Here is a 56,808-nt window from a genome sequence, read left to right as displayed (position 1 = left end):
AAATCGATGCCGAGTGGAATGCCGGCATCACCAGCACGTTGGCGGGCCCGGACAGGCGGCAGAACGGATATTGCCGCATCAGCCTCGGATTGAGGGCGACATCGGCCGCCATCTCGCCGTCATACTCGAAATCGACGCGCCGCTTGTCGAGGATCTGCACCGCCTCCTGCACGCGTGCGGACCGTTCGCCCGCCGGGTGGCCGAAGGTCGAATAGGCGAGCATGGCGACACGCGGCTCGTAGCCCATGCGCCGCGCGAAGCCGGCTGCTTCCTCGGCGATGTCGGCGATTTCCAGCGAGCCGGGCATGTCGTGTACCGCCGTGTCTGCGACGATAACGGTGCGGCCTCGGCACAGGGCGATCGACACGCCGATGACGCGGTGGCCGGGCTTGGCGTCGATAACGCGGCGAATGTCTTCCAGCGCGGTCGAGTAGTTGCGCGTCACGCCCGTGACGACTGCGTCGGCGTCGCCCAGCGCCAGCATGCAGGCGGCGAAGTGGTTGCGGTCGTTGTTGATGAGGCGCTGGCAATCGCGGAACAGGTAACCCTTGCGCTGCATGCGCTCGTAGAGGTGGTCGGCATAGACCGCGTTGCGGCGAGACAGGCGCGCGTTGATGATCTCTATGCCCGGCCGGTTGAGGTCAACGCCGGCGTTGCGGGCGTTTTCCTTGATGACGTCGTCGCGGCCGATGAGAATGGCCGTGCCGAGCTTCTGGCTGACATAGGAGACGGCCGCGCGCATGACCTGTTCCTCCTCGCCTTCGGCGAAGACGACGCGCTTTGGCTGCCGGCGCACCCGGTCGTAGATGCGCTGGAGCGTCGAGGCGATAGGATCGCGACGGGCAGAAAGCTCCTGCTTGTATTTTTCGATGTCGAGGATGGGTCGCCGGGCCACGCCCGTGTCCATCGCCGCCCGCGCCACCGCTGCCGGGATGGCCGAGATAAGGCGAGGGTCGAACGGCACGGGGATGATGTAGTTTGGGCCGAACTTCGGGCGGTTGCCCTGATAGGCGGCCGCCACGTCGTCGGGCACGTCTTCACGCGCCAGGGCGGCCAGCGCCTGCGCGGCGGCCACCTTCATCTCGTCGTTGATCGTGGTTGCTCGCACGTCGAGCGCGCCACGGAATATGTAGGGGAAGCCCAGGACGTTGTTGACCTGGTTGGGATAGTCCGACCGGCCCGTGGCCATGATGGCGTCGGTGCGGATTTCGGCCACTTCCTCAGGCGTGATTTCGGGATCGGGGTTGGCCATGGCGAAGATGATGGGGTTCTTCGCCATCGACTGGATCATCGCATTGCTGAACGCGCCCTTGGCGGAAAGACCGAAGACGATGTCCGCGCCGTCCATGGCGTCGGCCAGCGTACGCTTGTCGGTCTTGATCGCGTGGGCCGACTTCCACTGGTTCATGCCTTCCTTGCGGCCCTGATAGACCACGCCCTTGGTGTCGCAGAGGATCACGTTCTGAGGCGAAAAGCCCATCGACTTGACGAGCTCGACGCAGGCAATGCCGGCCGAGCCCGCGCCGTTGCAAACAAGCGTCGCCGTCTTCATGTCGCGGCCGGTGATTTCCAGCGCGTTGATGAGGCCGGCTGCAGCGATGATCGCGGTGCCGTGCTGGTCGTCATGGAAGACCGGAATGTCCATCATCTCGCGCAGCCGCTGCTCGATGATGAAGCAGTCGGGTGCCCTGATGTCCTCGAGGTTGATGCCGCCGAAGGACGGGCCGAGGAAGCGCACGCAGTTGATGAACTCCTCCACGTCCTGGGTATCGACCTCAAGATCGATGGAATCGACGTCGGCGAAGCGCTTAAACAGCACCGCCTTGCCTTCCATCACCGGCTTGGAGGCCAGCGCGCCGAGATTGCCGAGACCGAGGATCGCCGTGCCGTTGGAGATGACAGCCACCATGTTGCCGCGCGTGGTGTAGTCGAACGCCCTGCTGGGGTCTTCCGCGATCGCCTTGACCGGCACCGCCACGCCCGGCGAATACGCCAGCGACAGGTCGCGCTGTGTTGCCATTGGCTTGGTGGGGCTTATCTCCAGCTTGCCCGGTCGTCCCGAGGCGTGGAAATCGAGCGCTTCCTGAGGGCTGACGGAGGGGCCGCCCTCCGCGGTCTTGTCTTTCAACGGCATGAGATGTCTGTTTCCTTCCCGGTGGCTCGTTCTTGTGGAGTTTTGCCGAGCCCTAGCGATTAAGGCTACACTTGCGCGCCGTGAATCGCCAAGCAGGAAAACCGCTTCCTCCAGAAGGCAATCCGCCCTTGAACGACCAGACGCCCATCCCAGCAGCTTCGGCTCCGTCGCTCTCCCCGGCAGGTGCGACGCCGATGATGGAGCAGTACATCGAGATCAAGTCGGCCAACGCGGATTCCCTGCTGTTCTATCGGATGGGCGATTTCTACGAGCTGTTCTTCCAGGACGCCGAGATCGCTAGCCGCACGCTCGGCATCACGCTGACAAGGCGCGGCAAGCATCAGGGCGAGGACATCCCCATGTGCGGGGTGCCGGTGCATGCCGCAGACGACTATCTCGAAAAGCTGATCGCGGCAGGCCACCGCGTGGCGGTGTGCGAGCAGGTGGAAGACCCTGCCGAGGCGAAGAAGCGCGGCTCGAAATCGGTCGTCCGGCGGGACGTGGTCCGGCTCGTCACACCCGGCACGATTACCGAGGAAAAGCTGCTCGCACCATCGGAGGCCAGCTATCTGATGGCCCTCGGCCGGGTGAAGGGAGCCGCCGATCATACTTATGCGCTGGCGTGGATCGACATTTCGACCGGCGCTTTCAAGGTCACGGAAAGCGCGGCAGACCGGCTTCTCGCCGATATTCTGCGCGTCGATCCGCGCGAACTGATCCTGGCGGAGCCGATCTATCACGATCCCGGGCTTCGAGCGGTCTTCGACGTGCTGGGCCGCATCGCCAATCCGCAGCCAGCGACCCTGTTCGATTCAGCCGCCGCGACCGGCCGGATCGCACGCTTCTTCGACGTTGCCACGCCCGACAGTTTCGGCCAGTTCGCGCGCGCCGAGCTTTCCGCCATCTCTGGCATCATCGCCTACGTCGAAAAGACGCAGATATCAGAGCGTCCGCCTCTGGCCCGTCCGGAACGCGAGGAGACCGGTGCGAGCCTGTTCATCGACGCCGCAACGCGCGCCAACCTCGAACTGGTACGCACGCTCTCGGGCAACCGGGACGGCTCGCTTCTCAAGGCCATAGACCGAACCGTGACGGGCGGCGGCGCACGCCTTCTTGCCGAGCGGCTGACAGCGCCGCTGACCGATCCGGATGCCATCAACGCACGTCTCGACTGCGTTTCCTTCCTGCTGGCCGAGACCCGGTTGTCCGAAGCGCTTCGAAATGCGCTGAAGGGCGCGCCCGACATGCCGCGCGCACTGTCGCGCCTCGCGCTGAACCGGGGCGGGCCGCGCGATCTGGGGGCGTTGAGGGCGGGCATGGATGCGGCTCGGCAGGTTGTCGATGTCTTCTCCGGCGCTATGCTGCCGGACGGGCTCAAGGCCGCCTGCGAGGCGCTGGCCGGTTTGCCGAAGACATTCAGCAGTCACCTCGACATCGCACTTGCCGACGAACTGCCGCTGCTGAGGCGCGACGGCGGCTTCGTGCGCGCCGGCTATCACGCCGAACTGGACGAGATGCGCGCCCTGCGCGACCAGTCGCGGCGGGTGATCGCCGGCATGGAGCGCGATCTCGTCGAGGAGACCGGCATCCGCTCGCTGAAGATCAGGCACAACAACGTGCTCGGCTACTACATCGAGGTGACCGCCAACCACGCCGACGTGATGAACGGGACGGATGAGGCCAAGGCGCGGTTCATCCATCGCCAGACGATGGCCAACGCGATGCGCTTCACCACCACCGAGCTTGCCGGCCTGGAAACGAAGATCGCCAATGCCGCCGATCGCGCCTTGCAGATCGAGTTCGGCATCTTCGACGCGCTGCTGGCCGAAACCGTCTCGCACGCCGACGCGATACGCGCGGGGGCGGCGGCACTTGCGGATATCGACGTGGCCGCAGCGCTGGCCGCCTTGGCCGCAAGCGAGAATTATTGCCGGCCGCAGGTGGACGGCAGCCTGTCATTCCGGATCGAGGGCGGCAGGCACCCGGTCGTCGAGCAGGCACTGCGCCGCCAGCTCGCGGACCCGTTCGTTGCCAACGACTGCGACCTCTCTCCGGGGGACGACGGCAGGAACGGCGCGATCTGGCTGCTGACCGGCCCGAACATGGGCGGTAAATCGACCTTCCTGCGCCAGAACGCCCTGATAGCGATACTGGCGCAGATGGGATCCTTCGTGCCTGCCACGTCGGCTCAGGTGGGCGTTGTCGACCGTCTCTTCTCGCGCGTCGGGGCGTCCGACGATCTCGCACGCGGGCGCTCGACCTTCATGGTCGAGATGGTGGAGACGGCCGCCATCCTCAATCAGGCGGGTGAGCGCGCGCTGGTGATCCTCGACGAGATCGGCCGGGGCACTGCGACGTTCGACGGTCTGTCCATCGCCTGGGCCGCGGTGGAATACCTTCACGAGAAAAACCGCTGCCGCGCGATCTTCGCCACCCATTTCCACGAAATGACGGCGCTGGCCGACAAGCTCGCCCGCCTTCACAACGTGACGATGCGGGTCAAGGAATGGGAAGGCGACGTGGTCTTTCTACACGAGGTGGGCAAGGGAGCTGCCGACCGGTCCTACGGCGTGCAGGTCGCGCGGCTCGCGGGCCTGCCGGAAGCGGTGGTCGAGCGCGCCCGGGCGGTCCTGCGACAGCTGGAGGAAGGCGAGACATCGGGCAAGGCGTCGCGGCTGGTCGACGATCTGCCGCTGTTCTCGGTAGCGGCGAAACGCGAGGCGCCGAAGCCGCAGGCCGACGCGGTGCTGACCGATGCTGTGGTTGCATTGCAGCCCGACGAGATGACACCGCTAGAGGCGCTGGAAGCTCTCTACCGGCTCAAGGGGCTGGTGAAGCCGCGATAGACGGGATTAGGCTTCTACTGCAACGATACAGGAACTTACGCTACGGCACTCCGTCATTAACGCTCGCTTGAACATTTGATGGCCTACTCGACCGTGAATGGGGGGCCGTTCAATGGCAAAGTTCGTCAGCGTTTTCATATCGGCTGCGCATCGGCGGCTGATATCGCTACTGGTGTGGGCGCTGTCCTTCGCGATGGTGCTCGGCCTGATCGGCTGGTATGCGCATCATCGTACGGGCGAGACGATGCGCTTCGAGGCGAGGCAGGCGGCGGAACACTTCATCCGCCTGCGCACCAACCTGCTTTCGACCTTCGATGTCATGCACGCCGACCTGACGGCGGAACCGTGCACGCCCGCCTTCAACGACCAGCTGCGCCGCATCGCCTACCTGCCCGACGGTCTCAACGAGTTTCTTTATGCGCCGGGCGGCCATGCCAAATGCTCGGCGACAGTGGCCGCTTTCGACGAGGCGGTCGATCTCGGCAGGCCGGACATCGCGCGGCAGGGCGAACGCGGCCTCGTGTTCTGGATCGACAAGGATCTCGGTTTCCTGGGTCTGCAAGGCGAGAAGGGCACGATTGCGCTGAGCGAGCCTTTCGCGGCGGTGGTGCCTTCACAGAATGTCCAGCTCGGCTCCACGCACTGGCTCGACATGCAGACCATCCTTCTCGCGGCGGACGGCAGGTGGTGGCACCGCGGCGGCGAGCGCGGCATCTACGAGCGCATCGTCAGGGGCGAGGACGCGCTGGCGAATGGCCGGATAAGGCAACTGTCGTGCGATACGGGCGGGTTACACTGCATCGCGTCGGAAGCAGATCTGGCCAGCCTCGTGCTGGCGGAGAAGGGGGCAGTCAGCCTCGCACTTCTGGCCGCAGCTCTGATAGCCAGCCTCGCGATGATCCAGACCAACGCGCTCATAGCCCGCTACTGGTCGTTCGATGCGCGCTTCCGTCGCCATCTCGATCAAAAGTCCATCGTCTGCGCCTATCAGCCGGTGATGGAACTGGAGTCTGGCGAGATAACCGGCTGCGAGGTGCTGGCGCGCTGGCGCGACATAGACGACCGCATCGTGTTTCCCGATCGTTTCATCGGTTTGATCGAGCGTCATCACATGACGCTGCGCTTCACCGAACTGGTGGCGCGGCAAGCCTGTGCGGAATTGTCGGAGAACCTTCCGCTGGGCAAGCGGCTGCAGGTCAATTTCAACATCTTCCCTTGCGATCTCGACAGCGGCAGGCTGGCGCGCGTGTTCTCCGGCTTCACCTCGCAGCCCGACCGTTTCGACGTGGTTCTGGAGATCATCGAGAGCGACGAGATACCGCCGAACGCGCAGCGCGAGATCGAGGCTCTGCGCCGGCTGGGTATCAAGACCTACATCGACGATTTCGGCACGGGCTACTCCAACATGCAGAACCTCGCCGCCCTCTCGGTGGACGGCGTGAAGCTCGACCGCGCATTTGCCATGGCGCCCGACAACTCGATGATGGCACAGATGCTGCGCCACGCCGTCGAGATGATCCAGGCGACGGGGCGCGTGATGGTGGTCGAGGGCGTCGAAACGGCCGAGCGACTGGCGCTGCTGCGCCGGATGCAGGCGCGCATCGACTACGTGCAGGGCTACTTCATTTCCCGTCCGCTCGACATTGGCGGCTTCGTCGCGTTCATGACGCCGCAGCCGGTGTCGCTCGCCGAGCGCAAGAAGAAGGCGGGGCTGGACATCGTCGCGGCGTGAGACCGCAAGGCGGCCATACCCAAGCCACACAAATCGCGCTATAGACGCCGCCGTTGAAGCAAGTCGGCAGGCATGGCGAAGATTCCCCTGAAGCTTGAAGAGATCGTCGACGGCGCGTCGCTGCGTGGCGAGATGAGCGCGCTTGCGACAGGCAAAGACGGCGCCGATCCGTCCGTGCGCGCGGCGCTGCTCCAGCTAGTGAAGGACCGGATCGCGCAGGGCCGCACGCGCGCCGAGGAAATGCTGATGGCCGACGGTGGCGGCACCGCATGTGCCGCCCGCCTGTCGCACCTCATGGACGAGGTGATCCGCGCGCTCTACGACTTCGCCGCCCGCTACGTCTATCAGTCCAAGAACCCTTCCTCGGCCGAACGTATGACGGTGGTTGCGGTCGGCGGCTACGGTCGCGGCACGCTGGCGCCGGGCTCCGACATCGACCTGCTGTTCGTGCTGCCCTACAAGCAGACGCCGTGGGGCGAGCAGGTGGTGGAATACATCCTCTACCTGCTGTGGGATCTGGGGCTCAAGGTCGGTCACGCGACGCGCAACCTCGACGAATGCATGCGCTTGTCGCGCACCGACGTGACCATCCGCACCTCCATTCTCGAAGCACGCTTCGTCACCGGCGACGAGAGGATCTACGACACGCTGGTCGAGCGTTTCGACCAGGAGGTCGTGAAGGATACCGGGCCTGAATATGTGCAAGCCAAGCTGGCGGAGCGAGACGAGCGCCACGCACGCGGCGGCGAGAGCCGCTATCTGGTCGAGCCCAACGTCAAGGAAGGCAAGGGCGGGCTGCGCGACCTGCACACGCTGTTCTGGATCGGCAAATATTATTACCGGGTCCGGACGGCCGAAGAGCTGGTCGGCAAGGGCGTCTTCACCCGCCGGGAATACCTGCAGTTCCGCAAGGCGGAAGACTTCCTGTGGGCGGTGCGCTGCCACATGCACTTCCTGACCGGCCGGGCCGAGGAGCGGCTGCATTTCGATATCCAGCGCGATATCGCCGAGCGGCTGGGCTACACCACCCACCCGGGCCTGTCGTCGGTCGAACGCTTCATGAAGCATTACTTCCTCACCGCCAAGACGGTGGGCGACCTGACGCGCATCTTCTGCGCCGCACTGGAGGAGGAGCAGGCCAAGCACGTGCCGGGCTTCAACCGCATCTTCCTCAACTTCTCGCGTCGGAAGCGCAAGCTGGCCGGCACCAGCGACTTCATCGTCGACAATCATCGCATCAACATCGCCGACGAGCAGGTGTTCGAGCGCGACCCGGTCAACCTTCTCCGGCTGTTCTGGTTTGCCGACAGGCACGGGCTGGAGTTCCACCCTGACGCACTGAAGTTGCTGACGCGGTCGCTGAAGCTGGTGGACCGCAACCTGAGACGCAATGAGGAGGCAAACCGCCTGTTCATGGATGTCCTGACCTCCGACCGCAACCCGGAGCTCAACCTGCGCCGGATGAACGAGGCGGGGCTGCTGGGCAAGCTCATCCCCGACTTCAACAAGATCGTCGCGATGATGCAGTTCAACATGTACCACCACTATACGGTGGACGAGCATCTGATCCGTTGCGTCGGCGTGCTGTCGGAGATCGAGCACGGCGATGCCGAGGCGATCCATCCGCTGTCGCATTCGTTGTTGCCGGGCCTGCGGCGGCTGCGCGAGATTCTCTACGTCACCGTGCTCTTCCACGACATTGCCAAGGGGCGACCGGAAGACCATTCCGAAGCCGGTGCGAAGATCGCAAGACGCCTGTGCCCGCATATGGGCTTCTCGGCCTCCGACACCGAGACGATCGCCTGGCTGATCGAACACCATCTTCTCATGTCGATGACGGCGCAGACGCGCGACCTGAACGACCGCAAGACGATCCAGGATTTTGCCGACATCGTGCAGTCCGTGGAGCGGCTGAAGCTGCTGCTTGTGCTGACCGTCTGCGACATACGCGGGGTGGGGCCGGGCGTCTGGAACGGCTGGAAGGGCCAGCTCCTTCGCACGCTTTACTACGAAACCGAGCTGCAGCTCACCGGCGGCTTCTCGGAGGTCACCCGCGCCCAGCGCGCGCAGGAGGCGCGCACGCTTCTGGCCGAAGCGTTGGCAGACTGGTCCGAGAAGGACCGCAAGCGCTATCTGGCGCTGCACTACGATAACTACCTGCTGACAGTCGACCTTGCAGACCAGGTTCGTCATGCGGGCTTCATCCGCGAGACCGATGCGGCGGGAAGGCGGCTCGCCACCATGGTCCGCACGCACCAGTTCGAGGCGGTGACCGAGATAACCGTGCTGTCGCCCGACCATCCGCGCCTCTTGTCGGTAATAGCGGGTGCGTGCGCGGCGGCGGGAGGGAACATCGTCGATGCGCAAATCTTCACCACCGCCGACGGCCGCGCGCTCGACACGATCCTGATCTCGCGCGAGTTCGACATGGACGAGGACGAGCGCCGCCGGGCCCAGCGCGTCGGACGGCTGATCGAGGACGTGCTGTCGGGCAAGAGCTGGCTGCCCGAGATGATCGAGAAGCGCACCAAGCCGCGTCGCGGCGCCAAGACGTTTCGCGTCGAACCGCGGGCGGAGGTGCGCAACGCGCTTTCGAACCGGTTTTCAGTCATCGAGGTGAAGGGGCTGGACCGTCCGGGCCTGCTGTCGGAAATCACCGGCGCGATCTCGGATCTGTCTCTCGATATCGCCTCGGCGCACATCACCACCTTCGGCGAGAAGATCATCGACACCTTCTACGTCACCGACCTGACCGGACAGAAGATCGAAAACCCCACACGGCAGGAAAACATCCGAAAGCGGCTGATCGCGGTGATGCAAGGCGACAAGCCCCAGCGCGGCAATGGCGGCACCGCCGGCGCTACCAAGGCCGCGGCCGAGTAATGGGGCGCTCCAGCCGATGAGCCTCATCCGGAAATTTGCCACCGTCGCCTCCGGGACCATGGCGAGCCGCATTCTCGGTTTCGGCCGCGAGATGCTGATGGCTGCGGCACTGGGGACCGGCCCGGTCGCAGGCGCGTTCTATGCCGCGTTCCTGTTTCCGAACACCTTTCGCCGGCTATTCGCGGAAGGCGCATTCAATGCGGCTTTCGTCCCGCTTTTCGCCAAGGAAATCGAGGCGAACGGCATGGACAGTGCACGGCGCTTTTCCGAAGAGGTTTTCGGCGTCCTGTTTTCGGTGCTGATAGCGCTGACGCTGCTGATGCAGCTTTCCATGCCCGTGCTGGTCGCCACAATCATCGCGCCCGGTTATGCGAGCGATCCCGCCAAGTTCGACCTGACCGTATCGCTCGCCATCATCATGTTCCCATACCTCATGTGCATGTCGCTTGGGGCGATGATGGCCGGCATGCTCAATTCTCTGCGCCACTATTTTGCGGCGGCGATCGCGCCGGTATTCCTCAATATCATCCTGATCGCGGTGCTCGCATGGGCGTGGTGGAGCGGTCGCGACGAGCGCCAGATCGGCTACGACCTTGCCTGGGGCGTGCTGGCATCCGGCCTCGTGCAACTGGCCATCGTCTGGTTCGCCGTGCGGCGGACTGGCATCCGCGTGCGCTTCCGCCGGCCGCGCCTGACCCCGAACGTCAAACGCCTGCTGTGGCTGGCCGCGCCGGCCGCGATCACCGGCGGCATCACGCAGATCAACACCCTGATCGGCACCGCCATCGCGTCCGGACAGGACCGGGCGGTGCCTGCTTTGGCGCAGGCGGACCGTTTCTACCAGTTGCCTCTCGGCGTCGTCGGCATCGCCGTCGCCATCGTGCTCCTGCCGGAGCTTGCCCGCGCACTGCGGGCCGGCAATGAGGGGGAGGCGTCGAACCTTCAGAACCGTTCGGTCGAGTTCGTGCTCTTCCTGACCCTGCCGGCGACGGCGGCTCTGCTGGTTATCTCGGAGCCCATCATCAGGGTGCTTTACGAGCGCGGCGCGTTCACGGCGGATGATACGGTGCTGGTCTCCGCTGTCCTGTCTATCTTCGCGCTGGGTCTGCCGGCATTCGTGCTCATCAAGGCGTTCACGCCCGGCTATTTTGCGCGGGAGGACACGCGCACGCCGATGATTTTCGCCGGCATCTCGGTCGCGGCAAACATCTCCATAGCACTGCTGCTGTTTCCCTCCATGGGGGCGCCGGGCATCGCGGTCGCGTCGGCGACGGCTGGGTGGATCAATGCGTTGCTGCTGTTCGGCATCCTGGTCAGGCGCGGCCACTGGGGTCGGGATGCCGGCCTCTTGAGGCGCATTCCGCTTCTGGTTCTTTCTTCGGCGCTGATGGCCGTCGCACTCTGGTTCGGAGCCGGCTTCCTGCAGCCGTGGCTGGGTCCCGATGCCAGCCTGATCGAGCAGATCGGCGCGCTGGCGCTGCTGACAGGATGCGGCATGATCGTCTATTTCGCGCTGGCCTTCGGCACCGGCGGCGCGGACTTCCGGCAGGTCATGCGCAGCATGAAGCGAAAGCCCGGCGCGGCCGCCCCTGCAACCACGGACGAAAATGCGCCTTGATGGCGCCCGACCATCGCGCTATCAGCCCCTCGCGATTGACGCCCTCGCCAGAAACGAGGCCCTCCACCAGCCCCGGACGTTTTTCATGAACAGCTTCAAGCCTCTCGTCTTTTCCGGCGTGCAGCCGACCGGAAATCTCCACCTCGGCAACTATCTCGGTGCGATCCGCAAGTTTGTCGCCCTGCAGGAAAGTCACGACTGCATCTACTGCGTGGTCGACCTGCACTCGATTACGGCGCAGTTGGTGCACGACGATCTGCCCGCGCAGACGCGTTCGATCACCGCCGCCTTCCTTGCAGCCGGCATCGACCCGAAGAAGCACATCGTCTTCAACCAGAGCCGCGTGATGCAGCACGCAGAGTTGGCATGGGTTTTCAACTGCGTAGCGCGGATCGGCTGGATGAACCGCATGACGCAGTTCAAGGACAAGGCCGGCAAGGATCGCGAAAATGCGTCGCTCGGCCTTCTCGCCTATCCGAGCCTAATGGCCGCCGACATTCTCGTCTATCGCGCCACGCACGTGCCGGTGGGCGACGACCAGAAGCAGCATCTGGAGCTGACCCGCGACATTGCCGCGAAGTTCAACAACGATTTCTCGAGGAAGATCGCCAGCCTGGGCGTGGGCGTCGAGATGCAGATGGGCGAGGAAAACGTCAGCGGTTTCTTCCCGCTGACCGAGCCGCTGATCGAGGGCCCCGCTACGCGCGTCATGAGCCTGCGCGACGGTTCCAAAAAGATGTCGAAGTCCGACCCGTCGGATCTCTCGCGCATCAACCTGACCGACGATGCAGACACGATCTCCAAGAAGATCAAGAAGGCCAAGACCGATCCCGAGCCGTTGCCGTCCGAACTGGACGGCCTGAAGGAGCGGCCGGAGGCGGACAACCTCGTCGGCATCTACGCTGCGCTCGCCGAGCGCAGCCGGCAGGACGTGATCGCCGAGTTCGGCGGGCAGCAGTTCTCCGTGTTCAAGCCGGCGCTGGCGGACCTGGCCGTCGATCGACTAGCTCCGATCGCGGCCGAGATGAGGCGTATCTATGCCGACACGGCCTATGTGGACAGTGTCCTGCGTGATGGTGGCGAACGGGCAGGGACCATCGCCGAGGGCACGATGAAGACCGTGCGTGAGATCATCGGCCTGCTGGCCGACTGACCCGTTGATGAAAGCGCTGACGCGACGCGGCTTGCCCGTTGCCGCGTCCAGTGGCAGATTGCGCCTCCGCAACACGATGCGGGTCGGGAGAGTCGATGGTTTCCAAACGTCTGATCCGCGAGGCCGGTCACCGGCGCAAGTTCCTTGCGATCGTTGACGATACGCCCGAGGCCGAGCGCGCCATCGCCTATGCCGCGCGCCGCGCGCGCTCCACCAGCGGGGTCGTGGTGTTGCTCTACGTGATCGAGCCGGGCGACTTCCAGCACTGGCTGGGCGTGGAGCAGATCATGCGCGAGGAGGCGAACGCCGCCGCTGCCGCAGCACTTGACGCCCATGCCGTCAAGGTGCGCGAAGAGATCGGCATAGAGCCCGAACTCGTGATCCGCGAGGGATTGCCGGCCGACGAAATCCACAAGCTCATCGAAGACGATCAGGACATCGCCATTCTGGTTCTCGCCGCTGGCAACGCCAAGGAGGGGCCAGGCCCGCTGGTCGCCTCCGTCGCGGGCAAGGGAGCCGCATTCCCCATTCCCGTGACCGTCGTGCCGATGAGCCTTTCGGACGAGGATATCGAAAGCCTGGCATAGGCGCGCGCATTTGCAGCCGGGCGGTTCGATCCCCATATCACAGCAAGATTGACGCTTGCAGTCCACGGCCGTTAGGCCTATTTAGAATTATTCCAAACTGTACGAACGGAGAACGGCGATGTTCATCCAGACCGAAGCCACCCCAAATCCCGCAACGCTCAAGTTCCTGCCGGGCAAGGTGGTGCTGGAAGAAGGAACGGCCGATTTTCGCGATGCCGAGGCGGCACGTGCCGCTTCCGCCCTTGCCGGACGCCTGTTCGACGTACCGGGCGTGGTCGGCGTCTTCTTCGGCTATGATTTCGTGACCGTCACCAAGGCGGAGGACCCGGATTGGCAGCACCTCAAGCCGGCAATCCTCGGCGCGATCATGGAGCATTTCATGTCGGGCCAGCCGGTCATGGCATCGGCCACCCATGCGGGCGATGGTCGTGCGGCCGAGGCCGGCGAGGAGTTCTACGACAAGGAGGACGAGGAAATCGTTCTCACCATCAAGGAACTGCTCGATACGCGTGTTCGCCCCGCAGTGGCGCAGGACGGCGGCGACATCACCTTCCGCGGTTTCGAGAACGGCACGGTCTTCCTTCACATGAAGGGCGCGTGCGCTGGCTGCCCGTCCTCGACGGCCACCCTGAAGCACGGCATCCAGAACCTGCTTCGCCACTTCGTGCCGGAAGTGCAGCAGGTCGAGCAGATTTCGTAAGGCCGAAAACGCCGTGGACACTACAGACAGCAACAAAAAACCGGGCGTATCGCCCGGTTTTCTGCATTTTGGACGTCGGTGTTGCCTAGACGGTCCGCATTACACCACGATGACCTTCGCGCCGTTTTCGGCGCGGTTGTACAGGTCAATGATGTCCTGGTTTATCAGCCGGATGCAGCCTGAGGACATCGCATGGCCGATCGAATTCCATTCCGGCGTGCCGTGCAGGCGGTAGCCCGTATCGCCACGCGCGTTGAAGAGATAGAGCGCCCGCGCGCCGAGCGGGTTTTGCAGGCCGCCGGGCTGTCCGCCCCGCCATTTGGCCAGCTCGGGCTGGCGCCGGATCATTTCTGCGGGCGGCGTCCATGTCGGCCACTCGCGCTTCATGGCGATGCGCGCCGTGCCCGACCATTCGAAGCCTTCGCGCCCGACGCCGATGCCGTAGCGCATCGCCCGGCCTTCCGGCATCACGTAATAGAGAAACTTCTCGTTCGTATCGACGATGATGGTCCCAGCCTTCTCGGCGGTGTCGTACTTGACGATCTGCCGATGATACTTGCGGGGCACCTTCGCGATCGGGATTTGCGGGAGTTGATACCCGGCGTCCTTCACCGACCCATACTCGGCGGTGAAAACGCTCATCCCGCCGGTGGTGCACCCTGCGAGTGCGGTCACCGCCACCAGCGCCGTGGCTCCAATCAAGAACTGCCGTCTGTGCATGCCCGTTCCTGCGATCTCTGTCGTTTGCCGCCCGATTCGAGCCGCATTTTCGTCACTTTCTCTTTCGCTCAGCTTTCGTTTGTTGCCAAGTGGCGCAATGGGGCTCCAGCATCGGCAACCGATGGTTACTGCGACGATATGGTAAATCGGCAACATTTTTTGCGGGTTCGCCAGTAGAGGGCGGCGCTTTGCCTCTTTGCGTCTGGCGGGAAACCTGTGATGCGCCTCGCCATGGCGGGAGAGGGCAGGAGGTCTCTGGCGCACTGTTCAACAGGCCGGGTTTTGGTGGCAATGTAGGCCATGCCCATCGTGTCGCCGATTCTCGTCAACCCCCTTGCCGACGGACGCCAGTCCGAGCGCGCCATGGTCGTGCGCCGCGGCGTCCAGCGCCTGTTGCTGGAGATGGGCGCTGTTGTGATTCCCGAGATCTGCCTTTCGACCGGTCGGCGGGCCGATCTCGTCGCGCTCACACGCAAGGGCGACATCTGGATCATCGAGATCAAGTCGTCGATCGAGGATTTCCGCGTCGATCGCAAATGGCCCGAATACAGGCTTCATTCCGATCGCTTCTTCTTCGCGACCCATCCGGACGTGCCGGCCGAGATATTCCCGCCCGAATGCGGGTTCATCCTGTCTGACGGCTACGGCGCGGAAATCCTGCGCGATGCGCCCGAGCACCGGCTCGCCGCCTCCACGCGCAAGGCGCTGATGCTGCGTATCGCCCGGGCAGGCGCCGCAAGGCTGACGGCGGCCGAAATCGCGGGCGTCTCGATTGCCGCGCTCGACGGCGAGAGCGAATAGGCGCGGGCTCTACGCGCCCAACGCTTCGTCGACGTCTGCCGCCATGGGAATTGAAGGCTGTGCGCCTGACTTCAGGCACGCCAGCGAGCCGGCCACCGCCGCGCGCCGCAGTGCGTCCTCAAGCGACAAACCGGCATCGAAACCAGCGGCCAGATAGCCGCAGAACGTGTCGCCCGCGCCGACCGTATCGACGGGCGTGATCTTCAGCCCCGTTGCCCGAACCACGCCCTGAGGCGTTGCAGCCGCCACGCCGTCCGCGCCCAGCGTGACGACGATGATGCGGCCGGTACGGGTGCAGAAGTCGATCATCCTTGCTTCGCGGTCATCGCCCGAAAGCTTCAGCGCCTCGGCATAGAGATCGAACTCGGTTTCGTTGGCGACGACGTAGTCGGCCATCGCGAGAAGGTCGGCCGCCTCCGGCATGAATGGCGCGGTGTTGAGGATCGAGATCGAACCGGCCTCCCGGGCCGCTTCAAGGGCGGCCTTGACCGCCTTGATGGGCACCTCGAGCTGGAGCATGAGCACGTCGTCCCCGGCAAGGGCCGCCGCGGCGACGTCTCCCGCAGCGACGGTGCCGTTGCCTCCAGGCACGATGGCGATGACGTTCTCGCCGCTTTCCTCGACGAGGATGACGGCGATGCCGGTGGCCGTATGCGCTTCGCGCACGCTCAGGAGATCGACGCCACCTTCGGCCAGCAGCGAAAGCGCTTCCTGCGCGAATGCATCCTTGCCGACGGAGCCGACCATGCGAACCTCCGAGCCCGCGCGCCTGGCGGCCAGCGCCTGGTTCGCGCCCTTGCCGCCCGGCGCGGTCGAGAACCCGTCGCCAGGCACTGTTTCGCCCGGCTTCGGCAGGCGGTCGACTGTCGCGATGAGGTCGAGATTGATGGAGCCGATGACGATAATCACGAATGAGCCTCCGAATGCATCTTCAGGAGGCTCTAGCCGATTTCGTGGGCTGCCGTAAGCCGTTTCAGCCTGCCAGTTGCCCGGCCTCCCAACCGAGGATCGCCCGCTTGCGCGTCAGCCCCCAGTGATAGCCCGTCAGTGCGCCGGATTTGCCGAGCGCGCGGTGGCAGGGCACGACAAAGGAGACCGGATTTGCGCCCACCGCCGCGCCGACCGCGCGGCAGGCGGCTGGATTGCCGATCTCGCTGGCGATGGATGAGTAGGTGCGTGCCCGGTTCATCGGAATTTTCAGCAGCGCTTCCCAGACGCGGATTTGGAAATCGGAGCCGATGAGCACGACGCGCAGCGGCTCTTCTGCCCTCCAGCGCGCGGGGTCGAAGATGCGCGCGGCGTAGGGGGCGGTGGCCGAAAGGTCCTCGACATAGGTCGCGTTGCGCCAGCGTCCGGACATATCCTCGAAGGCAGCCCGCTCGTCTCCATGGTCGCAGAACGCAAGGCCAGCCAGCCCACGATCCGTAACCATGACGAGCGCCATGCCGAACGGCGACAGATGGCAGCCGTAACGGATCGTCAGCCCCTTGCCGCGGCTCTTGTAGTCGCCGGGCGACATGGCTTCATGCGTGACGAACAGGTCGTGCAGACGGCCCGGCCCCGACATGCCCACCTCGAAGGCGGCGTCGAGCAGCGGAAGGCCGTCGTCCAGCAGCCGGCGGGCGTGATCGAGCGTCACCGCCTGGAGGAAGCCTTTGGGCGACAGGCCGGCCCACCGCGTGAACAGCTTCTGGAGGCCCGTCGGCGTTTCTCCGACCTCTTCGGCTAGTTGCTCCAGCGACGGCTGGTCCCGGTAGTCGAGGCTGATCTTCTCGATGGCGCTGCGAACGACCTCGTAGTCGTCGCCGGTGGGCGTGATGTCGCGTTGCAGGATTGCTGACTGGGCGTTCATGGCAATATCTCCTTGTCGCCAATATCGCCATCGGGCGTGTGTTTCGCCACCCGATTCCTGCCTTGTCAGCCGGCTTTCGCCGTCGCCAGCGCGTGGCCGAACGCGGTCGCGAAACTCTCACGGTCGTCCGGGTTGAGGAACGCGCCGATCGGCACGCGCCTGCCTTCACCCTCCACCGCCATGCCGGTGATGCCGATCTCTTCGTGCCGGGCGACCCGGAATTTCGTCCAGAACGGGTTGAAGCGATGCGCCTCGACCGTTCCCGAGGGCGCGACCTTGCGGATGTCGAGCGCGGAGCGCGACACCGACACCTCCTCGCGCGCACGTGCAGCACGGTAGTTCAGCTTGAAGGCGATGTAGATGGCCAGCATGTCGAGGCCGAAAAAGCCGAAGACCGGCCACGCACCGATCGACAGGAAGAACAGGCCGGTGCCCAGCCACATCACGCCCAGAACGCTCATCAGCACGATGAAGCCGGTGCGCCCGAGCGAACGGTGGGGCGTCAGCAGCGCATGGAAAAACGGTTCGTCTGCGGCTTTCGTTTCGGCCATGGCCAAGAGTATAGAGTGCGCATGGAAAAGCCCAAGATCAAAAAAGACGCGCCTGCTTCAGCGCGGCGGCGCCCCATATCCGGGCGCCGACGGCTGACGGCATACACGCGTGCCGAAATCGCCGAGATTTTCCGCCGTTTCTCGATCCAGCGGCCGGAGCCGAAGGGAGAACTCGAGCACGTCAACGCGTTCACCTTGCTTGTTGCGGTGGTTTTGTCAGCGCAGGCGACCGATGCCGGCGTGAACAAGGCGACGCGGGCACTGTTCGAGATCGCCGATACGCCACAAAAGATGCTGGCGCTGGGCGAGGAGACGGTCGGCCAGCACATCCGCACCATCGGCCTCTGGCGCAACAAGGCCAGGAACGTGATCGCGCTTTCTCAGGCGGTGATCGACGATTTCGGCGGCGAGGTGCCGCAAACCCGCGAAGAACTCGTGACGTTGCCCGGAGTCGGCCGCAAGACCGCGAACGTCGTGCTGAACATGTCTTTCGGGCAGCCGACGATGGCGGTTGATACGCACATCCTGCGGATCGGCAATCGCATCGGGCTGGCGCCGGGCAAGACGCCGGAGCAGGTTGAAGATACGCTCGTGCGGATCATACCCGAAGAGTACATGCGCCATGCCCATCATTGGCTCATCCTGCACGGACGCTATGTGTGCAAGGCACGCAAGCCGGACTGCCCGGCCTGCGTGATCGCCGATATCTGCAAGTCTTCGGAAAAGACGACTGCGATCCCCGCGCCTCTGGTGCCGATCGAGACCCTCGATGAGGTGGTCGTCTAGTAGCCGATGCCGCGCGCCATCATGGCCGCGAGGATCGGGATGAAGATCAGGACCAGGCCTTCGCGGTGCAGCCACTGGCGCACGGCCCCGATCTCTTCTTGCGGCACGACGAAGGACGCATCGGCCTTGGCAGCGCGCAGCCAGCGCTGGAACCGCAATGTCGGCGGGATGGAGAGAAGCCCGACGAGGATGAACGCACCGACCTTGGCCCAGAACACCCAGTAGGTCGAGTAGTATTCCCACCCGCGAAGCCCCCAGATCGCTCGCCCAAAGCCGACTGCGATCACGGCCATCGAGAGACCGCCATAGGCGCCGTCGAAGCGCGCCAGTCTCGCGATACCGCCAGCCGCGAGGCCAGGACGCACAATCGTCATCTGGATCGCGAAGATCGCGACGATGGTGAACACAAGCAGATGATGGAGAACGGCGAGAACGAGGTCGATCATTGCGCGTATCCGTTAAATTGACAATGTCAAGATTGGATATCGCGGATTTAGCCGTTCGTCAATCCGGCGTTGGCAGGGACAGTAGCGGATGAAGGGGGGGAGGCCGCGTTCAGCGTTGGTAGCCGGCCATCGCGAGCGGCACACCGTCTTCCCTGGCCGAAACCATCTTGTGCAGGTGCACCATCATGGCGGCAGCGAATAGCGGTGTCAGCAGGTTGACGATCGGCACCGAAAGGACCGCCGCAATCAGCAGCCCCGCGATGAATACGGTGCCGGCATGCCTGCGCCGCAGCGCCTTGGCTTCGGCCTCGGTGCGGAAGCGCATAGCGGCGAACTCGAAGAATTCGCGGCCGAGCAGATAGCCATTCACGATGAAGAACGCCGCGATGTTGACGCCCGGTATCAGCAACAGCAGCAGCGCGAACAGGTTTCCCACGATCACGAGGCAAAGAAACTTTACCGATACGAAAGCCGCCGTGGTCATCGAAAGGGCGCGGCCAGGCGGATCGAGCGGATAGTCCTCGCGCTCCACTATCTCGGCCACATCGTCGAGGAAGAAGCCTGCGATGATGGCCGTTACCGGTGCGATCAGCAGGCCAAGCCCGAGCGCCAGTGCGAGCCCGGCGAACACGGCAGCCAGAAGCCCTATCCACCCGGCCCACGCCGGCAGGTCCGGGAGCATCTCCTGAAGCGGCGGGAGGGCAAACGCCTCGAACAGGCTAGTGATACCGAACCACAGCCCGATCAAGGCCAGCACAGTCAGGCCCAGCGTCTTGAAAAAGACGGCGCGGAACTCGGCGGTCAGCAGCCGGCTGGCTGCTGCGGAAGCGGCTTCGAGGATCATGGCTCACCTGCGGTCTGAAACGCAGATATGTCGCGTACCGCTGCCCTGCAAGGTAACGAGGCCTTCGCGCGGCCCCACGCGAAGGCCTCTGCGCCCCGTTGACCAGACGGGACGCCCAGGCCGACCGTACCCTCGGCCTGTATTCGGAAGCCTAGAAATCGGTCAGGGCGCGAAGCCGTTCAGCGTAGGGGGCGAGGGCATCGACATGGCTTGCGCCTTCGGCCCGCAGCGCCCGGGCGCGGTCCACATGCGCACGCAGATCGGAGACGGCTTCGCGCTTCTGCTCCGCTGTAAGGCCCTGGATGCTGGTAACGTTGTCTTCAAGCCCCGCGAACACGGCTTCGAATTCCGCCTCCGGAACGGACGCCATCAAGCCCTTGAGGCTGTTGCCATAGGCCTTTCTCCAGCTTTCGCGCGAGAACCCCGCCGCGGGGATAAGGGCTTCGGTGTCCAGTTCGAACCATTCGTCGGCGGCCTCTTCGTCGTAGTAGACCGGCTCGCCATGCTCCTCGACCAGCCGTTCCAGCACCTCGACCACCGAGCCTGCTTCGCTGCTGGACAAGGCTGACGCGTAGGATGCCAGAAAGAGAGAAGCGACCACGGCGAGAAACGCCGCGATCATCATCTTCATAGGATCTCTGCTCACGACGCGTACCGCTGCTGGCATTGGTGCATGACGTTGGCGCGCGCCTGCGCGGACTGAGACCGGGCGATCGCGCCGCCCGCCGTGGATGCGACCTGCCCCGCGATGGCTCCGCCGCGCCCGCCGAAACCGCCGAACGCACCCGCCATACCGAGCGCGCCGCCCAGCATCGCAGCATTGGTCTGGTTCTGGATGGCCTTGTCGCACTCGTCGGCGGCAGCGGCAGTCTGGCTGGGGTGTGCCGCGGCAGCCGTACGTGCCTGCCGGGGCGTGTGATGCCCGCCTTCAGCGTCGACCGTTGCCGTCGTCTGGCTGCATGCAGCAAGCGAGCCGCAGAGTGCCGCTATCAGAAGCGCTCTCATATGCGCGCCCTCGCCGGCTGTCTTGGAATGCCGTCGCTGTGCAGCCGCAGCTGGTGAATGAAAAGAAAGGTGAATGCCTTCATGAGCATGGTCGTCCTGATCCGGGGTTGGCTGATCGCGCGCAGGCGTGACCGCCTGGTGCCAGGCCGGCGGGCTTCGCCATCGCGCAGATTGTCCGAGAACGCGTATTCCGACCGGGGAGGGCGGGCCGCATCGCAGAGGCGGCACGTTTAGTCGCGCACGATCGCGCCCATCAACGCGAAAGACCGCGCGCATAGGCTTTGCAGCGGCGCATAGCTTTGCGCTTGCTATATCGGCTTCAGCCGCGCCGATGCCTCGCGGGCGATGTGCCGAAGCGCCGGCGATAGGCGCTGATGAAGTTGGTCGAATGGGCGTAGCCGACCCGCCATGCGATCTGCTTGAGCGGAACCTGCGTTTCCTCATGCAGCATGATGCGTGCCGCATCCAGCCGGGCGTCGCGCAGATGCTCGAAGACGGTCGTGCCGAAGACTGCGCGAAAGCCCTCGTTCAGACGCCGGGCGCTGAGCCCGACTGAGTGCGCCAGCTCGTGGAGGTCCGGCGGATCGCGCAGATCGGAAACCAGCCTTTCGCGGGCCTCGCGCACGCGCACCTTGTCGCGCGCGGAAATTTCGCTCGAATTATCCTCGGCCCCCAGCCTCTCGAGGAGGCCGGCGAGAAAATGCAGGCAGCAGGCCTGCCGATGGAGCGAGGCCATGGAGCCGGTGTAGGAGAGGTCGAAAAGGTCTCTGGCCAGACGCGCCATCGTTGCATCGGCAAGCGGCCGCATCAGCGAATACGGTCCCAGCTTACCGTCCAGCGTCTCGCGAGCCAGCGCGGGCAACTCGTCGTCGCCGGCCAGTTCCGCAAGAGCTTCGGGGGTAAGCACGAGGCCCGCCACGCTCCACTTGCGACCCGGTTCGATATGGTAGCCGATCTGCGCTTCAGGCGTCACGGCGAAGAAGCGGCGCTCGTCGCGCCAGCTCTGTTCTTGCGCACCTTCGGTCGTGACGCGGCCGGCGCCGCCCAGCATCGTCCCCAGCACGATGGAGCCACGCTCCATCACGCCCTTGGGGATGAGACTGTAGCGGTGGCTGGAGCGCCCGGTAATGCGATAGAGATGGAAGCCGCGGCGCATCTCCACGCCTTCCATCCAGCCGCGAAACGGACCGTCGTCGAATTGCGTGCAGCCGTCGCGATAGAGGCGTTCGGGTTGATCGCCATCGAATTGAAATGACCAGCTCTCAGCCATGAGGATACCGCGGTAGAAAAATGATGCGGGCATATACTGTAGATTGTAGTGCATTGCTAGTCCCGGTGGCGGACTTGCCTTTTCGTCTCCACCGGCTAAACCCGACGCATGTACAATGTCGGCTGGCAAGGTCCTTGCCGGCTCTCCGGAGATTTTCATGAACCAGTACGACGTGCTTTGCATCGGCAACGCCATCGTGGACATCATCGCTCGCTGCGACGAAGCCTTCCTCACCGATAACGGCATCATCAAGGGGGCGATGAACCTGATCGACGCCGAGCGGGCGGAATTGCTCTACAGCCGCATGGGCCCGGCCATCGAGGCGTCGGGCGGTAGCGCCGGAAACACGGCTGCGGGCATTGCCAGTTTCGGCGGACGCGCTGCCTATTTCGGCAAGGTCAGCAACGACCATCTCGGCGGCATCTACACGCATGATATCCGGGCGCAGGGTGTCGCCTTCGACACAAGCCCGCTTGCGGGCGAACCGCCCACGGCCCGCTCGATGATCTTCGTGACCGCCGATGGCGAGCGCTCGATGAACACCTATCTGGGTGCGTGCGTCGAGCTTGGCCCGGAGGACGTGGAAGAAGAAAAGGCCAAGGGAGCGAAGGTCACCTACTTCGAGGGCTACCTCTGGGACCCGCCGCGCGCCAAGGAAGCGATACGCCTCACTGCCGCGCACGCTCATGCCGCAGGCCGGGAAGTGTCGATGACGCTGTCGGACCCCTTCTGCGTCGATCGCTACCGCGACGAGTTTCTCGATCTGATGCGATCGGGCATGGTCGATATCGTGTTCGCCAACGAGAGCGAGCTGAAGTCGCTCTACCAGACCTCGTCCTTCGAGGCGGGGCTGGAGGCGATCCGAAAGGACTGCAAGCTGGCGGCAGTCACGCGCTCCGAGCATGGCTCGGTCGCGATCCGCGGCGACGAGACGGTCCAGATCGACGCCATCGAGATCGCGGAACTGGTGGATACCACCGGTGCTGGCGATCTCTACGCGGCCGGCTTCCTGCATGGCTACACGACCGGGCGCAGCCTCGCCGAGTGCGGCGCTCTTGGATCGCTCGCGGCTGGGCTGGTGATCCAGCAAGTGGGCCCGCGCCCACGGCAGAACCTCAGGCAGGAAGCCGAGCAACGCGGACTGGCGTGACCTACGGAATATCTTCGGGGCGTCTTCCCGGCCGGCTCTTGTAGGGCGGAAACGACCAGCCGAACCATATCGCGCCGCCGCGAATGATGAACGCGACGGCAAAGGCGGGCGCTGCGGAAAGCAGAAGCGGAAGGCCGGCTATGTCCAGTACCGTGAAGGTGACCGCGCCGGCCATCGCCGCCGTGACGTAGATTTCGGGCCGCATCAGCACCGACGGTTCCCCGGCGATCTGGTCGCGCAATATGCCGCCGAACGTCGCCGTGAGCATGCCCATGACGACCGCGACCAAGGCAGAACCGGTCATCACCAATCCCTTCCACGCTCCGAATACGCAGTATGCGGCGAGGCCGATGGCGTCGAGCCACAAGAGCAGCTTGTAGCGGGATTCGATCAGGTGCGCCGAGAAGTAGACGGCGATGGCCATGGCGGCGCAGACGACCAGGTAGTCGTGGTTCTGCACCCAGAAGACAGGTGCGCCGAGAATGAGATCGCGCACGGTGCCGCCGCCGATGCCGGTCAGCCCGGCAAAGAACAGGAAGCCGATGATGTCGAGCTGCTTGCGGGACGCGGCCAGCGCACCCGTCGCCGCGAACACCGCGACGCCGGCATAGTCGAGAAAGATAATCTGGTTCATCGCGGCCTCCCGCCGGAATTTCTAGCGGAAGGCGGGGGATGACGAAAGATCAGGCGTCCTTTTCGGCGCGCGGATCCGGCGGGCCGGGCTCGGCGGCGTTGGCCTGTTCGGCAGCCTGTTTCGGCCCGCCCTTGGCGACGCCGACCATCGCGGGACGCAGCACCCGCTCGCCGATGACGTACCCGGTCTGGACGACCTGGACCACCGTGTTGGCGGGCACGTCAGGGTTCGGAACCTCGAACATCGCCTGATGGAAGTGCGGGTCGAACCTCTCGCCGTGCGGGTCGAGCTTCTTGACGCCATGGCGTTCCAGCGCTGACAGCATCGCGCGTTCCGTCATGTCCACGCCTTCGATCAGCGCGGTGAAACCGGCATCGCCGGATGCCTTCGCCTCTGCCGGGATCGCGTCGAGGGCGCGGCGCAGATTGTCGGAAACCTGCAGCATGTCACGTGCGAAGTTGGCAATCGCGTACGCCTTGGCGTCCTGCACGTCGCGCGCGGTGCGTCGGCGCAGATTCTCCATCTCGGCTGCAAAGCGCAGCGCGCGATCCTTGAGCTCCTCGTTCTCCTTCACCAGTCGCACGACCGCCTCGTAGTCCGCATCCTGGCCGGCATTCTCCGCCTGGAAGGCCTCACCGGTCGCCGCGGTTTCGGCGTATTCGGACTTCGCCGCGGTTTGCTCGGGCGCGCGTTCGTCTTTGGGCTGTTCGCTCATCGCCTGATCCCGTCCTGGAACGTTTCTGGATTTGCGCCCGATATCGAGGTTCGGGCGTTGAAAATCAAGAGGCGAAAGGGGAATCCGTTCCTATGTTCCCCGTCGTGACGGGACTACCGGATCATCCGGCTTATCATCTGCGCCGTATAGTCCACCATCGGTACGATGCGGGCATAGTTGAGCCGTGTCGGGCCAATCACGCCCAGAGCACCGATCACGCGGGCATCCTTGTCGCGATACGGCGCCACCACCAGTGACGAGCCGGACAGCGAGAACAGCTTGTTCTCCGAGCCGATGAAGATGCGCACGCCCGAGCCCTCCTCGGCAAGGTCGAGCAGCTGGATCAACCCTTCCTTGGTTTCTAGGTCGTCGAAGAGATGGCGCAGCAGATCGATGTCTGCCTGTGCGGTGACGTTTTCGAGCAGGTTTGCCCGGCCGCGCACGATCAGGCGCGCGGGAAGGCCGCTTTCGGCGCCTGCCCAGACGGCAAGCCCGCGTTCGACAAGATCCTGGGAGAGCGTATCGAGCGCAGCCTTGGTTTCCTCCTTCAGCTTCGCGATCTCCGATTTCGCTTCCGCCAGCGTGCGGCCACGAATATGCGCGTTGAGGAAGTTGGACGCCTCGTGCAATTGCGACGCGGTGACGCCGACAGGCAGGTCGACGACGCGGTTTTCCACGTCGCCGTTCTGCGAGACCATCACGGTCAGTGCCTTGGTGGGCTCCAGCTGGATGAACTCGATATGCTTGAGCGGCACCTCGTTCTTGGTGGCCAGCACGAGGCCCGCACCGCGCGACATGCCCGAAAGCATCTGGCTGGCATCCGTCAGCATGTGCTCCAGCGTCGCGCCGCTGCCGGATGCCTTGACCTGCGCCTCGATTACCCGGCGCTCGTCATCGGAGAGGTCGCCCAGCTCCATGAACGCATCGACGAAGAATCGCAGGCCTTGCTGGGTCGGGAGCCGCCCGGCCGAGATGTGCGGCGCGTAGATCAGGCCCAACTGCTCGAGGTCGCTCATAACGTTGCGGATGGTGGCAGGCGAAAGCGACTGCGGCAGCAACCTAGAGAGGTTACGTGAGCCGACCGGCTCACCGTCGCGCAGATAGGTGTCGACGATGGTGCGGAAGATGTCGCGTGAGCGCGCATCCAGCGACTGCAGTTGCGGGTCGGCCAATGGCTTGGTCATCGTCGATCTTGCCTCTTTCATTGCAGAAATATAGTCGGCTGGCATGCCGAAGCAACGGTGGGAAAGGCTGCCAGGGGTGCCTTTTCCTTTGCGTCTTGGGTCTGCCGGGGCTAAAAGCCCGCGACAATCGAACAGGACCGGAAGAAAAACATGCGGCCATCCAAGCGCCAGCCCGACGAGATGCGGGCTATCTCCTTCGAACGCGGCATATCCAAGCACGCGGAAGGCTCGTGCCTCGTCAAGTTCGGCGACACGCACGTGCTGTGCACCGCCAGCCTCGAGGAGCGGGTGCCGGGCTGGATGCGCAATTCGGGCAAGGGCTGGGTCACCGCTGAATACGGTATGCTTCCCCGCTCCACGGGCGATCGCATGCGCCGCGAGGCATCGTCGGGCAAGCAGGGCGGCCGCACGCTCGAAATCCAGCGTCTCATCGGCCGCAGCCTGCGTGCCGTCGTTGATCTTCAGGCGCTTGGCGAGATGCAGATCACAGTCGACTGCGACGTGATCCAGGCCGATGGCGGTACGCGCACTGCGGCCATTACCGGGGGGTTCGTGGCGCTGCATGACTGCCTGAAGTGGATGGAAGCGCGCCAGATGATCAGCGTGTCCAAGGTCCTGAAAGACCACGTCGCGGCGATTTCCTGCGGCATCCATGACGGCGTGCCGGTGATCGATCTCGACTATGACGAGGACTCGTCCGCCGGCACCGATGCCAATTTCGTCATGACCGGCAAGGGCGGTATCGTTGAGGTGCAGGGCACGGCCGAGGGCGAACCTTTCTCCGAGGAAGAGTTCGCCGCCCTGATGGGATTGGCCAAAGCGGGTATCGCGAGGCTGGTGAACCTGCAGAAAATGGCGATCGCCTGAGACGATCGAGATGACGCCCTCCGGCATCCTAGAATCTGCGCTTTACGTGGACGACCTCGACAAGGCCGAGCGGTTCTACGGCGAGGTGATGGGGCTGGAGCGCATTGCAAAAGTCGAGGGTCGGCACGTCTTCTTCCGCTGCGGGGAGGGCGTGTTGCTGCTCTTCGACGCTGACAAGACAGTGAAGCCGCCGGCCGCAGATGCCAGGCTGCCGGTTCCGCCGCACGGCACCAAGGGCGACGGTCATCTCTGCTTTCGTGGCACTGAAGACGAGATCGAGCGCTGGAAGGCGCATCTTGAAGCGAACGGCGTTACGATCGAGGCCGATTTCGAATGGCCCCAGGGCGGGCGCTCGATCTATTTTCGCGATCCGGCGGGCAACTCGCTGGAGATCGCCAACCCGAGGATCTGGGGACTGTAGATGCGCAAGCTGGACGGAAAGAAGATCGTGGTCGCCAGCCACAACAAGGGCAAGCTGGCCGAGATCGCCGACCTGATCGCACCGTTCGGTCTGGAGGCGAAATCGGCGGCCGAATACGGTTTGGCGGAACCTGCCGAGACGGGCACGACCTTCGAGCAGAACGCCTACACCAAAGCCCATGCCGCCGCTTCGGCGACCGGTCTGCCCGCCTTGTCCGACGACAGCGGGCTGGTGGTCGACGCGCTGGATGGCGCGCCGGGCGTCTACACCGCCGATTGGGCCGAAACACAGAGCGGCACCCGCGACTTCGCCATGGCCATGCGCAGGGTCGAGGATCTTCTGCAGGAGAAGGGCGCGGTGACGCCGGACGCCCGCACGGGCCGGTTCGTTGCCGTATTGTGCCTGTGCTGGCCCGACGGTCATGCCGAGTATTTCCGCGGCGAGGTGGAGGGCACGCTGGTATGGCCGCCGCGCGGCGAGCGCGGCTTCGGATACGACCCCGTGTTCAAGCCGGACGGCTACGAAGAAACGTTTGGCGAGATGCCCGCGTCGCAGAAGCATTCATGGGAAGCCGGACGAGGCGACCTTGGACTTTCACATCGTGCCCGCGCCTTCGCCAAATTCGCCAATGCAATGCTGGTCGAGGCATGATGCCCGACGACCGCCAGCCGGGGTTCGGCGTCTATGTGCATTGGCCTTTCTGCGCGGCCAAATGCCCGTATTGCGACTTCAACAGCCATGTCCGGCACCAGAAGATCGACGAGGAGCGCTTTGCCGCCGCGTTCGCGCGCGAACTGGCGACAATGCGAGCGCGCACCGGTCCGCGTGAAGTCACCTCGATCTTCCTGGGCGGCGGCACGCCCTCGCTGATGAAACCGGACACGGTCGGCGCGGTGCTGGAAACGATCGCGGCCAACTGGACGGTGCCTGACGGGATAGAGGTGACGCTTGAGGCGAACCCGAGTTCGGTAGAAGCATCCCGGTTCAGAGGATATCGCGCCGCAGGCATCAACCGGGTCTCCCTTGGCGTACAGGCGCTCAACAACGCAGACCTGCGCTTTCTGGGCCGCCTGCACGATGTCGACCAGGCGCTCGGCGCGATCCGGCTTGCCCGCGAAACATTCCCGCGACTTTCCTTCGACCTGATCTACGCCCGGCCGAACCAGACGCTGGACGCTTGGGAGAAGGAACTCGACGCGGCCATCGGACATGCCGCCGATCATCTATCGCTTTACCAGCTCACCATCGAGGAAGGGACGCGCTTTCATGCGCTGCATGCGGCAGGAAAGTTCTCCGTGCCGGACCCCGACCACGCCGCCGACCTCTACCGGCTGACGCAGGAAGTGACCGCCGCACGCGGCCTGCCCGCCTACGAGATTTCAAACCACGCAAGGCCGGGGGCGGAAAGCCGGCACAACCTCGTCTACTGGCGCTACGGTGAATATGTCGGCGTCGGCCCCGGCGCACATGGCCGCTTCATCGAGGACGGCAAGCGCATCGTCACCTTCACCGAGAAGATGCCTGAGACGTGGGCCAATCTGGTCGAGGCCAGAGGGCACGGCGTGATCGGGGGCGAGACGCTGACGCGCTCGGAAGAGGCCGACGAGTTTCTGCTGATGGGACTGCGGCTGACGGAGGGCATCGACCTCGCTCGCTACGAGCAGCTGTCCGGCAGGCCGCTGTCGTCTCGCCGTATCCAGACCCTTCAGGAAGAAAACCTCGTCGCGCCCGTGGGTAATTCGCGCCTGCGTGCCACGTCCACCGGCATGATCGTGCTCGACGCGGTGGTCGCCGATCTGGCACGATAGCGCGATGGCGCTGGAACAGGGCGAACGGCAACGCGGCTACATGATCGGACAGGCGGCGTTTGCTGCCCGCCCGCTGGAGCCCGCGCTCTATCTGGTGGCAACGCCCATCGGCAACCTCTCCGACATCACGATACGCGCGCTGGAGACGCTGGCGGCCGCCGACATCGTTGCCTGCGAGGATACCCGTGTCACCCGCGTGTTGCTCGACCGCTACGGCATAAGGCGGCGAACCACTGCCTATCACGAACACAACGCAGCCGAAGCGGGGCCGAAGTTGGTTGAGGCGGTGCTTGGCGGACGAAGCGTCGCGCTAGTGTCGGATGCAGGCACGCCGCTCGTTTCCGACCCCGGATTCCGGCTGGTGGGCGAGGTGACGCAGGCGGGTGGGCGCGTGGTACCTATTCCCGGCCCCTCGGCGCTGCTGGCGGCGCTGACCGCCTCGGGCCTACCTTCGGATGCGTTCCTCTTCGCGGGTTTCCTGCCGTCCAAGGCTGGGCAGCGTAGGTCGAGGCTGGAGGAACTGCGGGCCGTGCCGGCGACGCTTGTGTTCTACGAATCGCCGCGCCGGCTTGCCGACACGCTTGGCGCCATGGCCGAGGTGCTGGGCGAACGGGACGCCGCCGTTGGCCGCGAGCTCACCAAGACGTTCGAGGAAATGCGCCGTGCTTCCTTGCAGGAACTGGCGCGGGCCTATGCGGAGGAGGATACGCCTCGCGGCGAGATCGTCATCTGCATCGGTCCACCGGCGGCATCGGCCCAACCCGATGCGCAGGACATCGATGCGCTGCTGGTTTCGCTGTCGTCCGAACTGGGCGCGTCCCGGGCGGCCGGCGAAGCGGCGAAGATGACGGGCGCGCGCAAGGGAGATCTCTACCGACGGCTCATGGAATTGAAGGGCGATGCCGGATAGAGGCCGCGCCAGCCGACAGCTTCATGAACGTCGCGGGCACCGCGGCGAATGGCTGGCAGCGCTGGCGCTCAGGCTCAAGGGGTATCGTATCGTTGCCCGTCGCCATCGCACCAGGCTGGGCGAGATCGACCTCATCGCGCGGCGCGGCGATCTCGTACTGATCGTCGAGGTCAAGGTGCGGCCGACACTGGTGCAGGCGATGGAAGCCATAGCGCGCATGTCGGAAAGGCGGATCGAGGCCGCCACCGATCTTTGGCTCGCCCGCCAGCCCGACCATGCACGGCTGTCCATCCGCTTCGACATGGTCGCCGTACTGCCCCGCCGCTGGCCGGTGCATGTCGAGAACATCTTTCAGGGGCGCTGACGCCTCGTCACGCGCATCGGCAGGCCGCCCTGTGGCTGGGTCGTCAGTTTCTGCACCGGCCAGGGGTTGGTTTCCGGCACCGTATCGAACCGGTAGCGTGACATCAGGACGCCCAGCGCGATGACCGCTTCCTGCATGGCGAAGGCTGCGCCGATGCAGATGCGCGGGCCGGCACCGAAGGGCAGATACTGGAAGCGGTCGATCGCCTCGCGGTTTTCCGGGTGGAAGCGTTCGGGCATGAAGGCTTCCGGGTTGTCCCATAGCTTGCGATGGCGGTGGATCGTCCACGGCATGATCTGGATTTGCGCGCCCTTGACGATATCGAGATCGCGCCAGCGTTCCGGTTGGATCGCCTCCCGGCTGATCGAGGCTGCAGGCGGGTAGAGCCGCATCGCCTCCTCGAACGCGGCGCGCGTGTATGGCATCTTGCCGAGCCATTCGTAGGGATCGGGCGTGGTGGCGACGACTTCGTCGATCTCGTCCTCGACCCGATCGCGCTCCCACGTTGCCTCCGCCAAGCAGAACAGGGTCCAGCCGAGCGCACGCGCCGTCGTCTCGTGGCCTGCGCCGATGAAGGTGATGATGTTGTCCTCGATCTCCTGCGCGGTCAGCCCGTCCGGTCCTTCGGCCTTGAGCAGCAGGGTGAGGAAATCGTTGGGGGAGCCTTCGATGTCGTGGGAAAGCTTTTCCTTGCGCATGCGCATCGTCTCGGCCACCAGCCCGCGGAAGAAGGCCAGCGCCTTGCGCCCGCGCAGCCGCGTGATGCGCGGCAGCCAGTCGGGCGCGCCGATGAGGTCCAGCGGATCAACCCGGCCCATCGTCTCGAACAGATGATCCACCTGATGGGCGAAATCATCCGGATCGCCCGCGATCTCGCCCGAGAACAGCGTCTCGGCCAGGATTTCGTAGGTCAGCATCGTCATGTCGCGCGCGACGTCCACGACGGCGCCATCCTCGTAGCGCGCGGCGAAATCCTCCGACACGCGCAGCATCGGCTGGGCAAAGCCGGCGATGTGGCGCGGCGTGAAGACCGGTGCCATCGCCTTGCGGGAGCGCTTCCAGATGTCCCCTTCGGCCGTGAGCAGGCCGTCCTTGAGGATCGGGCGCAGGATCTTCTGGCGCACGCGCGCCATCCGGTAGTTCTTTGCGTTGTCGACGAGGATGTGACGGATGAGGGCCGGGTCGTTGGCGATGACCAGTGGCCCGCCGATGCCGGTGGAGATAGAAATCCACGGTTCGTTGTATGACGGTTCGCCCCACAGTTCGAGCGGGTTGCGATAGACGATCCGCATCATCTGCAGCGTCGAGGGGGGCTTTTGGCGCGGCCGCGGCGCTGGCGGGATGAAGGGGGCCGGTTTGGCGTCCATGCGAGGCTCCGTTGGGGCTTGGATCAATCTAGGGACGATGCCGCCGCGGTTCAAATCACGAAGGCCGGCAGAGGCATCTGCAATCCCCATTCAAATCGGCCCCAAACCTTGGAAAACCGGCCTCGAACGCCTATATCTTGGGCATCTTCGGGCGGTGATTCGAGCCATTCAGCGAGCCGCCGTCTTCCAGAACGGCAAGATTGGAAATTCATGAGCGACGAGACCGAGAACGGCAACGGCGGCAGCAGCGAATACGGCGCAGATTCCATCAAGGTTTTGAAGGGGTTGGACGCGGTTCGCAAGCGGCCCGGCATGTATATCGGCGATACCGACGACGGCTCGGGCCTGCACCATATGGTCTACGAGGTGGTCGACAACGCCATCGACGAGGCGCTGGCGGGCCATGCGACCCGCGTCACCGTGACGCTCAATCCCGACGGCTCGTGCACCGTGACCGACAACGGGCGCGGCATTCCGACCGACATTCACTCCGGCGAGGGCGTTTCGGCAGCCGAGGTCATCATGACCCAGCTTCACGCCGGCGGTAAGTTCGACCAGAATTCCTACAAGGTTTCGGGCGGCCTGCACGGCGTGGGCGTATCGGTGGTCAACGCGCTTTCCGTCTATCTGGCGCTCAAAATCCGGCGTGCCGGCAAGATTCACGAGATGAGCTTCACCCACGGCGTGGCCGACGCGCCGTTGGCCGTGACCGGCGATGCGGGCAACGAGACCGGAACCGAAGTGACCTTCCTGCCGTCCTCCGAGACGTTCACAATGGTCGAGTTCGACTACGGGACACTGGAGCACCGGCTGCGCGAACTGGCGTTCCTCAATTCGGGCGTGCGCATCATCCTCACCGATGCGCGCCACGCCGACATCAAGCAGCAGGAACTGCTCTACGAGGGCGGGCTGGAAGAGTTCGTCAAATATCTCGACCGGGCCAAGAAGCCGCTCATCGCCTCGCCCATCGCGATCAAGTCGGAGCGTGACGGCATCACGGTGGAAGTGGCGATGTGGTGGAACGATTCCTACCACGAGAACGTACTGGCCTTCACCAACAACATCCCGCAGCGCGACGGCGGCACGCATCTGGCGGGCTTCCGCGGCGCACTCACGCGGCAGGTCACCGGCTATGCCGAGACATCCGGCATCTCCAAGAAGGAGAAGGTGTCGCTGACGGGCGACGATTGTCGCGAAGGCCTCACAGCCGTCCTGTCGGTCAAGGTTCCGGACCCGAAATTTTCCTCTCAGACCAAGGACAAGCTGGTCTCGTCAGAGGTGCGTCCGGTCGTGGAAAGCCTCGTCAACGAGGCGCTGAACACGTGGCTGGAAGAGCATCCGGCCGAGGCGAAGGTGCTGGTTGGCAAGGTCGTGGAAGCGGCCGCCGCCCGCGAGGCGGCGCGCAAGGCGCGCGAGCTGACGAGGCGCAAGGGCGCTCTCGACATCACCTCGCTGCCCGGCAAGCTGGCAGACTGCCAGGAGCGCGACCCGGCCAAATCGGAAATCTTCATTGTCGAGGGTGACTCGGCAGGCGGCTCGGCCAAGTCCGGCCGCTCGCGGCAGAACCAGGCGATCCTCCCGCTGCGCGGCAAAATCCTCAATGTCGAGCGTGCGCGCTTCGACCGCATGCTGTCGTCAGACATGATCGGTACGCTGATTACGGCGCTCGGCACGGGCATCGGCAAGGACGAGTTCAACGCCGACAAGCTGCGCTACCACAAGATAATCATCATGACCGACGCCGACGTGGACGGCGCACATATTCGTACGTTGCTGCTTACCTTCTTCTTCCGGCAGATGCCGGAACTGATTGAGCGCGGCCACCTCTATATCGCCCAGCCGCCGCTCTACAAGGTGAGCCGGGGCAAGTCCTCGCAATACATCAAGGACGAGCGTTCGTTCGAGGAGTTCCTGATCGAATCCGGGCTCGACGAGGCGTCGCTGACGTTGAGCGACGGCGAGGTGAGGACGGCGCAGGACCTGCGTGCGGTGATCGAGGATGCGCTTGCCGTGCGCTCACTGATGAACGGCCTCCACACCCGCTATTCGCGCTCGGTGGTCGAGCAGGCGGCCATCGCCGGGGCGCTCAACGCCGCGATCCTGGCCAACCCCTCGCAGGCGCTGGAAGCGGCGCACTATGTCGCGACACGGCTGGACATGATCTCGGAAGAGACCGAGCGTGGCTGGGAGGGGCGCGTCAACCCCTCCAACGATGGAACCGGTGGTCTCGTCTTTGAGCGCACCGTGCGCGGCGTGAAGGAAGCGGTGACGCTGGATGCGGCGCTGATCGGCTCGGCCGATGCGCGCGCACTCGACCGCTACGCCGCACGCCTTCAGGAAATCTACACCAAGCAGCCAACGCTGCGCCGGCGCGAGACTTCGGAGGCGATCTCCGGCCCGATGGCACTACTGGATGCCGTATTCGCGACCGGCCGCAAGGGCCTGTCGATGCAGCGCTACAAGGGTCTGGGCGAGATGAACGCCGAGCAACTGTGGGAAACCACGCTGGACCCTAACGTGCGCTCCCTGCTGCAGGTGAAGGTAAACGACGCGACCGACGCCGACTCGCTTTTCGCGCGCCTGATGGGCGACGAGGTCGAGCCACGCCGTGACTTCATCCAGGAAAACGCGCTGTCGGTGGCCAATCTGGACGTCTGACGACCGTCGTCCGCTTTCTGTGCAAGAGGCCGCTCCCGATAGGGAGGCGGCCTCTTCTTCTTTTGGGGCTTGGCCTAGCCCCTGTTCCCCCATGTGCCTTCGTCGCGAGACTCCAGCAGCGGCGACGCGTTGCCCAGCAGTGCCAGTTCGCCGGCCGTGGCCAGAAGGTCGGAGCCGCATGCAAGCATGCGCTCCTCCGTGAAGCGGATGGAAGGCCCGGCGATGACAACGGCGGCGGTGACGCCTTCGCCGCGCCGTTGGACGGGTGCAGCCATCGAACTCATTCCCGGCGCATAGACGTCGCGGATAAGGCTGAACCCCCGCATGCGATGCTCCTGCAGCATGGCCAGAAGTGCGGGGAGCGTCGTCGGGGCATTCGGCCCGAAATCCTTGGGATTTCCGAATCCCTGTTTGCTGACCGCCAGCGCGGCTTCCTCGTCCGAAAGCGTCATCAGCAGGGCATGACCGGCTGCGCTGCATGAGAGCTTCAGGTCGATGCCCATGTCGGGATCGTAGAGGACGCCGGAATTGACGCCCTGCGCCTTTGCGACAAGCGTCATGCGGTCGCCATCGACGATGCCAAGACGCACCAGTTCGCGCGAGCTTTCTGCCAGGCGGCGCAGGGCGGGCTGGGCGATATCGACAAGTCCTGATTTGCTGAGCCAGTTGAGCCCCATGGCCGGCAGCTTGGTCGTCAGCCTATATGCGCCGCGCTGGGTCTGGCGCACATAGCCGTAGCCGACGAGTTCGAGAAGCGTGCGATGGCAGCCGCTACGCGACTGGTTCAAATCGGTCGCGATCTCGACGAGTTCCGCCCCCTGCGGCCGGGCGGCGAGAAACTCCAATATGCCCAGTGTCTTGTCGATTGCGCCGCTCATCGGGTCCTCCCTGTTACCTCGGCTCTACAGGACTCGATCAAGCCAAGCCAGCATTTACAAAAATAGTATATCATTCAAAAAATGAATGCCATAAAAAAATTGTAGACGCCGTTCTGATTTTGCGTATGGTCGTGCCGTTACGGTTTGCGGGCGGCCTGCCGCCTCGTTTGGGAGGAATTTAATGAACACGATCACACGCCGCGCGTGCGGGCTTATGCTGGGCGCCGTTCTCTCGTTTTCGGCATCCGGTGCCTTTTCCCAGGATATTCAGGAGCGTGAGCTGCGCTTCGCGATGAGCCTTGCCGCCGATCATCCGCTCGGGGTCGCGGGTCAGCGTTTCGCCGACATCGTTTCGGAAAAGAGCGACGGCAAGCTCAAGGTCTCGCTCTATGCCGGTGCGGTGCTCGGCAGCGACCAGCAGAATCTCTCGGCGGTGCGCGGTGGCACGCTCGACTTTACGACCATGGCGACGGGCCTGCTGGCGGGCATCAACAAGGAGTTCATGGTCTTCGACCTGCCCTTCATGTGCAACAATTCCCAAGAGGCATACGCACTGAGCGACGGCCCGGTCGGAACGGAACTGATGGAAAAGCTGTCGAGCGAGGGCATCCACGGCCTCGGCATCTGGGACCTCGGCTTCCGCAACATGACCAACAATCGCCGGCCGATCGCGAAGCTGGAAGACATTCAGGGGCTCAAGCTGCGCGTCATCGCCGCGCCGGTCTATATCGACCTGTTCACCCAGCTCGGCGCAAATCCGGTGCCGATGACGTTCGGCGAGGTCTACGGCGCGCTCGAATCGGGCGCCATCGACGGTCAGGACAATCCGCTTGCCGTCATCCAGTCGGCCAAGTTCGCCGAGGTGCAGGATTATCTCTCGATCACGCGCCACATCTATACCGGCATGCCCTTCCTGATGAGCGGCAAGACGTGGGACTCCCTGTCGGCGGACGAGCAGAAGATCATCGCCGAGGCTGCCGACGAGGCCAAGCAGATAGGGCGCGATCTCGTGCAGGAGCAGGAAGTCGCTGCCATCGAGAGCCTCGGGCAGGAGATGGAAGTCAACGAACTCGCCGTGGAAGAGGTGGCGCGGATGCGCGAGGCGGCAAAGCCCGTCATCGACAAGTTCGCCGAGGAAGCCGGCGCCTCGGTGATGGAAAAGGCGAACGCACAGCTCGCCGAAATGCGCTAGGCGGCCGACCGATCATGACGCTCCTGGGAAATGCAGCCGTCGCCATGTGGTGGAATGTGGCGGATACACACCGGACAGAGTTCCACGAATGGCATTCGAAAGAGCATCTCCCGGAGCGCCTCGGCATCCCCGGCTTTAATCGCGGCTCGCGATGGCAACAGGAGGAAGGCGGCGATTTCTTCGTTCTCTACGAACTCGCCGCCTACGAGACGCTGACGTCGGATGCCTATCTGACGCGCCTGAATAACCCCACGCTCTGGTCGAAAACCATGATGCCGTTGCATCGCGACATGGTCCGCAGCCAATGCCGTGTGGTCGCGAGCGAAGGACGGGGCGTTGCGACCTATGTCAGCACCGTTCGCCTCTCGCCGCAGGAAGGAGCCCGCGAGAAGCTCGAGCGGCATCTTGTGCCACTTCTTTCACGCCTTCCGGAAAGGTTCGGCGTGACGGGCGCACACCTGCTTCGCACCGAGACGCCACAGGCGGCGCTGACGACGGAGCAGCAGATACGCGGCGGCGATGCGGTGGCCGACTGGATCATTCTCGTCAACGGCCACAACCTTGCAGCCCTGCGGACGGTTTGCTCTGTGGTGCTCGATCAGGGCGTTCTTGAAGAGTACGGCGCGGCGGCAACGGTTCATGGCGAGCCGTATCGCCTCGTGCATGCAATGGTGCCGCAGGACGTCTAGGGGAGGCTGTCAGCGGGCCGCCACGGGAGGAGAATCATGGACCTCATTCTTGACCACTACTGCCGCGCCTTGAAGGTCGTGGTGGTGGCTCTTCTGGCCATCATGGTGGCTCTGGTCTTCAGCAATGTCGTGTTGCGCTACGCCTTCAATTCCGGGATCACCATATCGGAAGAACTGTCGCGCTGGCTCTTCGTCTGGCTGACCTTCCTCGGCAGCATCTATGCGCTGCGCGAGCACCAGCATCTCGGCACGGATGTGCTGGTGTCGCGCTTCGGTCCAAAAGGGCGGCTCGCCTGTGTCCTGGTCGGCCACGGCTTCATGCTGTGGGTCTGCTGGCTGTTGTTTGCCGGTGCACTGGCGCAGACGCGGCTCAACTGGAACGTGACTGCCCCTTCAAGCGGCCTGTCCGTAGCCTGGTTCTACATGTCGGGGATGGTCTTCAGCGTTTCGGCCGCGCTCATCCTGATCGAGCAGCTGATCAGGCTTTTGCGCGGGGACTGCTCTATGCCCACCAGCGGGGAGGAGCGGCTGTGACGATCGCCATCTTCATCGGTTCGCTGCTTGCCGCGATGGCGCTTGGCGTGCCGATCGCATTTGCGCTGCTGATCTCCGGCGCCGTGCTGATGTGGCAGCTCGGCATGTTCAACGCCCAGATCATTGCCGAAAACGTCATCCATGGCGCGGACAGCTATCCCCTGCTGGCGGTTCCCTTCTTTCTGCTGGCGGGCGAGATCATGAATGCCGGCGGCCTGTCGCGGCGGCTCATCAATCTGGCCATGACCCTGATCGGGCACATTCACGGCGGCCTCGGATACGTCACCATTCTCGCCGCCGTGATGATGGCTGCGCTTTCGGGCTCTGCGGTTGCCGATGCAGCGATGCTGGCGGCGCTGCTTCTGCCGATGATGATTGCCGCGGGCCACGATCCGGCGCGCTCGGCCGGTCTCATCTCCGCATCCAGCATCATCGCCCCGGTCATCCCGCCCAGCATCGGGTTCATCATCTTCGGCGTCGCAGCCAACGTCTCGATCTCGCGCCTCTTTATGGCAGGCATCGCGCCCGGCCTCATGCTGGGCCTTGCCTTGTGGCTCACGTGGTGGTGGCTTTCCCGCCGCGAAAACGTGAAGCCGCAGGCGCGGCGCTCGGGGGCCGAAGTGCTGACGGCACTGCGCGAAGCCTCCTTCGCGCTGGTGATGCCGGTCATCATCATCGCTGGGCTCAAGATGGGTGTATTCACGCCGACGGAAGCCGGCGTCGTCGCAGCGGTCTACGCATTCGCTATCGCCACCTTCGTCTATCGCGAACTGACGTTGCAGCAGCTCTACAAGGCGTTCGCCGATGCCGCGCGCACCAGCGCGGTGGTGATGTTCCTCGTTGCTGCGGCGGCGGTAAGCGCCTGGCTCATAACGGTCGCCAACATCCCGCAGCAGGTCGTCGCGCTGCTGGATCCGCTGATCGAAAACCCCGTGCTGCTGATGGTGGCGATCATGGTGCTGGTCATGATGGTCGGCACCGCGCTCGACCTGACGCCGACGATTCTCATCCTCGTCCCCGTGCTCATGCCGCTGGTCAAGGCGGCCGGCATAGACCCGGTCTATTTCGGCGTGATGTTCATGATCAACTGCTCCATCGGGCTGATCACGCCGCCCGTTGGTGTCGTGCTCAACACCGTTGCCGGCGTCGGCCGGCTGAAGATGGATCAGGTGATCGTGGGCGTGCTGCCGTTCATGCTGGCGCAGTTCCTGCTGATGTTCCTGCTCGTTCTGTTCCCGCAACTGGTGATGACACCGGCAAGGCTCTTCTACTGACCGAGCAGGATCGCGTCAGGATAACGACAGTTTCTCCGCCACCTCGCGCAGCAGCGCGAGCACCTCTTCGGTGCCGGGCTGGGCCTTCCCGTCCAGCCGCTGGATGAACGGGCAGGTCAGCACTGCGATGGCGCGACCCTCCGGCGACAGGATCGGCACGGAAATATCGTCCACGCCGCGGATTTGCTGGCTCGGGCCAATGCGGTAGCCGGCATTGCGACACGATTCCAGCTCAGGCGCCATGGCGGTGAACTCCCGCAACCGCGCCTCGTTCTCCTGCCAGCCTGCGACTGCGTCGTCGGTCAGGTGCGGGTCCTGAAATGCAAGCAGGGTGCGCCCTGAGCCGGTCGCCAGCAGGTCGATCTGTGTGCCGACCCTGATGCCGAACTCCCAGTTGCCGGGGCAGGTCGCCTGCGCGACGACGATGGCATGTTCGCGGTCCGGTACGACGAGATGCGACGACTGCAGGGCCGTGCGCGCAAAGGCGTCCATCAGCGGCAAAGCGCGGGTGACGAGCCGGCGTACCGGCGGGTGACGATGCGCCAGAAGGAATAGCTTCATCGTCAGCGCATAGCGATCGCCCTCGGCCGAGCGGCTGACATAGTCGCGTGCCACAAGGCGCTCCAGCATCCGGTAAATCTCGCTGGCGCTGCGCCCCATCGCCTTGACGATCTCGCCCCGCGTCAGCCCGCGCGGCTGGTCAGAGAGCAATTCGAGAATATCGAGCCCCTTGTCGAGCGCCGGCGCGCGGTAGCGATCGTCAGCCTCACGGGCCTTGCCTGCCTTCAGGACCGGCGCGTCCATGGCCGCGTTCCTCCCTGCATATCCCAAAGGGGAATTTACATATGAACGATCTATTTGTATATAGAACATCACGCTGCGGATTGACTGGGAGGACAATCGGCTCATGCGCTTATGCGGGACGACATCGCCCGACCTGACCGAGCCCGACTGCGGCGCGGGAGCGTTCGGCTCATGACCCCGCTCGTCTCCATGGCCGGTATCGACAAGATGTTTCCCGGCGTGCGCGCGCTCAACGGCGCGCGTTTCGAGCTGTTGCCGGGCGAGGTTCACGCGCTGATGGGCGAGAACGGCGCGGGCAAATCCACGCTGATGAAGATACTTGCCGGCATCTACCAGCGTGATCGGGGCGCCATCCTGATCGATGGAAATCCGACGGCGGTAACCTCGCCGCGCGCTGCGCAGGAACTGGGCATCGGCATCATCCATCAGGAACTGTCGCTGATGCCCGACCTAACGGCGGCGCAGAACATCCTGATCGGCCGCGAGCCGCGCAAGGCGGGAGGGCTGTTGCTCGACGAGGCGGCGCTCAACGACCAGGCCGCCGCGATCCTCCGCAGCATGCATCTGCAGCTAGACCCGCGCACGCCCGTAGCCGGGCTGACGATCGCGAAGCAGCAGATGGTCGAGATCGCCAAGGCACTATCCTACCGCTCGCGCGTCCTCATCATGGACGAGCCGACGGCCGCACTGAACGATACCGAGATCGCCGAACTCTTTGCCATCATTCGCAAGCTGAGGGGCGAGGGTGTCGGCATCGTCTATATCTCCCACAAGATGGACGAGTTGAAACGCATCGCCGACAGGGTGACGGTGATGCGCGATGGCGAAACCGTCGGCACGGTGCCGGCGTCGGAAACTCCTGTCGAGACCATCATTTCGATGATGGTGGGCCGCAAGCTGACGGATGAGGCCGTTTCGGTGCCCGATCTTTCGGGTTCCGAGATAGCGCTCGAAGTGCGCGGCCTGCGGCGCGGCAGGGAAATCCGCGATGTCAGCTTTTCGGTGCGCAAGGGCGAGATACTGGGCTTTGCCGGCCTGATGGGCGCCGGGCGCACGGAGGTCGCGCGCGCCATATTCGGCGCGGATCCGGTCGAGGCGGGCGAAGTGTTCGTTCACGGCGAGAAGGTTGCGATCCGCATGCCGCAGGACGCGGTGCGCGCCGGCATCGGCTACCTTTCCGAAGACCGCAAGCAGTTCGGGCTCGCGACCGGCATGGACGTGCGCAACAACATCGCCCTGGCCAGCCTGCCGCGCTTCACAGGGCGAGGCGGCGTGCTCGACGAAGGGGGGATGCGCGAGGCCGCCGTGACCTATATCGACCGGCTGGCGATCAAGACCCCGTCGGACAGGCAGGAGGCGCGGCTCCTTTCGGGCGGCAACCAGCAGAAGGTGGTGATCGCCAAGTGGCTGCTGCGCGACTGCGACATCCTCATCTTCGACGAACCGACGCGCGGCATCGACGTGGGGGCGAAAAGCGAGATCTACAAGCTGCTCAATTCGCTCGCAGCGCAGGGCCGCGCGGTGATCGTGATTTCGTCCGAACTGCCGGAGATATTGCGCCTTTCGCACCGCATCGCGGTGATGTGCGAGGGGCGGCTGACGGGCTTCCTGCCCGGCGGCTCATCGCAGGAGGAAATCATGCAACTGGCGACGCAACGCAACGGCGTAGCAGCGGAGGACGTGGCATGAGCACGGAAGCGACGACACAGACCGCGACGGCGGCAGCGGCACCTCGCCTTTCCGGCGCGCACCATCGGCTTCTGGCCTTCGCCAGCCTGATCGTGCTTGTGGTTGGCTTCAGCCTCGCCTCGCCCAATTTCATGCAGACGAGCAACGTGCTGGCCATCCTTCAGGCCACGTCGGTGAATGGCGTGCTGGCGATCGCGGCCACACTGGTCATCATCACCGGCGGCATCGACCTGTCGGTCGGCACGTTGATGACCTTTTGCGCGGTCATCTGCGGCGTTGTGCTGACCTATATGGGCATGCCGCTGCCGCTGGGGGTGATCGCTGCGATCCTCGCCGGCGCTGCGGCCGGCTTCTGCTCCGGCACCTTCGTCGCCAAGCTCAAGGTGCCGCCCTTCATCGCCACGCTGGGCATGATGCTGATCCTCAAGGGGCTGTCGCTGGTCATTTCCGGCACGCGGCCGATCTACTTCAACGACACGCCCGGCTTCACGCAGATCGCGCAGGGCTCGCTGGTGGGCGCAATCATCCCCGCCGTACCGGTGCCCAACGGCGTGCTCGTACTCTTCATCGTCGCCATCGTGGCGAGCTTCATCCTGTCGAAGACAGCACTCGGCCGTTACACCTTCGCGCTCGGCAGCAACGAGGAGGCGCTGCGGCTGTCGGGCGTGAACACCGACCGCTGGAAGATCGCCGTCTACACCCTGGCGGGCTCGATCTGCGGGATCGCCGGCCTTCTCATCGCCTCGCGTCTTAACTCGGCCCAGCCGGCGCTCGGGCAGGGCTACGAGCTCGACGCCATCGCCGCCGTCGTCATCGGCGGCACCTCGCTTTCGGGCGGTCGCGGCACGGTCCTGGGCACGCTGATCGGCGCGCTCATCATGGCGGTGCTGCTCAACGGCCTGCGCATCATGTCGGTGGCGCAGGAATGGCAGACCGTCGTCACCGGCTCGATCATCATCCTCGCCGTCTACGTGGACATGCTTCGGCGGCGCAAGCTTTAAGAGGGCGGCCAGCGCCCCGAGGACAGGTACGCATACCGTGTAACCATGGAGGAAATGCAATGTTCACAAGACGCAGTCTCATCGGAACCATCGGCGCGCTCGCGATGCTCGGCACCGCGCTGCCGGCCAGCGCGCAGGACGTCTATGTTCCGCTTATCTCGAAGGGCTTTCAGCACCAGTTCTGGCAGGCGGTGAAGGCTGGCGCCGACAAAGCGGCGGCAGAACTGGGCGTCACGGTCACCTTCGAGGGACCGGACACGGAAGCGCAGGTCGATCGCCAGATCGACATGCTCGCGGCAGCCCTTGCCAAGAACCCGCAGGCCATCGGCTTTGCGGCGCTCGACAGCCAGGCGGCGATCCCGCTGCTGCGGCAAGCGCAGGAAGCCAACATTCCGGTGATCGCCTTCGACTCGGGCGTGGATTCAGACATCCCGGTTGCAACCGCATCGACCGACAACATCGCGGCCGCCGCGCTTGCGGCCGACAAGATGGCCGAGCTTATCGGTGGCGAGGGCAAGGTCGCGCTCGTCGTCCACGACCAGACCAGCCGCACAGGCATCGACCGGCGCGACGGTTTCGTCAACCGCATGCAGGAAGCCTATCCGAACGTCGAGATCGTCACGATCCAGTATGGCGGCGGCGATCATCTCCAGTCGACCGAGATCACCAAATCGATCCTGCAGGCCAACCCGGACCTCAAGGGCATGTTCGGCGCGAACGAGGGCTCGGCCATCGGCGTCGTCAACGGTGCACGCGAACTGGGCAAGACCGACCTGGTCATCATCGGCTACGATTCGGGCGCGCAGCAGAAACAGGCTATCCGGGACGGGCTAATGGCCGGCGCGATCACGCAGAACCCCGTCGGCATCGGTTACGAGACCGTCGTGGCGGCGGTGAAGGCCTCCAAGGGCGAAGCGGTGGAGAAGAACATCGACACCGGCTTCTTCTGGTACGACAAGTCGAACATCGACGATCCCGAGATCGCGGCAGTTCTCTACGACTGACCGCCCACCTTTCCGGGCCGGAGGCGGGCGCCGCCTCCGGCTGCCTCTTACATCGCCATTGCGGATTTCAAGATGACACGAATTGCCGACATGCAGGTTCTCGACCTGCGCTTTCCCACCTCGCTCCACCTCGACGGGTCGGACGCCATGAACCCCGATCCGGACTATTCGGCAGCCTACGTCATCCTGACGACCGACGACGGCCATGAAGGCCACGGGCTGACCTTCACCATCGGACGCGGCAACGAGATCTGCTGCGCGGCGATGGAGGCGATGCGCCATCTGGTGATCGGCCTCGACATGGCCAAGGTGGCTGAGAACATGGGCGCGTTCTGGCGGCATGTGACGTCGGACAGCCAGCTTCGCTGGATCGGTCCGGACAAGGGGGCGATCCACCTGGCGACCGGCGCGATCGTCAACGCCGTATGGGATTTGTGGGCAAAGATCGAGGGCAAGCCGGTGTGGCGGCTGGTGGCCGAGATGAGCCCCGAGGAACTCGTCCGCTGCATCGACTTTCGCTACATCACCGACTGCATCACGCCCGCCGAGGCGCTGGCGTTCCTGCGCGACAAAGCAAAGGACAAGGCGGAGCGCATCGCCACGCTCGAGCGCGAGGGCTACCCCTGCTACACCACATCGGCCGGATGGTTGGGTTATGAGGACGAGAAGCTGCGCCGCCTGTGCCGCGAGGCGGTGGACGCGGGCTTCCGCTACATCAAGATGAAGGTCGGCCGCGACAAGGCCGACGACATCCGCCGCCTCACCATCGCGCGCGAAACGGTCGGCCCCGACATCAACCTGATGATCGACGCAAACCAGGTGTGGGAGGTAAGCGAGGCGATCGACTGGGTGAAGGATCTCGCCTTCGCGAAACCATGGTTCATCGAGGAGCCGACCAGCCCCGACGATATTGAGGGCCACCGCAAGATACGCGAGGGCGTCGCGCCGGTTCAGGTCGCCACCGGCGAGATGTGCCAGAACCGCGTGATCTTCAAGCAGCTCATCATGCGAGGCGCGATCGACGTCGTGCAGATCGATGCGTGCCGCCTGGGTGGCGTCAACGAGGTGCTGGCGGTGTTGCTCATGGCGGCCAAGCACGGCTTGCCGGTCTGCCCGCATGCCGGCGGCGTCGGGCTTTGCGAATATGTGCAGCACCTCGCCATGATCGACTATGTCTGCATCGCAGGCACGCGCGAGGGCAGGGTGGTCGAATATGTCGATCATCTCCACGAGCATTTCGTCGAGCCATGCGTGGTGGAGAACGCGGCCTACATGCCGCCGCAGGCGCCTGGCTTCTCGATCGAGATCAAGCCCGCCTCGCGCGAAGCGCAGCTTTTTCGCGGATAGGCGACCTCATGGACCTCGGATTGAAGGCCAAGGTCGTCATCGTCACCGGTGGTGGCGCGGGCATCGGCGGAGCGGTGACGATGGCGCTGGCGCGAGAAGGTGCGGTGCCGGTCGTCTTCGGGCGCAGCCCGCTGGCGGCCGATTTTGCAGCGCGGCTTGCCGAGCTTTCACCTCGGGCGACGTTCATCCAGCTCGACCTCATGGACGACGAAGCCTGCGAACGGGCAGTCAGCCAAACCGCCGAAACCTTCGGCCGCATCGACGGGCTGGTCAATAATGCCGGGATCAACGACGGTGTGGGGTTGGAGGCCGGTCCAGCCGCTTTTCGCGCCTCGCTGGAGCGCAACCTGATCCACTACTACTCCGTGGCTCATCATGCGCTGCCGTGGCTCAAGAAGGGGCGTGGGTCTATCGTCAACATATCGTCCAAGACGGCGCTGACCGGGCAGGGAAACACCAGCGGATACACGGCGGCGAAGGGCGCACAGCTTTCGCTGACCCGCGAATGGGCGGCTTCGCTGCGCGGCGACGGCATTCGCGTCAATGCCGTCATTCCCGCCGAGGTGATGACACCGCTCTACGAGAAGTGGATCGCGACCTTCGAAGATCCGGATGCGCAGCTCGAAAAGATCACGCGGCGCATCCCGCTCGGACAGCGCATGACGACGGCGGACGAGATAGCCGCGACGGTCGTCTTCCTGCTGTCCGACAAGGCCAGCCACACAACCGGCCAATGGCTGTTCGTCGACGGCGGCTACACCCACCTCGACCGGGCCCTCGACTAAGCGCGAAAATCAAAATCCCCGCCGCTCCCGAACGGGAATCGGCGGGGTTGTTGCCTGAGATCCGCTGAATAGCACTGTTTTCAGTTTGGTCAACGGTCTGTCAACATATAGCGAACAATCAAAGTCGCTCGGGATACCTTCCTGAGCGTCGCCGCATCCGCTCACGGATTGTTTTCATTAGATTTTCAACGGCACTTCGACCTTAACGCTCTGTAAACCATGCGGCGTGCATACGCCCCCGACTTTCAACCGGCAGGCGAATATGGCGGGCAACAGCAACCAGCGTTTCGAAGCGATCGAGGAGCCGATGGGCGGCTGGATGGTGTGGGACAACGCGCGGGATTTTCCTGCCGAGTTCGGCGAGATCGTTCTGGTCGGACTGACCGGCTCCACCGCCTCAGAGATGACGGAAATTCTCAACGATGCAGCCAAGAGGCGGCCGAAGGCTCAGCCATCACGCCATGCGCGCAGCGAAGTGATAGCGCTGCATCTTAGGCGAAGCGAAGGTTGAGCTGCCAGACGTCACCGCTCTGCGTCCGGTAAGCTTAACGCCCCTTTAAATCGCCGCATTTAGTCTCCACCGCGACACCCGGTAACCCAGATTGCAACCGGACCGCGCAGACTATGGCCCGTCGAGACAGAAACGCACGCATAGAGCCTACATTCGGCGGCCCGCTGCCGGATGATGGGGCGTCAGGCTTCTTCGTCAGCGAGGAAGACCGTGTCGTGCCGGGCGCGCGCAAGGGCAAGGCCTCCACGAAACGCAGGGCGACATCCGGCGGCAGTGGGGGTGGCAGGAATGGTGGCGGCGCACGCGGGCGCAAGGCAAAAAGGCGGCGCGGCTTCTTCGGTTTGCTGCGCGGCGCGGTCTACTGGACGATGGTTCTGGGCCTGTGGGTCGGCATAGCCGGTGCAGGCATGATCGCCTATTACGGCGCGCAGATGCCGGCGGCCACCACATGGGCGGTGCCCGACCGGCCGCCGAATGTGCGCATCGTTTCGGTGAGCGGGCAGCTTGTCGCCAACCGCGGCATGACGGGTGGCGAGGCGGTCGGCCTGCACGAAATGTCGCCCTATATCCCGCAGGCGGTGATGGCGATCGAGGATCGCCGCTTCTATTCGCATTTCGGCATTGATCCCGTGGGCCTCAGCCGCGCCATGGTTTCCAACGTGGTCAGCCGGCGCGTGAGCCAGGGCGGTTCCACGCTGACGCAGCAGCTTGCCAAGAACCTGTTCCTGAAGCCCGACCGAACCTACGGCCGCAAGGCGCAGGAAATGCTCATGGCCTTCTGGCTGGAGCACAAGTTCACCAAGGATCAGATCATGGAGATGTATCTGAACCGGGTGTATTTCGGCTCGGGCGCCTATGGCGTGGAGGCGGCCTCGCGGCGCTATTTCGGCAAGTCGGCCAAGGATGTTACGCTACCCGAGGCGGCCCTTCTGGCAGGACTGCTTCAAGCACCATCGCGCCTTTCGCCGGCGCGTGATCCGCAGGCGGCCGAGCGCAGGACGCAGCTCGTGCTGGCCGCCATGCGCGACGAAGACATGATCGGCGACCGCGAACTGGCAACCGCCATGAGCACGCCTGCCACGCGCACCGCCGCATACTGGACGGGCTCGGAGCACTATTTCGCCGACCGTGTGATGGCCGAGCTGCGCGACCTCATCGGCGAGGTGCGGCAGGACATCGTGGTGGAAACCACGGTCGATCTCGTGCTGCAGACTTTTGCTGAAGCCTCCATCCGCAGGCTCATCGACGACGAAGGCAAGAAGCACAACGTTTCCCAGGGCGCGCTGGTCTCCATCGACGCTTCCGGCGCGGTGCGCGCGATGGTGGGCGGCTACGACTACGCCACCAGCCAGTTCGACCGTGCTTCCGAAGCGCGCCGCCAGCCGGGCTCGGCTTTCAAGCCGTTCGTCTTCATGGCCGCGATGGAAAAGGGCCTCTCGCCCGACACGGTGCGCGACGATGCGCCGATCAAAATCGGCAACTGGGCGCCGCGCAACTTCAACGACAAGTACCACGGCCCCGTCACGCTGAAGGAAGCGCTAGCCAAGTCGCACAATTCAGTTGCCGTACAGCTTGCGCGCGAGGTCACGCCGGCGGCGATCGTGGAAAACGCATGGCGCATGGGCATCGAGTCCAACCTGGAGCCCAATCTGTCCATCGCTCTCGGTACTTCCGAGGTCACCCCGCTGGAACTGACTGCCGCCTATGTGCCGTTTGCAAACGGCGGCTACCGGCCCGACATCCATTTCGTCAACCGCATCACCAACGCCAAGGGCGAGGTGCTTTACCAGCACCGCACCGCGAACGGACCGCGCATCGCCCGCCCCGAGATCATCGGCATGATGAACGCGATGATGAGCGAGACGGTGTCGCAGGGCACCGCGCGCAGGGCCGCCTTCGGTTGGCCGGCGGCCGGCAAGACCGGCACCTCGCAGAACTCGCGCGACGCCTGGTTCGTCGGCTACACGGCCAACCTGACGACCGGCGTCTGGTTCGGCAACGACGACGCGTCGGCCACCAAGAACATGACCGGCGGCTCGCTGCCCGCGATGGCGTGGAACGAGTTCATGGCCGCAGCGCACGAGGGCGTTCCGGTTGCGAACCTGCCCGGTAGCTGGACGCCCGGAAGCGGCGGCAACGGCACTGGCACCGGCGTCCTGGCCCGCATCGAAGACATTCTTCGCCGCGATACCGGCCCGAATCATACCGCGTCCATCGATGCCCCGACGCCGCAGGGTAATGTCGGCGAGCCCGCACGGCCGGTAGGGTCGATCATGGATATCATCATGGGCAATTGATCGGCGGTCCTCTCGCCTTGCCTTCCGCCTTCCGCTAGATAGCGGCCAGGAGATTTGCCATGGCCGCTGCCGAACCCAGAAAGACCATCGTCCTGACCGGCGCGAGCCGGGGGATCGGCCATGCCACCGTGAAGCGCTTCTCGCGCGAGGGGTGGCGGGTCATCACATGCTCGCGGCAGGCGTTTGCGGAAAACTGTCCGTGGCCGTCCGGCCCGGAAGACCACATCAAGGTCGACCTGTCAGACCCTGAGGATGTCGGCCAGGCGGTCGCCGAAATCAGGCATCGGCTGGAAAGTGACGGCGGGCATCTCGATGCGCTCGTCAACAACGCGGCGATCTCGCCCAAGCTGGACGGCGGCGCGCGCATGAACTCCATCGACACGCCGATGCACGTTTGGCGCGACGTGTTTCAGGTCAATTTCTTCGCGCCCATCATGCTGGGGCGCGGCCTGTTCAAGGAACTGGCTTCGGCGAAGGGCTCCATCGTCAACGTGACCTCCATCGTCGGCAGCCGGGTGCATCCGTTTGCCGGCACCGCCTACGCGACGTCCAAGGCGGCGCTGGCGTCGCTGACGCGCGAGATGGCTGCCGATTTCGGCCCGCATGGTATCCGCGTGAATGCCATTGCTCCCGGCGAGATCGACACCGCGATCCTGTCGCCTGGCACGGAGAAGATCGTCGAAACCATCCCGCTGCGCCGCCTCGGCACGACAGCGGAAGTGGCCGACATCATCTATTTCCTGTGCTCCGACCAGGCCAACTATGTGAGCGGCTCGGAAATCCACATCAACGGCGGCCAGCACGTCTGACCACTTAGTGTGGCATCGAGGAGAGGTGCGACAGCAACTCGGCAACGTTGGCTGCGCCGCATTTCTTCAGCAGCCGCGCCCGATAGGCTTCGACCGTGCGCGGCGAAATCGAGAGCATGCGCGCGATCTCCTTCGAGGTGCGGCCTTCGCCCAGATGCATGACGATCTGGCGTTCGCGCGTCGTCAGGTCCATCACCTGTCGCGTCTCGGACAAATCAGCGATGCTCCACACCGCACGCCGAAGCGGGTCGTCGTCCGGCGTCAGTGAATGGCCGCGCACACGGCACCAGAAGAGCGTGCCGTCCTTGCGCGCCATGATGCGCTCATCCGAATAGCGGTTGTTCTTCTTCAGGGGCTCCACGCCGACGTCGCGGATGCGCACGAACTCCTCGAACGACGGGTAGAGAATGGCGAAGGAGCGGTCGATCAATTCGTCGCGGCCATAGCCGAACATCTCGGCAAAGCGCGGATTGCACGCCCTGATGACGCGGCTTTCCGTCACCACCAGCCCGATCGGGGCGTTCTCGAACGCCACCTCATGCAGATTGTCCGCCCAGTTCATTTGGAACTCTACCGTTCGTATTCCTACGATATTGCGATGTCGGCTGCCCGTTGCGGATAATAGCCACCAGACTGCACCGCGCCAATCGGACGCGTTCGTCTTACTCTGGGAGGAGCACATCATGAAGATGCTTTTTGCCGCGCTGGCCGCGGCCACCGCTTTGTCTGGCACACAGGCCCTTGCGCAGGATGATCCGGTCAAGATCGCCCTGCTGCACGGACTGTCGGGGTCACCGCTCGAAGCCTATTCCAAGCAGACCCATGCCGGCTTCCAGCTCGGCCTCGAATATGCCACCGACGGCACGATGGAGGTCAAGGGCCGCAAGATAGAGGTCATCGTCAAGGATACCCAGTTCAAGCCGGACGTTGCGCGCGCACTGCTGGCCGAAGCCTATGGCGACGACGACGCATTGATCGCGGTGGGCGACACCTCGTCGGGCGTGGCCATGGCCCTGCTGCCGATAGCCGAGGAATACGAGAAGATCCTGCTGGTCGAGCCGGCGGTTGCCGACAGCCTGACAGGGCCTGACTCCAACCGCTACGTCTTCAAGACCTCGCGAAATTCGTCGATGGACATGCAGGCGCAGGCACTGGCTCTTCAGCCGGACGAAAACCTCCATGTCGCCACGCTGGCGCAGGACTACGCATTCGGTCGCGACGGCATCGCCGCGTTCAAGGCGGCACTCGACGGCACGGGCGCGAATATCGTGGCCGAAGAATATGTGCCGCAGCAGACGACCGACTTCACGGCCACCATCGAGCGGCTCTTCAATGCGCTGCGCGACAAGGAAGGCCGCAAGGTCATCTTCATGAACGTAGCCGGCATCGATGCGATGACCCCGCTCGCCGCTGCCAATCCCGGGCGCTACGACATCGAGCTTTCGTCCGGCGGCAACATCCTGCCGGCCCTCGTCGCCTACAAGCAGGTGCCGGGCATGGAAGGCGCGATGTACTACTACTACGAGGCGCCAGACAATCCGGTGAACGACTGGCTGGTCGAGCAGCATCAGGAGCGCTTCGGTTCGCCCCCGGACTTCTTTACTGCTGGTGGCATGGCATCTGCCATGGCGATCGTCACCGCGCTCCAGAAGGCCGAGGAGTGGGACACCGAAACCCTCATCGCCACGATGGAAGGCATGACCTTCGAGACTCCGAAGGGCGAGATGACCTTCCGCCCCGAGGATCATCAGGCCCTGCAGTCCATGTACCACTTCAAGATCAAGGTGGAGGACGGCGTCGACTGGGCGGTTCCCGAACTCGTTCGCGAGATCAAGGCCGACGAGATGGACATCCCGCTCGGCCGGAACAATCAGGAGTAGCGCGGTTCGCATAGTCCCCGGCGCTGGTCGCCGGGGACGCAACACACCCCACGGCATCGCACGAAGCGCGAAGCCGTGGGTGCTTCTTCCATCTGGGCTACGAGAACATTGACCCCCTCCCTGCGCACCGAGAACCTGACGATCCGCTTCGGCGGCCATGCGGCAGTCAACGACGTGAGCTGCGCGTTTCGTCCCGGCGAGCTGACGGTGATTGTCGGGCCGAACGGGGCGGGCAAGACGACTTGGTTCAACCTCGTCTCAGGTCAGCTGAAGCCGACCGAGGGTCGCATCTTCAAGGGCGAGAACGACATAACCGGCCTGTCGCCTTCCGCGCGGGCGAAAGCCGGTATCGGGCGAGCGTTTCAGTTGACCAATCTGTTCCCCAAGCTCTCGGTGCTGGAGAATGTGCGTCTTGTGGTACAGGCCAGGGCAGGGCAGGGGCCGCGCATCTTCACGCGCGCGTCGTCGATGACCGATATTCGCGACAAGGCCTACGGCTTCGTGGAAGCGACAAGGCTCGCCTCCGTCGCGCATCTGCCGGCTGCTGCCCTGCCTCACGGCGACCAGCGCAAGCTGGAAGTGGCGCTGCTGGCGGCGATGGAGCCCGACATCTTCATGTTCGATGAGCCGACGGCCGGCATGTCGGTAGACGAGGCGCCCGCCATTCTGGAATTGATCGCCGAGATCAAGAAGGACACGTCGAAGACGGTTCTTCTGGTCGAGCACAAGATGGACGTGGTGCGCGCGCTGGCCGACCGCATCGTCGTTCTGCACAACGGCGAACTGGTGGCCGACGGCAGGCCGGGTGAGGTGATGGCGCTGCCCATCGTGCGCGAGATTTATCTCGGCGTCGGCGCGGAGGAGGTGGCATGAGCAACGCGATCCTGCGCCTGGACGACGTCTACACCGACATCGCGCAATACCATGTGCTGCACGGCATATCGCTCGACGTGCCAGAGGGCGGCGTGCACGTTCTTCTGGGTCGCAACGGCGCGGGCAAGACGACGACGCTGCGCACGATCATGGGGCTGTGGCGCGCGCGCAAGGGCGCGATCGTGTTTCGTCATCACGACATCACGGCAATGAAGACCCCCGACATTGCCCGGCTGGGCGTGGCTTTCGTGCCGGAGAACATGGGCATCTTCGGCGGCCTGACCGTCGAGGAGAACATGCGGCTGGCGGCCGCGCATGGCCGCTTCGACGACCAGCGTCTGCAACGCATCTTCGCGCTGTTTCCGGCGATGGAGAAGTTCTGGGACCGGCAGGCGCACGCGCTGTCGGGCGGGCAGAAGCAGATGCTGGCAATCTCTCGCGCCATTATCGAGAAGCGCGACCTCATCCTCATCGACGAACCCACCAAGGGCCTGGCGCCCGCGATCATCCGCGCGATGATCGACGCGTTCCGCGAGATCGCGCAGGAGACGACCATCCTGCTCGTGGAGCAGAACTTCCACTTTGCCCGTGCGCTCGGCGAGACGGTGGCGGTGATCGACGACGGCCGCATCGTCCATCGCGGGTCGATGGCCGAACTGGCCGGTGACGAGGCGCTGCAGAACCGGTTCCTCAGCCTCTCGATGGAGGCGCACTGATATGACGAAGACGATTTCAGACACGTTCGAGCGCTTCGGCGGTGTGTTCCTTCTCCCGGTTATCCTCGGCCTCGTCGCCTTCCTGCTGATCGGGCGGCCGTCGACATGGGTGACGCTTACAGTCGCGGGCCTCGCGATGGGTATGATGATCTTCCTGATGGCGTCCGGACTGTCGCTGATTTTCGGGCTGATGGATGTGCTGAATTTCGGCCACTCGGCCTTCGTCTCGTTCGGCGCATTCATCGCGGCGAGCGTGCTGGCCTCGCTCGGCGTCTGGGTGACCGGCGGGAGCGCGGCCATGAACATCCTGGCGCTGATGGCGGCCATCGCGGCAGCCACCGCCTTCGGCGCACTCGCGGGCTGGGCGTTCGAGCGCATCATCGTCAAGCCGGTCTACAAGGACCATCTGCGGCAGATACTCATTACCATGGGCGCGCTGATCGTGGCCGAGGAGATCATCCTCATGGTCTGGGGCGGGTCGCCGCTGCCGGTGCCGCGCCCGGCCGTGCTGACCGGCTCGTTCGTGTTCGGCAACATCTCCATCGAGGTGTATCGCGTCTTCGCCTTTCTGCTGGGGCTCGCAGTCTATATCGCCATGCATTTCGCGCTGAACCGTACGCGGGTTGGTCTCCTGATCCGCGCCGGGGTGGAAAACCGCGAGATGGTTGAGGCACTCGGCTTCCGCATCGACCGGCTGTTCATCGCGGTGTTCATGGCGGGCTCGGCGCTGGCCGCAATGGGCGGGGCCATGTGGGCCGGCTATCAGGGGCTCATCACCCCGGCCATCGGTTCCGAGATGATGATCCTCGTCTTCATCGTCGTCATCATCGGCGGGCTGGGCTCCATCGAAGGGTCGCTGCTCGGCGCGATTCTCGTCGGGTTGATGGCCAACTACGTCGCCTTCCTGTTTCCCAAGATGTCGCTGGCCTCGAACATGATCCTGATGATGGCGATCCTGTTGTGGCGGCCCTACGGGCTCAAGCCGGCGGTAAAGGGGTGAACGCATGAGCCTTCTCGTCAACACCTCGCGCCGCGTGCCCGTCGGCAGGCTCGTCGTCTACGGCGTCGTGCTCGTCGTGGGCCTGTGCCTGATGTTCGCGCCATTTCTGTTTCCCGATGTGCGGGCACAGGAGGTGGCGGCGCGCATCTGCGTGTTCATCGTGCTGGTCGCCAGCTATGATCTGCTGATCGGCTATACCGGCATCGTGTCTTTCGCTCACACAATGTTCTTCGGGCTCGGCGCATACGGCACGGCCATCGCGCTGCGCACCATGGGGCCAGGATTCGACGCCATCCTGTTGGGCGGCTCGCTGGGCGTTCTGGCGGCGCTGGTGCTGGCGGTGCTGATCGGCCTTCTCTCCCTGCGCGTCAAGGCGATCTTCTTCGCCATGATAACGTTGGCGGCAGCGTCCGTGATGATGGTGCTGGCAAGCCAGCTTTCGGAATTCACCGGCGGCGAGGACGGGATGACCTATACCATCCCGCGCTTTTTCTCGCCCGCCAACACCCTCGTCGAGGATGCCGATGGCAAGGCGTTGCGCATCTTCGGCGTGGCGTTGAACGGCAGGCTCGCGCTCTACTACTTCGTGTTCCTTTCGTCGCTGTTCCTGTTTCTGGCCATGCTGCGCATCGTCGCCTCGCCGCTGGGCACCGTGCTTGAAGCCATCCGCGAAAACGAGATGCGCGCGGAAGCCATAGGCTATCGCGTCGTGTCCTACCGCACGGCCATATTCTGCATCGCCGCCGTGATCGCCGCGCTTGCTGGCATTCTGCGCGCCGTATGGCTGCGCTACACGGGACCGGACGTCACACTTTCTTTCGACATCATGCTGGATGTCCTGCTGATGGTGGTGATTGGTGGAATGGGCACCATGATGGGCGCGGTCATCGGCGTCGTCATCATGACGTTGGCGCAGTTCTATCTGAAGGATCTGATGGAGGCTGGCGCATCGGCAACCGCCGATATGCCGCTGCTGCCCGACATGCTCAATCCCGATCGGTGGCTGCTCTGGCTCGGCATCGTCTTCATCCTGCTCGTCTACTTCTTCCCGGCGGGCATAGCAGGCACACTGATGGGCAAGGGGGGACACAAATGACGGCATCACGCTCATCATACATCCAGGCCGCGGGCTTCGAGATCCATGTCACCGAGTGGGGCGAGAAGGCAAAGCCGGCGCTGGTGATGTGGCACGGGCTGGCGCGGACGGGTCGCGATTTTGACGAGGCGGCGGAAGCCCTATCCGATACCTATTTCGTGATCTGTCCCGATACGCTTGGGCGCGGCCTTTCGAGCTGGGCGCGCGACTATACGGTGGACTATTCCTACCGGGTCTTCGGCGAGACGGCGATTGGCATCCTCGACCACTACGGCATCGGCGACCTGCGCTGGATCGGCACCTCCATGGGCGGGCTCATCGGGGTGACGCTCGCAGCCGGCGCGCTGCGCGAGCGCATCACCCATCTCGTCATCAACGATATCGGCCCGGATATTCCGGCAGCCGGTGCAGAGCGTATCTCATCCTATGTCGGGACGCCTCCGGTCTACGACACGGTCGGAGAACTGGAAGCGTGGCTGCGGACCAACTACGCGCCCTTCGGCAAGAACACCGAAGCCTTCTGGCGGCGGATGGCCGATACGTCGTCGCGGCGTACCGACGACGGCCGGGTGACGGTGCATTACGATCCAGACATCGTCTCGCAGTTCACGCACCACAAGTCCGACCTCGACGTCTGGGACGCCTATGACGCGATCACTGCGAAGACGCTGCTGATACGGGGCGAAGGCTCCGACGTTCTGGCGGCAGGGGTGGCTGAAGAGATGGTTCGCCGGGGGCCGCGCCCCCGGCTGGAGGTGATGCCCGACTGCGGACATGCTCCCACGCTCGCCAGCGAGTTCGAGATCGCGCTGCTGCGCGACTTTCTCTCGGAGTAGCTACTCCTTAGTCAGGATCTTCTCGATCTCGTCGATGGTGTGATTGGTCAGCGTCTTCGACACTTCGCCGATGACCCGGTCCTCCACCTCCTTGTGCAGTTCCTTGCGCATCTCGCCCATCACGAGAGGCGGAGCCACGATGACCAGCCGCTCGAAATCGCCTCGGTGGGCCGACTTGTAGAGCCGCTCGGCTATTTCCTTTGCGAAGCGCTCCTTCTCGATACGGTGCCAGTCGGTTTCCTGAACGGCGCTCCTGTGGACGCTCGGCCCGTCATTGAATCGGCCGGGCCTGTCGGTCCCCTGATCGTGCGTTGGAGGGTTCTCCTCCTTCATTTCGCGAAAGACTTCGAGGTTAGGATATTTTTCGTCGCCCTCGTTCCTCAGGAACAACGCCTTCTCGCCATCGGCAACCACCACCCACACATCGTGCTTCAACTTCATACCCGGCATTTTCTGCTCCTTTTCGAGGTTGTTACCGCCTGGTTTCCCAACGCGGGCCAACACTCTCATGTTCCGTCCCCGCGACGCATGATGGACATCAGGAGCATGGAATTGCCGACACTCGCCTTGACAGGGAAAACCGATTTCATCGCGTCTGGCATCGCGCGAGACCATTCCTTCAGAAGGCCGGGTCGAGCAGCGAAAATTGCGGCATGGTCGAAAAACCCGAACACGCCAATGCCAAGCTGAACGCCTTCCCCGTCTTCCTGCGGGTCGAGGGACGCGTGGTCGTCGTTGTTGGAGACGGCGACGAAGCGCTTGCGAAGGCGCGGCTTCTGGGACAGTCGGCGGCAACCATCCGCATCGTCTCCGTAAAGCCGGAGGCCGATCTCGCGCGCTGGGTGCGCGACAACGATGCCGAACTGGTGCCCGCCGAGTGGTCTACCGAACATCTTGCAAATGCCGTACTGGTCTTCGCAGCTACGGGCGATGAGGCGCGCGACGCCGCAATCGTCAGCGACGCGCGCAGGGCGGGCGTTGCCGCCAACGCGGTGGACCGTCCCGCCCTTTGCGATTTCTTCACGCCCGCGCTGGTGAACCGCGCTCCCGTGGCCGTCGCGATCGGAACCGAAGGCGCTGGCCCGGTTCTGGCCCAGATGATCCGCGCGCGCATCGACACCATGCTGTCGCCCTCGCTTGGCCCGCTCGCTGCACTCGCTGCCGCATGGCGCGATGCGGCCGAGCGTGTGTTGCCGAGGGGCGCCGCCCGCCGCGCATTCTGGAAGGCATTCTTTTCCGGTGCGCCTGCGCGCGCGGTGGAAGCCGGAGATGCGGCCGGCGCCGAACGCGCCGTATCTGCCCTGCTGGAGGCGGGCGGCAAGGCCGGCGGTCATGTCGCGCTCGTCGGGGCAGGTCCCGGCTCGGAAGATCTCATCACGCTTCGCGCCCATCGGCTGCTCATGGAAGCCGACGTCATCGTTCATGACGCGCTGGTGCCTGACGCGGTGATCGCTCTGGGCCGCCGCGACGCCGAGCGCATCTCGGCCGGCAAGCGCAAGGGTTGCCATTCGAAGACGCAGAAAGAGATCAACGACCTGCTGGTGGAGCTTGGCCGCGCCGGCAAGCGCGTGGTTCGGCTCAAGTCGG

54 protein-coding genes (2 of these 54 cut by a window edge) are annotated in these 56,808 nt (G+C 64.3%); 36 read left to right on the top strand and 18 right to left on the bottom strand.

Annotation, left to right across the window (positions count from 1 at the left end):
- Positions 1-2,134 carry the 5' portion of an NADP-dependent malic enzyme gene (locus FY036_RS22535; protein ID WP_148916938.1) on the bottom strand. 152 nt of this gene lie to the left of the window's left edge, so 2,134 of the gene's 2,286 nt are visible here — the first part of the coding sequence; the start codon lies at positions 2,132-2,134; its stop codon lies off the left edge, out of view.
- A gap of 128 nt (positions 2,135-2,262) precedes the next feature.
- Between FY036_RS22535 and mutS the strand changes: the two genes are divergently transcribed.
- From mutS to FY036_RS22500, 7 genes are all read left to right on the top strand, one after another.
- The gene (gene mutS / locus FY036_RS22530) at positions 2,263-4,980 is read left to right on the top strand and encodes a DNA mismatch repair protein MutS (RefSeq protein WP_235897768.1); all 2,718 of its coding nucleotides are present in this window, start codon (positions 2,263-2,265) and stop codon (positions 4,978-4,980) included.
- A gap of 112 nt (positions 4,981-5,092) precedes the next feature.
- On the top strand, positions 5,093-6,712 hold the full coding sequence (locus FY036_RS22525) for an EAL domain-containing protein (RefSeq protein WP_161601186.1): 1,620 nt from the start codon (positions 5,093-5,095) through the stop codon (positions 6,710-6,712).
- A 72-nt stretch (positions 6,713-6,784) separates the two neighbouring features.
- A complete protein-coding gene (locus FY036_RS22520; protein ID WP_148916936.1) occupies positions 6,785-9,595 on the top strand; it encodes a [protein-PII] uridylyltransferase in 2,811 nt (936 codons plus the stop codon).
- Positions 9,596-9,611: 16 nt separating this feature from the next.
- Positions 9,612-11,213 carry a murein biosynthesis integral membrane protein MurJ gene (gene murJ / locus FY036_RS22515; RefSeq protein ID WP_148916935.1) on the top strand — a complete coding sequence of 534 codons (1,602 nt, stop codon included), beginning with the start codon at positions 9,612-9,614 and terminating at the stop codon, positions 11,211-11,213.
- An 85-nt stretch (positions 11,214-11,298) separates the two neighbouring features.
- The gene (trpS, locus tag FY036_RS22510; RefSeq protein WP_148916934.1) at positions 11,299-12,366 is read left to right on the top strand and encodes a tryptophan--tRNA ligase; all 1,068 of its coding nucleotides are present in this window, start codon (positions 11,299-11,301) and stop codon (positions 12,364-12,366) included.
- Positions 12,367-12,461: 95 nt separating this feature from the next.
- Positions 12,462-12,953, top strand: coding sequence for a universal stress protein (locus tag FY036_RS22505; RefSeq protein WP_148916933.1), 492 nt, complete (start codon positions 12,462-12,464; stop codon positions 12,951-12,953).
- Between the two features lie 118 nt (positions 12,954-13,071).
- Entirely contained in the window at positions 13,072-13,653 is a 582-nt protein-coding gene (locus tag FY036_RS22500; protein ID WP_148916932.1) for a NifU family protein, read from the top strand.
- A gap of 99 nt (positions 13,654-13,752) precedes the next feature.
- Here FY036_RS22500 and FY036_RS22495 read toward each other — a convergent pair whose 3' ends face one another.
- Complete coding sequence (locus tag FY036_RS22495) at positions 13,753-14,373, bottom strand: L,D-transpeptidase family protein (protein ID WP_148916931.1); 621 nt, start codon at positions 14,371-14,373, stop codon at positions 13,753-13,755.
- A 300-nt stretch (positions 14,374-14,673) separates the two neighbouring features.
- Between FY036_RS22495 and FY036_RS22490 the strand changes: the two genes are divergently transcribed.
- Positions 14,674-15,174: an MmcB family DNA repair protein gene (locus tag FY036_RS22490; protein WP_148916930.1), complete on the top strand. Its 501-nt coding sequence runs from the start codon at positions 14,674-14,676 to the stop codon at positions 15,172-15,174.
- Positions 15,175-15,183: 9 nt separating this feature from the next.
- Here the strand turns inward: FY036_RS22490 and FY036_RS22485 are convergent, their stop codons facing one another.
- From FY036_RS22485 to FY036_RS22475, 3 genes are all read right to left on the bottom strand, one after another.
- Entirely contained in the window at positions 15,184-16,083 is a 900-nt protein-coding gene (locus tag FY036_RS22485; protein ID WP_148916929.1) for a ribokinase, read from the bottom strand.
- A gap of 64 nt (positions 16,084-16,147) precedes the next feature.
- Positions 16,148-17,026, bottom strand: coding sequence for a methylated-DNA--[protein]-cysteine S-methyltransferase (locus FY036_RS22480; RefSeq protein ID WP_148916928.1), 879 nt, complete (start codon positions 17,024-17,026; stop codon positions 16,148-16,150).
- Between the two features lie 65 nt (positions 17,027-17,091).
- Positions 17,092-17,577 carry a DUF2244 domain-containing protein gene (locus FY036_RS22475; protein WP_148916927.1) on the bottom strand — a complete coding sequence of 162 codons (486 nt, stop codon included), beginning with the start codon at positions 17,575-17,577 and terminating at the stop codon, positions 17,092-17,094.
- A gap of 21 nt (positions 17,578-17,598) precedes the next feature.
- Here FY036_RS22475 and nth point away from each other — a divergent pair, with 21 nt between their 5' ends.
- The gene (gene nth, locus FY036_RS22470; protein ID WP_148916926.1) at positions 17,599-18,363 is read left to right on the top strand and encodes an endonuclease III; all 765 of its coding nucleotides are present in this window, start codon (positions 17,599-17,601) and stop codon (positions 18,361-18,363) included.
- On the opposite strand, the gene FY036_RS22465 is transcribed toward nth, so the two are convergent.
- The 5 genes from FY036_RS22465 to FY036_RS22445 form a co-directional block, all read right to left on the bottom strand.
- Positions 18,360-18,809 carry a DUF2214 family protein gene (locus FY036_RS22465; RefSeq protein WP_148916925.1) on the bottom strand — a complete coding sequence of 150 codons (450 nt, stop codon included), beginning with the start codon at positions 18,807-18,809 and terminating at the stop codon, positions 18,360-18,362. The genes nth and FY036_RS22465 overlap by 4 nt on opposite strands.
- 109 nt (positions 18,810-18,918) lie before the next feature.
- Positions 18,919-19,653: a sulfate transporter family protein gene (locus FY036_RS22460; protein ID WP_148916924.1), complete on the bottom strand. Its 735-nt coding sequence runs from the start codon at positions 19,651-19,653 to the stop codon at positions 18,919-18,921.
- 151 nt (positions 19,654-19,804) lie between these two features.
- Positions 19,805-20,284 (bottom strand): hypothetical protein, encoded by a 480-nt coding sequence (locus FY036_RS22455; protein WP_148916923.1) that lies wholly within the window; start codon positions 20,282-20,284, stop codon positions 19,805-19,807.
- Between the two features lie 11 nt (positions 20,285-20,295).
- Complete coding sequence (locus tag FY036_RS22450; protein ID WP_148916922.1) at positions 20,296-20,658, bottom strand: hypothetical protein; 363 nt, start codon at positions 20,656-20,658, stop codon at positions 20,296-20,298.
- A 319-nt stretch (positions 20,659-20,977) separates the two neighbouring features.
- The gene (locus tag FY036_RS22445; RefSeq protein WP_161601185.1) at positions 20,978-21,928 is read right to left on the bottom strand and encodes an AraC family transcriptional regulator; all 951 of its coding nucleotides are present in this window, start codon (positions 21,926-21,928) and stop codon (positions 20,978-20,980) included.
- A gap of 157 nt (positions 21,929-22,085) precedes the next feature.
- On the opposite strand from FY036_RS22445, the gene FY036_RS22440 reads away from it, so the two are divergent.
- The gene (locus FY036_RS22440) at positions 22,086-23,078 is read left to right on the top strand and encodes an adenosine kinase (protein WP_148916920.1); all 993 of its coding nucleotides are present in this window, start codon (positions 22,086-22,088) and stop codon (positions 23,076-23,078) included.
- Position 23,079: 1 nt separating this feature from the next.
- Here FY036_RS22440 and FY036_RS22435 read toward each other — a convergent pair whose 3' ends face one another.
- The 3 genes from FY036_RS22435 to hrcA all read right to left on the bottom strand — a co-directional run bounded on the left by FY036_RS22435 (position 23,080) and on the right by hrcA (position 25,656).
- A complete protein-coding gene (locus FY036_RS22435; RefSeq protein WP_148916919.1) occupies positions 23,080-23,712 on the bottom strand; it encodes a trimeric intracellular cation channel family protein in 633 nt (210 codons plus the stop codon).
- A gap of 49 nt (positions 23,713-23,761) precedes the next feature.
- Positions 23,762-24,427 carry a nucleotide exchange factor GrpE gene (gene grpE, locus FY036_RS22430; RefSeq protein ID WP_148916918.1) on the bottom strand — a complete coding sequence of 222 codons (666 nt, stop codon included), beginning with the start codon at positions 24,425-24,427 and terminating at the stop codon, positions 23,762-23,764.
- 113 nt (positions 24,428-24,540) lie between these two features.
- On the bottom strand, positions 24,541-25,656 hold the full coding sequence (hrcA, locus tag FY036_RS22425; protein ID WP_407941200.1) for a heat-inducible transcriptional repressor HrcA: 1,116 nt from the start codon (positions 25,654-25,656) through the stop codon (positions 24,541-24,543).
- A gap of 105 nt (positions 25,657-25,761) precedes the next feature.
- On the opposite strand from hrcA, the gene rph reads away from it, so the two are divergent.
- Genes rph through FY036_RS22395 form a run of 6 tightly spaced genes read left to right on the top strand, consistent with a single transcriptional unit; the run spans position 25,762 to position 29,981 of the window.
- Complete coding sequence (gene rph / locus FY036_RS22420) at positions 25,762-26,478, top strand: ribonuclease PH (RefSeq protein ID WP_148916916.1); 717 nt, start codon at positions 25,762-25,764, stop codon at positions 26,476-26,478.
- A gap of 10 nt (positions 26,479-26,488) precedes the next feature.
- Entirely contained in the window at positions 26,489-26,899 is a 411-nt protein-coding gene (locus FY036_RS22415) for a VOC family protein (protein ID WP_148916915.1), read from the top strand.
- Entirely contained in the window at positions 26,900-27,550 is a 651-nt protein-coding gene (locus tag FY036_RS22410; RefSeq protein ID WP_148916914.1) for a non-canonical purine NTP pyrophosphatase, read from the top strand. It abuts the gene before it with no gap.
- On the top strand, positions 27,550-28,707 hold the full coding sequence (gene hemW, locus FY036_RS22405; protein WP_148917156.1) for a radical SAM family heme chaperone HemW: 1,158 nt from the start codon (positions 27,550-27,552) through the stop codon (positions 28,705-28,707). The genes FY036_RS22410 and hemW overlap by 1 nt, the downstream gene beginning before the upstream one ends.
- A 4-nt stretch (positions 28,708-28,711) precedes the next feature.
- The gene (rsmI, locus tag FY036_RS22400; RefSeq protein ID WP_235897766.1) at positions 28,712-29,617 is read left to right on the top strand and encodes a 16S rRNA (cytidine(1402)-2'-O)-methyltransferase; all 906 of its coding nucleotides are present in this window, start codon (positions 28,712-28,714) and stop codon (positions 29,615-29,617) included.
- Positions 29,607-29,981, top strand: coding sequence for a YraN family protein (locus FY036_RS22395; RefSeq protein WP_148916913.1), 375 nt, complete (start codon positions 29,607-29,609; stop codon positions 29,979-29,981). The genes rsmI and FY036_RS22395 overlap by 11 nt, the downstream gene beginning before the upstream one ends.
- On the opposite strand, the gene FY036_RS22390 is transcribed toward FY036_RS22395, so the two are convergent.
- Entirely contained in the window at positions 29,969-31,348 is a 1,380-nt protein-coding gene (locus FY036_RS22390; RefSeq protein WP_148916912.1) for a cytochrome P450, read from the bottom strand. The two genes, FY036_RS22395 and FY036_RS22390, sit on opposite strands and share 13 nt — an antisense overlap.
- 210 nt (positions 31,349-31,558) lie before the next feature.
- Here FY036_RS22390 and gyrB point away from each other — a divergent pair, with 210 nt between their 5' ends.
- Positions 31,559-34,006, top strand: a complete 2,448-nt coding sequence (gyrB, locus tag FY036_RS22385; protein ID WP_148916911.1) for a DNA topoisomerase (ATP-hydrolyzing) subunit B — start codon at positions 31,559-31,561, stop codon at positions 34,004-34,006.
- Between the two features lie 74 nt (positions 34,007-34,080).
- Here gyrB and FY036_RS22380 read toward each other — a convergent pair whose 3' ends face one another.
- Positions 34,081-34,884: an IclR family transcriptional regulator gene (locus tag FY036_RS22380; protein WP_148916910.1), complete on the bottom strand. Its 804-nt coding sequence runs from the start codon at positions 34,882-34,884 to the stop codon at positions 34,081-34,083.
- A 181-nt stretch (positions 34,885-35,065) separates the two neighbouring features.
- Here FY036_RS22380 and FY036_RS22375 point away from each other — a divergent pair, with 181 nt between their 5' ends.
- The 4 genes from FY036_RS22375 to FY036_RS22360 are packed head-to-tail and all read left to right on the top strand — an operon-like array spanning position 35,066 to position 38,573.
- Positions 35,066-36,076 (top strand): TRAP transporter substrate-binding protein, encoded by a 1,011-nt coding sequence (locus FY036_RS22375; RefSeq protein WP_148916909.1) that lies wholly within the window; start codon positions 35,066-35,068, stop codon positions 36,074-36,076.
- A gap of 14 nt (positions 36,077-36,090) precedes the next feature.
- A complete protein-coding gene (locus tag FY036_RS22370; protein WP_148916908.1) occupies positions 36,091-36,765 on the top strand; it encodes a hypothetical protein in 675 nt (224 codons plus the stop codon).
- A gap of 36 nt (positions 36,766-36,801) precedes the next feature.
- On the top strand, positions 36,802-37,299 hold the full coding sequence (locus tag FY036_RS22365) for a TRAP transporter small permease (protein ID WP_148916907.1): 498 nt from the start codon (positions 36,802-36,804) through the stop codon (positions 37,297-37,299).
- Positions 37,296-38,573: a TRAP transporter large permease gene (locus FY036_RS22360; protein ID WP_148916906.1), complete on the top strand. Its 1,278-nt coding sequence runs from the start codon at positions 37,296-37,298 to the stop codon at positions 38,571-38,573. Before FY036_RS22365 ends, FY036_RS22360 begins: the two co-directional genes overlap by 4 nt.
- Positions 38,574-38,588: 15 nt before the next feature.
- Here FY036_RS22360 and FY036_RS22355 read toward each other — a convergent pair whose 3' ends face one another.
- Positions 38,589-39,377: an IclR family transcriptional regulator gene (locus FY036_RS22355; RefSeq protein ID WP_148916905.1), complete on the bottom strand. Its 789-nt coding sequence runs from the start codon at positions 39,375-39,377 to the stop codon at positions 38,589-38,591.
- A gap of 171 nt (positions 39,378-39,548) precedes the next feature.
- Between FY036_RS22355 and FY036_RS22350 the strand changes: the two genes are divergently transcribed.
- From FY036_RS22350 to FY036_RS22315, 8 genes are all read left to right on the top strand, one after another.
- Complete coding sequence (locus FY036_RS22350; protein WP_148916904.1) at positions 39,549-41,066, top strand: sugar ABC transporter ATP-binding protein; 1,518 nt, start codon at positions 39,549-39,551, stop codon at positions 41,064-41,066.
- Positions 41,063-42,067: an ABC transporter permease gene (locus FY036_RS22345; protein WP_148916903.1), complete on the top strand. Its 1,005-nt coding sequence runs from the start codon at positions 41,063-41,065 to the stop codon at positions 42,065-42,067. The genes FY036_RS22350 and FY036_RS22345 overlap by 4 nt, the downstream gene beginning before the upstream one ends.
- 59 nt (positions 42,068-42,126) lie before the next feature.
- Complete coding sequence (locus FY036_RS22340; protein ID WP_148916902.1) at positions 42,127-43,071, top strand: ABC transporter substrate-binding protein; 945 nt, start codon at positions 42,127-42,129, stop codon at positions 43,069-43,071.
- 72 nt (positions 43,072-43,143) lie between these two features.
- Positions 43,144-44,418: an L-fuconate dehydratase gene (locus tag FY036_RS22335; RefSeq protein ID WP_148916901.1), complete on the top strand. Its 1,275-nt coding sequence runs from the start codon at positions 43,144-43,146 to the stop codon at positions 44,416-44,418.
- Between the two features lie 8 nt (positions 44,419-44,426).
- Positions 44,427-45,203 carry an L-fucose dehydrogenase gene (locus FY036_RS22330; protein ID WP_148916900.1) on the top strand — a complete coding sequence of 259 codons (777 nt, stop codon included), beginning with the start codon at positions 44,427-44,429 and terminating at the stop codon, positions 45,201-45,203.
- 262 nt (positions 45,204-45,465) lie between these two features.
- A complete protein-coding gene (locus FY036_RS22325; protein ID WP_148916899.1) occupies positions 45,466-45,714 on the top strand; it encodes a hypothetical protein in 249 nt (82 codons plus the stop codon).
- A gap of 113 nt (positions 45,715-45,827) precedes the next feature.
- Positions 45,828-48,011, top strand: coding sequence for a transglycosylase domain-containing protein (locus FY036_RS22320; protein ID WP_148916898.1), 2,184 nt, complete (start codon positions 45,828-45,830; stop codon positions 48,009-48,011).
- A gap of 59 nt (positions 48,012-48,070) precedes the next feature.
- Entirely contained in the window at positions 48,071-48,820 is a 750-nt protein-coding gene (locus tag FY036_RS22315) for an SDR family NAD(P)-dependent oxidoreductase (protein WP_148916897.1), read from the top strand.
- A gap of 4 nt (positions 48,821-48,824) precedes the next feature.
- Here the strand turns inward: FY036_RS22315 and FY036_RS24175 are convergent, their stop codons facing one another.
- Positions 48,825-49,382 carry a PAS and helix-turn-helix domain-containing protein gene (locus FY036_RS24175; RefSeq protein WP_148916896.1) on the bottom strand — a complete coding sequence of 186 codons (558 nt, stop codon included), beginning with the start codon at positions 49,380-49,382 and terminating at the stop codon, positions 48,825-48,827.
- A 121-nt stretch (positions 49,383-49,503) separates the two neighbouring features.
- On the opposite strand from FY036_RS24175, the gene FY036_RS22305 reads away from it, so the two are divergent.
- The 6 genes from FY036_RS22305 to FY036_RS22280 all read left to right on the top strand — a co-directional run bounded on the left by FY036_RS22305 (position 49,504) and on the right by FY036_RS22280 (position 55,221).
- Positions 49,504-50,700: a substrate-binding domain-containing protein gene (locus FY036_RS22305; RefSeq protein ID WP_148916895.1), complete on the top strand. Its 1,197-nt coding sequence runs from the start codon at positions 49,504-49,506 to the stop codon at positions 50,698-50,700.
- 108 nt (positions 50,701-50,808) lie between these two features.
- Positions 50,809-51,573, top strand: coding sequence for an ABC transporter ATP-binding protein (locus FY036_RS22300; RefSeq protein ID WP_148916894.1), 765 nt, complete (start codon positions 50,809-50,811; stop codon positions 51,571-51,573).
- Positions 51,570-52,289: an ABC transporter ATP-binding protein gene (locus FY036_RS22295; RefSeq protein WP_148916893.1), complete on the top strand. Its 720-nt coding sequence runs from the start codon at positions 51,570-51,572 to the stop codon at positions 52,287-52,289. Before FY036_RS22300 ends, FY036_RS22295 begins: the two co-directional genes overlap by 4 nt.
- A 1-nt stretch (position 52,290) precedes the next feature.
- Positions 52,291-53,289: a branched-chain amino acid ABC transporter permease gene (locus tag FY036_RS22290; protein ID WP_148916892.1), complete on the top strand. Its 999-nt coding sequence runs from the start codon at positions 52,291-52,293 to the stop codon at positions 53,287-53,289.
- A gap of 4 nt (positions 53,290-53,293) precedes the next feature.
- A complete protein-coding gene (locus FY036_RS22285) occupies positions 53,294-54,385 on the top strand; it encodes a branched-chain amino acid ABC transporter permease (protein ID WP_148916891.1) in 1,092 nt (363 codons plus the stop codon).
- The gene (locus FY036_RS22280; RefSeq protein ID WP_148916890.1) at positions 54,382-55,221 is read left to right on the top strand and encodes an alpha/beta fold hydrolase; all 840 of its coding nucleotides are present in this window, start codon (positions 54,382-54,384) and stop codon (positions 55,219-55,221) included. Before FY036_RS22285 ends, FY036_RS22280 begins: the two co-directional genes overlap by 4 nt.
- On the opposite strand, the gene FY036_RS22275 is transcribed toward FY036_RS22280, so the two are convergent.
- Positions 55,222-55,671: a baeRF12 domain-containing protein gene (locus FY036_RS22275; RefSeq protein ID WP_148916889.1), complete on the bottom strand. Its 450-nt coding sequence runs from the start codon at positions 55,669-55,671 to the stop codon at positions 55,222-55,224. It lies immediately after the preceding gene.
- A 203-nt stretch (positions 55,672-55,874) separates the two neighbouring features.
- On the opposite strand from FY036_RS22275, the gene cysG reads away from it, so the two are divergent.
- Positions 55,875-56,808, top strand: the 5' portion of a protein-coding gene (cysG, locus tag FY036_RS22270) for a siroheme synthase CysG (protein ID WP_148916888.1). Its footprint extends 506 nt past the window's final position; the window shows 934 of its 1,440 coding nt (coding positions 1-934); it begins with the start codon at positions 55,875-55,877; the stop codon falls past the right edge of the window.

The organism is Neoaquamicrobium microcysteis, from assembly GCF_008180155.1.
GTDB classification, from domain to species: Bacteria; Pseudomonadota; Alphaproteobacteria; order Rhizobiales; family Rhizobiaceae; genus Aerobium; species Aerobium microcysteis.
Note: the sequence above shows the minus strand (reverse complement) of the source record. Positions and strands in the feature narration are given on the sequence as shown.

Coding starts and splice junctions, on each gene's coding strand:
- FY036_RS22525 (WP_161601186.1), top strand. CDS start 5,093: ATGGCAAAGTTCGTCAGCGTTTTCATATCGGCTGCGCATCGGCGGCTG.
- FY036_RS22520 (WP_148916936.1), top strand. CDS start 6,785: ATGGCGAAGATTCCCCTGAAGCTTGAAGAGATCGTCGACGGCGCGTCG.
- murJ (WP_148916935.1), top strand. CDS start 9,612: ATGAGCCTCATCCGGAAATTTGCCACCGTCGCCTCCGGGACCATGGCG.
- trpS (WP_148916934.1), top strand. CDS start 11,299: ATGAACAGCTTCAAGCCTCTCGTCTTTTCCGGCGTGCAGCCGACCGGA.
- FY036_RS22505 (WP_148916933.1), top strand. CDS start 12,462: ATGGTTTCCAAACGTCTGATCCGCGAGGCCGGTCACCGGCGCAAGTTC.
- FY036_RS22500 (WP_148916932.1), top strand. CDS start 13,072: ATGTTCATCCAGACCGAAGCCACCCCAAATCCCGCAACGCTCAAGTTC.
- FY036_RS22495 (WP_148916931.1), bottom strand. CDS start 14,373: ATGCACAGACGGCAGTTCTTGATTGGAGCCACGGCGCTGGTGGCGGTG.
- FY036_RS22490 (WP_148916930.1), top strand. CDS start 14,674: ATGCCCATCGTGTCGCCGATTCTCGTCAACCCCCTTGCCGACGGACGC.
- FY036_RS22480 (WP_148916928.1), bottom strand. CDS start 17,026: ATGAACGCCCAGTCAGCAATCCTGCAACGCGACATCACGCCCACCGGC.
- FY036_RS22475 (WP_148916927.1), bottom strand. CDS start 17,577: ATGGCCGAAACGAAAGCCGCAGACGAACCGTTTTTCCATGCGCTGCTG.
- nth (WP_148916926.1), top strand. CDS start 17,599: ATGGAAAAGCCCAAGATCAAAAAAGACGCGCCTGCTTCAGCGCGGCGG.
- FY036_RS22465 (WP_148916925.1), bottom strand. CDS start 18,809: ATGATCGACCTCGTTCTCGCCGTTCTCCATCATCTGCTTGTGTTCACC.
- FY036_RS22460 (WP_148916924.1), bottom strand. CDS start 19,653: ATGATCCTCGAAGCCGCTTCCGCAGCAGCCAGCCGGCTGCTGACCGCC.
- FY036_RS22455 (WP_148916923.1), bottom strand. CDS start 20,284: ATGAAGATGATGATCGCGGCGTTTCTCGCCGTGGTCGCTTCTCTCTTT.
- FY036_RS22450 (WP_148916922.1), bottom strand. CDS start 20,658: ATGAGAGCGCTTCTGATAGCGGCACTCTGCGGCTCGCTTGCTGCATGC.
- FY036_RS22445 (WP_161601185.1), bottom strand. CDS start 21,928: ATGGCTGAGAGCTGGTCATTTCAATTCGATGGCGATCAACCCGAACGC.
- FY036_RS22440 (WP_148916920.1), top strand. CDS start 22,086: ATGAACCAGTACGACGTGCTTTGCATCGGCAACGCCATCGTGGACATC.
- FY036_RS22435 (WP_148916919.1), bottom strand. CDS start 23,712: ATGAACCAGATTATCTTTCTCGACTATGCCGGCGTCGCGGTGTTCGCG.
- grpE (WP_148916918.1), bottom strand. CDS start 24,427: ATGAGCGAACAGCCCAAAGACGAACGCGCGCCCGAGCAAACCGCGGCG.
- hrcA (WP_407941200.1), bottom strand. CDS start 25,656: ATGCCAGCCGACTATATTTCTGCAATGAAAGAGGCAAGATCGACGATG.
- rph (WP_148916916.1), top strand. CDS start 25,762: ATGCGGCCATCCAAGCGCCAGCCCGACGAGATGCGGGCTATCTCCTTC.
- FY036_RS22415 (WP_148916915.1), top strand. CDS start 26,489: ATGACGCCCTCCGGCATCCTAGAATCTGCGCTTTACGTGGACGACCTC.
- FY036_RS22410 (WP_148916914.1), top strand. CDS start 26,900: ATGCGCAAGCTGGACGGAAAGAAGATCGTGGTCGCCAGCCACAACAAG.
- hemW (WP_148917156.1), top strand. CDS start 27,550: ATGCCCGACGACCGCCAGCCGGGGTTCGGCGTCTATGTGCATTGGCCT.
- rsmI (WP_235897766.1), top strand. CDS start 28,712: ATGGCGCTGGAACAGGGCGAACGGCAACGCGGCTACATGATCGGACAG.
- FY036_RS22395 (WP_148916913.1), top strand. CDS start 29,607: ATGCCGGATAGAGGCCGCGCCAGCCGACAGCTTCATGAACGTCGCGGG.
- FY036_RS22390 (WP_148916912.1), bottom strand. CDS start 31,348: ATGGACGCCAAACCGGCCCCCTTCATCCCGCCAGCGCCGCGGCCGCGC.
- gyrB (WP_148916911.1), top strand. CDS start 31,559: ATGAGCGACGAGACCGAGAACGGCAACGGCGGCAGCAGCGAATACGGC.
- FY036_RS22380 (WP_148916910.1), bottom strand. CDS start 34,884: ATGAGCGGCGCAATCGACAAGACACTGGGCATATTGGAGTTTCTCGCC.
- FY036_RS22375 (WP_148916909.1), top strand. CDS start 35,066: ATGAACACGATCACACGCCGCGCGTGCGGGCTTATGCTGGGCGCCGTT.
- FY036_RS22370 (WP_148916908.1), top strand. CDS start 36,091: ATGACGCTCCTGGGAAATGCAGCCGTCGCCATGTGGTGGAATGTGGCG.
- FY036_RS22365 (WP_148916907.1), top strand. CDS start 36,802: ATGGACCTCATTCTTGACCACTACTGCCGCGCCTTGAAGGTCGTGGTG.
- FY036_RS22355 (WP_148916905.1), bottom strand. CDS start 39,377: ATGGACGCGCCGGTCCTGAAGGCAGGCAAGGCCCGTGAGGCTGACGAT.
- FY036_RS22350 (WP_148916904.1), top strand. CDS start 39,549: ATGACCCCGCTCGTCTCCATGGCCGGTATCGACAAGATGTTTCCCGGC.
- FY036_RS22345 (WP_148916903.1), top strand. CDS start 41,063: ATGAGCACGGAAGCGACGACACAGACCGCGACGGCGGCAGCGGCACCT.
- FY036_RS22340 (WP_148916902.1), top strand. CDS start 42,127: ATGTTCACAAGACGCAGTCTCATCGGAACCATCGGCGCGCTCGCGATG.
- FY036_RS22335 (WP_148916901.1), top strand. CDS start 43,144: ATGACACGAATTGCCGACATGCAGGTTCTCGACCTGCGCTTTCCCACC.
- FY036_RS22330 (WP_148916900.1), top strand. CDS start 44,427: ATGGACCTCGGATTGAAGGCCAAGGTCGTCATCGTCACCGGTGGTGGC.
- FY036_RS22325 (WP_148916899.1), top strand. CDS start 45,466: ATGGCGGGCAACAGCAACCAGCGTTTCGAAGCGATCGAGGAGCCGATG.
- FY036_RS22320 (WP_148916898.1), top strand. CDS start 45,828: ATGGCCCGTCGAGACAGAAACGCACGCATAGAGCCTACATTCGGCGGC.
- FY036_RS22315 (WP_148916897.1), top strand. CDS start 48,071: ATGGCCGCTGCCGAACCCAGAAAGACCATCGTCCTGACCGGCGCGAGC.
- FY036_RS24175 (WP_148916896.1), bottom strand. CDS start 49,382: ATGAACTGGGCGGACAATCTGCATGAGGTGGCGTTCGAGAACGCCCCG.
- FY036_RS22305 (WP_148916895.1), top strand. CDS start 49,504: ATGAAGATGCTTTTTGCCGCGCTGGCCGCGGCCACCGCTTTGTCTGGC.
- FY036_RS22295 (WP_148916893.1), top strand. CDS start 51,570: ATGAGCAACGCGATCCTGCGCCTGGACGACGTCTACACCGACATCGCG.
- FY036_RS22290 (WP_148916892.1), top strand. CDS start 52,291: ATGACGAAGACGATTTCAGACACGTTCGAGCGCTTCGGCGGTGTGTTC.
- FY036_RS22285 (WP_148916891.1), top strand. CDS start 53,294: ATGAGCCTTCTCGTCAACACCTCGCGCCGCGTGCCCGTCGGCAGGCTC.
- FY036_RS22280 (WP_148916890.1), top strand. CDS start 54,382: ATGACGGCATCACGCTCATCATACATCCAGGCCGCGGGCTTCGAGATC.
- FY036_RS22275 (WP_148916889.1), bottom strand. CDS start 55,671: ATGCCGGGTATGAAGTTGAAGCACGATGTGTGGGTGGTGGTTGCCGAT.